General features: G+C 46.0%; 47 protein-coding genes (1 of these 47 only partly in view). 36 read left to right on the top strand and 11 right to left on the bottom strand.

Features of this window, described 5'->3' with window-relative positions; genetic code table 11:
- Window positions 1-741, bottom strand: coding sequence for a lysophospholipid acyltransferase family protein (locus GPK81_RS15955; RefSeq protein ID WP_021976972.1), 741 nt, complete (start codon window positions 739-741; stop codon window positions 1-3).
- Window positions 742-883: 142 nt separating this feature from the next.
- Between GPK81_RS15955 and GPK81_RS15960 the strand changes: the two genes are divergently transcribed.
- The 9 genes from GPK81_RS15960 to GPK81_RS16000 all read left to right on the top strand — a co-directional run bounded on the left by GPK81_RS15960 (window position 884) and on the right by GPK81_RS16000 (window position 9,536).
- Window positions 884-1,303, top strand: a complete 420-nt coding sequence (locus GPK81_RS15960; RefSeq protein ID WP_021976973.1) for a protease complex subunit PrcB family protein — start codon at window positions 884-886, stop codon at window positions 1,301-1,303.
- A 27-nt stretch (window positions 1,304-1,330) separates the two neighbouring features.
- Window positions 1,331-2,899 carry a DUF3794 and LysM peptidoglycan-binding domain-containing protein gene (locus GPK81_RS15965; protein ID WP_174088084.1) on the top strand — a complete coding sequence of 523 codons (1,569 nt, stop codon included), beginning with the start codon at window positions 1,331-1,333 and terminating at the stop codon, window positions 2,897-2,899.
- Between the two features lie 114 nt (window positions 2,900-3,013).
- A complete protein-coding gene (ispE, locus tag GPK81_RS15970) occupies window positions 3,014-3,895 on the top strand; it encodes a 4-(cytidine 5'-diphospho)-2-C-methyl-D-erythritol kinase (protein WP_021976975.1) in 882 nt (293 codons plus the stop codon).
- A complete protein-coding gene (locus tag GPK81_RS15975; protein ID WP_021976976.1) occupies window positions 3,885-4,586 on the top strand; it encodes a GntR family transcriptional regulator in 702 nt (233 codons plus the stop codon). The genes ispE and GPK81_RS15975 overlap by 11 nt, the downstream gene beginning before the upstream one ends.
- Before the next feature lie 73 nt (window positions 4,587-4,659).
- Entirely contained in the window at window positions 4,660-6,165 is a 1,506-nt protein-coding gene (locus GPK81_RS15980; protein WP_178744580.1) for a spore germination protein, read from the top strand.
- Window positions 6,162-7,847 carry a GerAB/ArcD/ProY family transporter gene (locus tag GPK81_RS15985; protein ID WP_215707342.1) on the top strand — a complete coding sequence of 562 codons (1,686 nt, stop codon included), beginning with the start codon at window positions 6,162-6,164 and terminating at the stop codon, window positions 7,845-7,847. Before GPK81_RS15980 ends, GPK81_RS15985 begins: the two co-directional genes overlap by 4 nt.
- Window positions 7,848-7,953: 106 nt before the next feature.
- Window positions 7,954-8,199 carry a hypothetical protein gene (locus GPK81_RS15990; RefSeq protein WP_021976979.1) on the top strand — a complete coding sequence of 82 codons (246 nt, stop codon included), beginning with the start codon at window positions 7,954-7,956 and terminating at the stop codon, window positions 8,197-8,199.
- A 59-nt stretch (window positions 8,200-8,258) separates the two neighbouring features.
- A complete protein-coding gene (murI, locus tag GPK81_RS15995; RefSeq protein WP_215707343.1) occupies window positions 8,259-9,080 on the top strand; it encodes a glutamate racemase in 822 nt (273 codons plus the stop codon).
- A gap of 9 nt (window positions 9,081-9,089) precedes the next feature.
- On the top strand, window positions 9,090-9,536 hold the full coding sequence (locus GPK81_RS16000) for a DUF1934 domain-containing protein (RefSeq protein ID WP_021976981.1): 447 nt from the start codon (window positions 9,090-9,092) through the stop codon (window positions 9,534-9,536).
- Between the two features lie 61 nt (window positions 9,537-9,597).
- Here GPK81_RS16000 and GPK81_RS16005 read toward each other — a convergent pair whose 3' ends face one another.
- The gene (locus tag GPK81_RS16005) at window positions 9,598-10,038 is read right to left on the bottom strand and encodes a type IV pilin (protein ID WP_021976982.1); all 441 of its coding nucleotides are present in this window, start codon (window positions 10,036-10,038) and stop codon (window positions 9,598-9,600) included.
- Window positions 10,039-10,280: 242 nt separating this feature from the next.
- Here GPK81_RS16005 and GPK81_RS16010 point away from each other — a divergent pair, with 242 nt between their 5' ends.
- From GPK81_RS16010 to GPK81_RS16035, 6 genes are all read left to right on the top strand, one after another.
- Window positions 10,281-11,792, top strand: coding sequence for a polysaccharide deacetylase family protein (locus GPK81_RS16010; RefSeq protein WP_021976983.1), 1,512 nt, complete (start codon window positions 10,281-10,283; stop codon window positions 11,790-11,792).
- A 51-nt stretch (window positions 11,793-11,843) separates the two neighbouring features.
- The gene (locus GPK81_RS16015) at window positions 11,844-13,370 is read left to right on the top strand and encodes a polysaccharide deacetylase family protein (protein WP_021976984.1); all 1,527 of its coding nucleotides are present in this window, start codon (window positions 11,844-11,846) and stop codon (window positions 13,368-13,370) included.
- Window positions 13,371-13,470: 100 nt separating this feature from the next.
- Complete coding sequence (gene tig, locus GPK81_RS16020) at window positions 13,471-14,799, top strand: trigger factor (RefSeq protein ID WP_021976985.1); 1,329 nt, start codon at window positions 13,471-13,473, stop codon at window positions 14,797-14,799.
- A 268-nt stretch (window positions 14,800-15,067) separates the two neighbouring features.
- Window positions 15,068-16,510: a polysaccharide deacetylase family protein gene (locus tag GPK81_RS16025; RefSeq protein ID WP_252196681.1), complete on the top strand. Its 1,443-nt coding sequence runs from the start codon at window positions 15,068-15,070 to the stop codon at window positions 16,508-16,510.
- A gap of 211 nt (window positions 16,511-16,721) precedes the next feature.
- Complete coding sequence (gene glgB, locus GPK81_RS16030) at window positions 16,722-18,608, top strand: 1,4-alpha-glucan branching protein GlgB (RefSeq protein ID WP_215707345.1); 1,887 nt, start codon at window positions 16,722-16,724, stop codon at window positions 18,606-18,608.
- A gap of 231 nt (window positions 18,609-18,839) precedes the next feature.
- On the top strand, window positions 18,840-21,449 hold the full coding sequence (locus tag GPK81_RS16035) for a cation-translocating P-type ATPase (RefSeq protein WP_215707346.1): 2,610 nt from the start codon (window positions 18,840-18,842) through the stop codon (window positions 21,447-21,449).
- Between the two features lie 143 nt (window positions 21,450-21,592).
- On the opposite strand, the gene GPK81_RS16040 is transcribed toward GPK81_RS16035, so the two are convergent.
- Window positions 21,593-23,218 (bottom strand): CapA family protein, encoded by a 1,626-nt coding sequence (locus tag GPK81_RS16040; protein WP_021976990.1) that lies wholly within the window; start codon window positions 23,216-23,218, stop codon window positions 21,593-21,595.
- Window positions 23,219-24,107: 889 nt separating this feature from the next.
- Between GPK81_RS16040 and GPK81_RS16045 the strand changes: the two genes are divergently transcribed.
- Together GPK81_RS16045 and GPK81_RS16050 are read left to right on the top strand one after the other, a co-directional pair.
- Window positions 24,108-24,521, top strand: coding sequence for an acyl-CoA thioesterase (locus GPK81_RS16045; RefSeq protein WP_180214425.1), 414 nt, complete (start codon window positions 24,108-24,110; stop codon window positions 24,519-24,521).
- Between the two features lie 5 nt (window positions 24,522-24,526).
- Window positions 24,527-24,808, top strand: a complete 282-nt coding sequence (locus GPK81_RS16050) for a hypothetical protein (RefSeq protein WP_021976992.1) — start codon at window positions 24,527-24,529, stop codon at window positions 24,806-24,808.
- Between the two features lie 29 nt (window positions 24,809-24,837).
- On the opposite strand, the gene GPK81_RS16055 is transcribed toward GPK81_RS16050, so the two are convergent.
- Window positions 24,838-26,610 (bottom strand): DUF885 domain-containing protein, encoded by a 1,773-nt coding sequence (locus GPK81_RS16055; RefSeq protein ID WP_252196682.1) that lies wholly within the window; start codon window positions 26,608-26,610, stop codon window positions 24,838-24,840.
- 112 nt (window positions 26,611-26,722) lie between these two features.
- Between GPK81_RS16055 and trxB the strand changes: the two genes are divergently transcribed.
- The 13 genes from trxB (at window position 26,723) to GPK81_RS16120 (ending at window position 43,235) form a co-directional block, all read left to right on the top strand.
- On the top strand, window positions 26,723-27,661 hold the full coding sequence (gene trxB, locus GPK81_RS16060; RefSeq protein ID WP_021976994.1) for a thioredoxin-disulfide reductase: 939 nt from the start codon (window positions 26,723-26,725) through the stop codon (window positions 27,659-27,661).
- Window positions 27,648-28,682 (top strand): LacI family DNA-binding transcriptional regulator, encoded by a 1,035-nt coding sequence (locus GPK81_RS16065; protein WP_021976995.1) that lies wholly within the window; start codon window positions 27,648-27,650, stop codon window positions 28,680-28,682. The genes trxB and GPK81_RS16065 overlap by 14 nt, the downstream gene beginning before the upstream one ends.
- Before the next feature lie 243 nt (window positions 28,683-28,925).
- Entirely contained in the window at window positions 28,926-29,948 is a 1,023-nt protein-coding gene (locus GPK81_RS16070) for a PTS mannose/fructose/sorbose transporter subunit IIAB (protein ID WP_215707348.1), read from the top strand.
- A gap of 104 nt (window positions 29,949-30,052) precedes the next feature.
- The gene (locus tag GPK81_RS16075) at window positions 30,053-30,868 is read left to right on the top strand and encodes a PTS mannose/fructose/sorbose/N-acetylgalactosamine transporter subunit IIC (protein WP_021976997.1); all 816 of its coding nucleotides are present in this window, start codon (window positions 30,053-30,055) and stop codon (window positions 30,866-30,868) included.
- On the top strand, window positions 30,865-31,695 hold the full coding sequence (locus GPK81_RS16080) for a PTS system mannose/fructose/sorbose family transporter subunit IID (RefSeq protein ID WP_215707349.1): 831 nt from the start codon (window positions 30,865-30,867) through the stop codon (window positions 31,693-31,695). The genes GPK81_RS16075 and GPK81_RS16080 overlap by 4 nt, the downstream gene beginning before the upstream one ends.
- A gap of 199 nt (window positions 31,696-31,894) precedes the next feature.
- Window positions 31,895-33,574, top strand: a complete 1,680-nt coding sequence (locus GPK81_RS16085) for a glycoside hydrolase family 13 protein (protein WP_215707350.1) — start codon at window positions 31,895-31,897, stop codon at window positions 33,572-33,574.
- Window positions 33,575-33,731: 157 nt separating this feature from the next.
- Window positions 33,732-34,574: a Cof-type HAD-IIB family hydrolase gene (locus tag GPK81_RS16090; RefSeq protein WP_118071700.1), complete on the top strand. Its 843-nt coding sequence runs from the start codon at window positions 33,732-33,734 to the stop codon at window positions 34,572-34,574.
- Window positions 34,575-34,752: 178 nt separating this feature from the next.
- Window positions 34,753-35,610 (top strand): YitT family protein, encoded by an 858-nt coding sequence (locus GPK81_RS16095; protein WP_021651178.1) that lies wholly within the window; start codon window positions 34,753-34,755, stop codon window positions 35,608-35,610.
- A gap of 965 nt (window positions 35,611-36,575) precedes the next feature.
- The gene (locus GPK81_RS16100) at window positions 36,576-37,265 is read left to right on the top strand and encodes a C40 family peptidase (protein WP_215707351.1); all 690 of its coding nucleotides are present in this window, start codon (window positions 36,576-36,578) and stop codon (window positions 37,263-37,265) included.
- A 207-nt stretch (window positions 37,266-37,472) separates the two neighbouring features.
- The gene (locus GPK81_RS16105) at window positions 37,473-38,786 is read left to right on the top strand and encodes a M28 family metallopeptidase (protein ID WP_215707352.1); all 1,314 of its coding nucleotides are present in this window, start codon (window positions 37,473-37,475) and stop codon (window positions 38,784-38,786) included.
- Between the two features lie 429 nt (window positions 38,787-39,215).
- A complete protein-coding gene (locus GPK81_RS16110) occupies window positions 39,216-39,977 on the top strand; it encodes a DeoR/GlpR family DNA-binding transcription regulator (protein WP_215707353.1) in 762 nt (253 codons plus the stop codon).
- A 28-nt stretch (window positions 39,978-40,005) separates the two neighbouring features.
- Complete coding sequence (locus GPK81_RS16115) at window positions 40,006-40,752, top strand: copper homeostasis protein CutC (RefSeq protein ID WP_215707354.1); 747 nt, start codon at window positions 40,006-40,008, stop codon at window positions 40,750-40,752.
- Window positions 40,752-43,235, top strand: coding sequence for a transglutaminase domain-containing protein (locus GPK81_RS16120; protein ID WP_215707355.1), 2,484 nt, complete (start codon window positions 40,752-40,754; stop codon window positions 43,233-43,235). The genes GPK81_RS16115 and GPK81_RS16120 overlap by 1 nt, the downstream gene beginning before the upstream one ends.
- A 185-nt stretch (window positions 43,236-43,420) precedes the next feature.
- Here the strand turns inward: GPK81_RS16120 and GPK81_RS16125 are convergent, their stop codons facing one another.
- Both GPK81_RS16125 and GPK81_RS16130 read right to left on the bottom strand, forming a co-directional pair.
- Window positions 43,421-44,437 carry a LacI family DNA-binding transcriptional regulator gene (locus GPK81_RS16125; RefSeq protein ID WP_215707356.1) on the bottom strand — a complete coding sequence of 339 codons (1,017 nt, stop codon included), beginning with the start codon at window positions 44,435-44,437 and terminating at the stop codon, window positions 43,421-43,423.
- A gap of 3 nt (window positions 44,438-44,440) precedes the next feature.
- A complete protein-coding gene (locus GPK81_RS16130) occupies window positions 44,441-45,505 on the bottom strand; it encodes a LacI family DNA-binding transcriptional regulator (RefSeq protein ID WP_215707357.1) in 1,065 nt (354 codons plus the stop codon).
- Window positions 45,506-45,748: 243 nt separating this feature from the next.
- Between GPK81_RS16130 and GPK81_RS16135 the strand changes: the two genes are divergently transcribed.
- The 6 genes from GPK81_RS16135 (at window position 45,749) to nagB (ending at window position 52,598) form a co-directional block, all read left to right on the top strand.
- A complete protein-coding gene (locus GPK81_RS16135; RefSeq protein ID WP_256441875.1) occupies window positions 45,749-47,113 on the top strand; it encodes an alpha-L-fucosidase in 1,365 nt (454 codons plus the stop codon).
- 64 nt (window positions 47,114-47,177) lie between these two features.
- Window positions 47,178-48,533: an ABC transporter substrate-binding protein gene (locus tag GPK81_RS16140; RefSeq protein ID WP_021653147.1), complete on the top strand. Its 1,356-nt coding sequence runs from the start codon at window positions 47,178-47,180 to the stop codon at window positions 48,531-48,533.
- Between the two features lie 90 nt (window positions 48,534-48,623).
- Entirely contained in the window at window positions 48,624-49,544 is a 921-nt protein-coding gene (locus GPK81_RS16145; RefSeq protein ID WP_215707359.1) for a carbohydrate ABC transporter permease, read from the top strand.
- Between the two features lie 20 nt (window positions 49,545-49,564).
- Window positions 49,565-50,410: a carbohydrate ABC transporter permease gene (locus GPK81_RS16150; RefSeq protein ID WP_252196683.1), complete on the top strand. Its 846-nt coding sequence runs from the start codon at window positions 49,565-49,567 to the stop codon at window positions 50,408-50,410.
- A gap of 30 nt (window positions 50,411-50,440) precedes the next feature.
- The gene (locus GPK81_RS16155) at window positions 50,441-51,751 is read left to right on the top strand and encodes an alpha-L-fucosidase (RefSeq protein WP_021977204.1); all 1,311 of its coding nucleotides are present in this window, start codon (window positions 50,441-50,443) and stop codon (window positions 51,749-51,751) included.
- Between the two features lie 103 nt (window positions 51,752-51,854).
- Entirely contained in the window at window positions 51,855-52,598 is a 744-nt protein-coding gene (nagB, locus tag GPK81_RS16160) for a glucosamine-6-phosphate deaminase (RefSeq protein WP_118062558.1), read from the top strand.
- Window positions 52,599-52,791: 193 nt separating this feature from the next.
- Here nagB and GPK81_RS16165 read toward each other — a convergent pair whose 3' ends face one another.
- The 5 genes from GPK81_RS16165 to GPK81_RS16185 form a co-directional block, all read right to left on the bottom strand.
- Window positions 52,792-54,123, bottom strand: a complete 1,332-nt coding sequence (locus GPK81_RS16165) for an MATE family efflux transporter (RefSeq protein ID WP_215707360.1) — start codon at window positions 54,121-54,123, stop codon at window positions 52,792-52,794.
- 275 nt (window positions 54,124-54,398) lie between these two features.
- Window positions 54,399-54,788, bottom strand: coding sequence for a hypothetical protein (locus tag GPK81_RS16170; protein ID WP_147343326.1), 390 nt, complete (start codon window positions 54,786-54,788; stop codon window positions 54,399-54,401).
- Between the two features lie 230 nt (window positions 54,789-55,018).
- Complete coding sequence (locus GPK81_RS16175; RefSeq protein WP_021976336.1) at window positions 55,019-55,642, bottom strand: V-type ATP synthase subunit D; 624 nt, start codon at window positions 55,640-55,642, stop codon at window positions 55,019-55,021.
- Window positions 55,643-55,654: 12 nt separating this feature from the next.
- The gene (locus tag GPK81_RS16180) at window positions 55,655-57,037 is read right to left on the bottom strand and encodes a V-type ATP synthase subunit B (RefSeq protein ID WP_015525388.1); all 1,383 of its coding nucleotides are present in this window, start codon (window positions 57,035-57,037) and stop codon (window positions 55,655-55,657) included.
- Window positions 57,038-57,052: 15 nt separating this feature from the next.
- Window positions 57,053-57,671 carry the final stretch of a V-type ATP synthase subunit A gene (locus GPK81_RS16185; RefSeq protein ID WP_021976334.1) on the bottom strand. It continues 1,151 nt past the right edge of the window, so 619 of the gene's 1,770 nt are visible here — the last part of the coding sequence; its start codon lies off the right edge, out of view; the stop codon is at window positions 57,053-57,055.

A 57,671-nucleotide genomic window follows, 5' to 3' on the forward strand; every position in this document is an offset into this window, starting at 1 on the left:
TCACACCAGCTCTTTGTTTTTAATAAGCATTTCTTTGATAATATTCTGAGTATACGCACCCAGGTGACGCTGAGTATCCCGGTCAAGCTCAGATGGAATGATTGGTTTGCCGTACTCAATTACCACATGAGTAGGAGACATCTTTGGAAAATTGGCTTCCCAGATGTTTGCGGAATTGCTGATCGCGATAGGAATGATCGGACTCTTTGCTCTGGTTGCGATCTTGAAACTACCGTCATGAAATGACAGCATATCGGTTTCATCTGCGTTTTTGTTTCTGCTTCCTTCCGGGAAGATGCATACGGAGATTCCGGATTTTACATAATCTGCCGCCTGAAGGATGGTTTTCAGTCCCTGTTTGATATCCTCTCTGTCAAGGAAGAGGCAGTAGAGGTTACGCATCCAGTTGGAAAGCAGCGGGTAACGTTCCATTTCTTTCTTTGCAACATAACCGGTACGGATCGGGCAGCGGCTGTAGGTCAGCAGAATGTCAAAATAACTTCTGTGATTCGCCACATAGAGAACAGCCTGATCTTTCGGGACATTCTCTTCACCGATGACGGTGACCTTGGCACCTGTGATCCACAGGATAAATTTAAATATGGCCTGTACCATACGCAGAGAGCTGATATCCTTGGTCATTGGAGAGAATTTGCCGATGATCCATTCCACCAGAAGAACCGGGATCGTCAGCACCAGATAAGCGATGACAACGATACAGACAAGTATAAATCGAATCATGTCTTCTGTCCTTTCTATATTGTGATGCAGTTTTGCATCCTGACACCATTATACGAAGAATTTTCGATAGTTGCAATAAATCTTTCCCGGATTACATAGAATAAATACTGAGTAATGCAGGCTGCTGATAAAAGAGGGGATTATGAAAAGATCAGTTTTTCTGCTAATTGCTGTAATAACGGCTTTTCTGCTTTCCGGCTGCCGTTTCGTCCGGATCGAGGAGGAAGAGCGGAAACCGGTTGCCTATACAGTGGTAGAAAAGTCCGATATCCCGGAGGAACTTTCCCGGATCATGGAAGAAAAAAAGGAAAAAGAATTTCAGTTAAGTTATGAAACTGGAGAAGACCTGTATCTTGCAAAGGGATATGGCCGGCAGATGAGCGGAGGTTACAGTATCCAGGTGGAAGAACTTGGAGAATCCGGTAACGGGCTTTTTTTTGTTACAAGACTTCTTGGCCCGGAAGATCTGAAAGAAGCCGGAGTACCATCGTATCCCTGTATTGTGATAAAAACCTCAAGGCAGAAAAAACCGGTAACGTTCACAGAGGGAAGCGGCAGGTAAAAAAATTCTGAGAAAGGGGAAACGATTGTGGAATTAAAGAAGGAGATCATGCAGATACTGAAAGAAAAAAGCAGGGCAAAAAGCCAGATCACTTTTGATGAAGATTTTAATGTACCAGATGCGAAACCGGATGTGGGAAGGCTGATCCAGTATAAAGGAAGGATCAGTATGGATGATGTCCATCTCGCTGACGGAAAAGGGATCCTGAGAGGAGATCTGCAGGTAGATATTCTTTATGTGGGAGAAGAAAACGGAATTATCAGCAGCATTACGGCAAAATTGCCGTTTGAGGAAACACTGAACCTGAAAGACATTGTAAATGGAGATAAACTGTGCCTGAAGTGGGAGATTGAGGATCTTACCATCCGGCTGATCCATTCCAGAAAGCTGAATATCAAAGCACTGGTAACATTTTATGGAGCAGTAGATGAGACGGAGCAGGTTCGTCTTCCGGTAGCGCTGGATGCTACGGATATCTCTGTCAGAAAGAAAACAGTCCGATTTCTGGGACTTACCGTACATAAAAAAGATACCCTGCGTGTTAAGGATGAATATACCATTGCTTCCAATCGTCCGGACATTTCCGGCCTGATCTGGTATACCATGGATATACGGGGACTGGATCTGAAACCGGAAGAAAACATCGTAAAAGCAAGGGGAGAGCTGACGGTTTTTGTACTGTACGAATCAGAAGATACAGAGACACCGGTACAGTGGCTGGAATATTCACTTCCTTTTTCAGGAGAAGTGGAATGTCCGGATTGTACAGAAGAATTGATCCCGGATATTGAAGTTTCCGTGATGCACCAGAGCCTGGAAGTAAAGCCGGATGCAGATGGAGAGGAACGGATACTGGTTTCTGATGTAGTGCTGGAACTGGATATGAAATTTTTCCGGGAGGAAGAATATTCACTGGTTACAGATGTGTATACACCACTTCGGGAATGCGTTCCGGAAGGGAAAAATGAAGTTTTGGAAAAACTTCTGGTGCGGAATTTCTCCAGATGCCGGATCACTGACCGCATTCAGGTAAAAGAAACCCAGGGGAAAATCCTCCAGCTCTGTCACAGCCAGGGAAAAGTAAAGATCGATAAGACCAGGATCGTGGAAAACGGAGTGCAGGCAGATGGAGTGATCATGCTGAAGATCCTGTATATTATCGGAAACGACAGTATGCCTTTTTACTCCATGGAGGCCATGATCCCGTTTTCTCATGTGGTGGAAGCGAGAGGAATCCGGCCGGACAGCAGCTACCGGTTAAAGGCAGAACTGGAACAGCTTTCTGCAGCCATGGCGGACGGAAATGAGATCGAGATCCGGGCGTCAGTGGGCCTGAATCTTCTTGCAGTCATCCGGGAACCCGTATTTATCATTGACAAAGTGGAAGAAAAACCTCTGGATATGAAAAAGATCCAGGCTATGCCGGGAATCCTGATCTATATGGTAAAACCGGGAGATGAGCTGTGGGATATCGCAAGAAAATATCATACATCCATTGAAGAAATCTGCACTCTGAACGGGCTTAAGGAAAATCAGGAGCCATCTCCGGGAACACCGCTTCTTGTGGTGAAAAAAGTAGAAGGACAGATCAAATGAGAAAAAAACAGCAGAAAATGAAAAAAGCTGGAAAATTTTGCTGTTGAAAAGACTGCAAAAATCATATAAAATATACATATAAATACTGTATACAAAGTACAAATGGAGGGGCTTATGCGTTTAAAAGCAATGGCAAAGATCAATCTCGGACTTGATGTTCTGGGGAAGAGAGAGGACGGCTATCATGAGGTACGCATGATCATGCAGACCATCCGTATGTATGATATCCTGGATATCAGAAAGACGAAACGGCCGGGAATCGTGCTGACAACCAATCTTCCGTTTATTCCCACTGACAGCCGAAATCTTGTATATAAAGCAGCAGAGATGCTGATGGAAGAATTTGAAATAGAAGAGGGACTTTCCATTAAACTTCGCAAGTTCATTCCGGTAGCGGCAGGTATGGCAGGCGGAAGCTCTGATGCTGCGGCTGCATTTGTAGGTGTGAACCGGATGTTTCATCTGGGCCTGACGGAAGAGCAGCTGATGGAGCGCGCAGTGAAGGTAGGAGCAGATGTTCCGTACTGTATTATGCGTGGAACAGCCCTTGCAGAGGGAATCGGTGAGAAGCTGAAGCGACTTCCGAAAGTTCCGGAATGCTATGTGCTGGTAGGAAAACCGGGAATCAATGTTTCCACAAAAACCGCCTACGAAAATCTCAATCTGGCAGGAATCGGGAAACATCCGGATATCGATGGACTTATCAGGGATATTGAGGACGGTGATCTTTATGCCATGGCATCAAAAATGGAGAATGTATTTGAGCCTGGAATTATCCGTCAGTATCCTGTAATTGGAAATATCAAAGAACTCATGGAAGAAAAAGGAGCGCTGAAAGCGGTGATGAGCGGAAGCGGTCCAACGGTATTTGGTATTTTTGATAACAGAGATAAGATGGCGGCGGCAGCCAGAAGTCTCAGAAAGAGCGGACTGGCAAAAACAGTATTTGCCACGGATATTTACAACAGGGATGGAGGAGTTACAAATGACAAGTGATTTTTCTGTGGATATGAATGAGTATCTGCCACTTCGGGATGTTGTTTTTAACACCTTGAGGCAGGCAATTCTGAAAGGAGAACTGAAACCGGGGGAGAGACTTCTGGAGATCGCTCTTGCAGAGCGTCTGGGTGTCAGCAGAACACCGGTGCGTGAGGCCATGCGTAAGCTGGAGCAGGAAGGCCTTGTAGTGATGATCCCACGCCGGGGAGCCCAGGTTGCAAGCATCACCGAAAAAGATCTGAACGATGTTCTTGAGGTGCGTATCGCGCTTGAGAATGTAGCCATAGAAAAGGCATGTAAGCTGATCACAGAGGAGGAGCTTGGACGGCTCTGGGTAGCAGCCAAAGAATTCGAGAAAACAAAAGCAGAGGGAAATCTTGTTCGTCTTGCGGAGGCGGATGTGGCGTTCCATGAGATCATTTACCAGGCTTCCGATAACAAGCGTCTGAACCAGGTACTGAATAATCTCCGCGAGCAGATGTACCGCTACCGTGTGGAATATCTGAAGGAAGAGCAGACCAGAAATCTCCTTGTCAGCGAGCATGAAGAACTGGTAAAAGCGATCCGGGAGGGTGATGTGCAGAAAGCACAGGATATTTCTTTTCACCATCTGGAGAATCAGAGAATGGCAATTATCCGTACCATCCGTGCGGAAAATGCTGCCAGAGAATCCGAGAAAAAAGAATAAGAACCGGATATCCGGGGATATTAAGAGAGATGCCACTGGCATCTCTTTTTTATTGGAAAAGGATGGTGAAGCTGTGGAAGAAAAAAAGATTTCAGTATCTCTCCATGAAAATGAATCTTATATCCGGAAGCGCTGTGAAAACTGCGATGATATTCTGATCCGGCCCATGCGCCTGGGAGAGGGTCATAAAGTGGACTGTCTGATGGTTTATATTGAAGTGGCAGTTTCCAACATGATGCTGGACGATTCTGCCATTGGAAAGATGATCAATCATTTCTGGGAAATTCCGGAAGAAAAGATCCGGGAATTTATTCGGAGAAACAGTCTCGGAATTGCGGATGTGGAAGAACTTTTTTCCATGGAAGAAGTCTTCGGGGCGGTTCTTTCCGGAAATGCGGTTTTCTTTATGGACGGTTATGACAGGGCCATGAAGATATCCAGCAAAGGCTATCCGGGGCTGGATGTATCAGAAGCGGAAACGGAAAAAGTGCTGCGGGGTTCCAAAGAAGGCTTCTGCGACAGCGTAAAAACCAATGCGGCCCTTGTACGGAAGCGGATCCGGGATACCCGCCTTAAAGTGGAACAGCAAAATATCGGGGTGCGTTCCAACACGGTGGTGCAGCTTCTGTATGTGGAAGATCTGGTGCACGAAGAACTTCTGATTGCGGTGAAGGAACGGCTGGAATCTTTTACTGTGGATGGAATCCTGGACAGCGGAATGCTGGAGCAGCTGACAGAAGAAGCCTGGTATTCGCCTTTTCCACAGTTTCAGACAACCGAACGTCCGGACCGGGCGGCACAGGAACTTCTCAATGGAAAAGCCGTGCTGCTCTGTGACAATTCACCGGTGGCACTGGTGATTCCAGGTGCGTTTAACAGCTTTATGGAAAGCAGCGAGGACTGGTATAACCGTTTTGAAATGACTTCATTCCTGCGTGTGCTGCGATATCTGGCCATGGCTGTGGCAACGTTGCTTCCGGGACTTTATCTGGCTGTGATACGGTTTCACACCCAGATCCTTCCGGCCAATCTGATCCTTTCTTTTGCACAGGCAAGGGAAGGAGTGCCGTTTTCCAGCGTGGTGGAGCTGGTGTTTCTGGAGCTGTCTTTTGAGCTGATCCGGGAGGCGGGCGTACGGATTCCCGGAACTCTTGGAAATGCCATCGGGATTGTTGGAGGCCTGATCATTGGACAGGCAGCTGTGGAGGCTAATCTGGTAAGCCCCGTGGTGGTAATTATTGTGGCATTAACGGCGCTTGGATCTCTGGCGATCCCCAATGAGGAATTTGCGTCTGCGTTCCGGCTTCTGAAGTATGGATTTCTTTTTCTGGGAGGATATCTTGGCATCTTCGGAATTGTGCTGGGACTGTATCTGACAGCGGCACATCTGGCAGGACTTTTAAGTTTTGGTGTCCCATATCTGGTACCCTTTGTAGAAAAAAACGGCCAGGCGGAAACAGGAGGAAGAATTTTGCGCCAGCCATTCCGGAAACGGAAATTCCGGCCGTTGTATGCAAGAGATGACCAGAAGCGCAGACTGCGGACAAAGCTGTGGAGGCAGAAAGGAAAAGGATTATGAGATTTGCAGAAAACAACAGGATTTCCCACAGACAGCTTTTCCGGCAGATCATACTTGTGTTTCCGGCGCCTTTTCTTCTGTGCCTTTTTAAAAACGGAGAAATGCTGGGAGTGAATGCTATGGCAGGGACGATCCTGGCGGCGGTGCTTCTTTCATTTTATGTGATCTGGCTGATCCGTCTTGCTCCTGCTTATGGAGAACTTTCCAGAATGACAGGAAATATTACTGTACGGTTTATTGGACTGTTATTTCTTTTATATGTAATCTTAAGTGCGGCTTTTCTGGCGGATCTTCTTGCAAAAGTAATTCCACAGAGTCTGATCAGCGGGATTTCCGGGAAATGGCTGTCTCTGCTTGCTGTGGCAGCATGCAGTCTGGGAACGCACCGGGGAATGCAGAGAAGAGGAAGGATTGCAGAAATTTCCGGTGGAATTTTTCTGGCAGGGATTCTCCTTCTTATGATTTTGAGTGCAGGACAGGGAAAAGCGGAATATTTTCTGGAAACCGTGGAGGGTACCGGTAGCAGGTTTTCCGGGAAATGGATGATCCGGGATGTGTATGCATTTCTCTGTGTTTTTTCCGGAGTGGGGCTTCTGCCTTTTGGGCTTGAAAAAGTAGAAAAACAGGGAAGTGCCAGAAAGCCGGTGATCCTGGCCTTTCTTACCGTGTGTGGAATTGTCCTTGGTATGCAGGTTCTGCTTCCTGCTGTATTTGGAAAAAACAGGCTTCTGGCGGAAACATATCCGGTGCTGCCTCTTCTGGACGGGGCAGATCTTCCGGGAAATGTGCTGGCAAGATTTGATGTGATCTGGATGGGATTTCTGGTGTTCGGGCTTCTTTTTTCTCTGGGAAGTCTTTTTCATTACGGGAATCAGATTGCGGAAAAAACAAAGCTTGGAAGTGGACGGTACTGGATTCCGGCAGCAGGGTGGATCCTTTCGCTCTACGAAAGAAACGGCGCCGGGATAGAAAAGTATTATGGATGGTATCTGGCATATATTTTTGTGCCGCTGCTTCTTGTGGTCCAGATTTTTCTCAGTGTGGAAAATAAAGGCCGCTGGAAGAAAAAAGCGTTGTCTGTGAGCCTGTTTTTCTTTGTAAGCCTTATGGGAACCGGGTGTGCGGCTGTGGAACCGGAAAAAAGGATGTATCCGCTGGCACTGGGGGCCGGCGTTTCGGAAGAAGGCTTTGTGCTGAAGTATGCCATGCCGGATATGAATGTGACCACCGGGCAGGAAAAGCCGGAAGAAGATCCGGTTTCCGTACTGACCCTTGCGGGCAGAAATTTTCAGGAAATCGAGAAAGTCTACAATCGTTCCCAGGAAAAATTTCTGGATCTGGGACACCTTCAGGTAGTGATTCTGGATGAGAGCATGCTGACAGAAGAAAACAGAAAGGCTTTTCTCGAATATCTGAAGCAGGAAGAACATGTAGGCGAAGATGTGTACATGTTCCGGACCGGAATGCTGGGAGAGGTTTTTCACTGGAAGGGAGCAGAGGAAAGTTCTGTGGGTGAATATCTTCAGGGAATCCAGGAGAACCGTACTACCGGGCAGCAGAAAAAAGGAGTGACTTTGAGAGAGGCATATCATCAGTTTTACCAGGACGGAACATTACCATGGATTCCTTCTGTATGGGTAAATGGGGATCTTCTGGAAGTGGATTATGGAAGTGCTGAATAAACAGGCGATAAACTGTCAATAATGCAGATATTCTTAAAAAGATGGCAGGTACCATCATCTTTGGACAGGATTATCAGAAAGAAGATTTTGGCAGGAGGTTTTACTCATGGAGCATATAAAGATAAAGAGTCGTATTCATATATTAAAAAGAACAGGATGGGCCATTCTGCTCGTGTCGATGATCCTTGCAGGCGGTATCAGAGCACAGGACACATTTTCTTCCCGGGATCCAAAGGTTTATGCCTGGTGGGGAACCATCTATCCGGAATTCTGTTTTGAAAAAGTGGAGGATAACGGGGAAAATAAGCCGGTGAAGATTTCCTTCTGGCTTGCGAAAGCGCTGGATTGGTGATACAATATTCCAACGAGTAATTATAGCGCTCGATTAATTATTTCAGGAGAATAAGATCAATGAATATAGACAGAAACGCACCGGTTGGTGTGTTTGATTCCGGTATCGGAGGATTGACGGTGGCCCGTGAGATCATGCGGAATCTGCCGTCCGAAAAAATTGTATATTTCGGAGATACAGCCCGGGTTCCATATGGAAGTAAGTCCAGAGAGACAGTTATCCGTTATTCCCGCCAGATCATTCATTTTCTGCAGGAACAGGAAGTAAAAGCCATTGTTGTAGCCTGTAACACAGCCAGTGCTTTTGCTCTGGATGCGGTAAAGGATGAACTGGATATCCCTATTCTCGGAGTGATCGAAGCCGGTGCTAAAGTGGCTGCTGAGGAGACCAGGAACAAGAGAGTAGGGATCATTGGCACAGTAGGTACGGTAGACAGCGGTATCCATGCTTCCTATCTCAGGGAGCTGGATCCGGAGATCACCGTGATCGGGAAAGCATGTCCGCTTTTTGTACCGCTGGTGGAAGAGGGATGGTATCATGATCCTGTCACAGAAGAGGTTGCAAGAAGATATCTGAAGGAACTTCAGGATCAGGAGATCGACACACTGATTCTTGGATGTACACATTACCCGCTTCTGCGATCTACGATCCGTAAGATCATGGGGGAGGATGTCCGGCTTGTGAATCCGGCCTATGAGACTGCACTGGAACTGAAGAAGCTTCTGGCAGATCTGGATCTAGCAAGTGATGAGGCGGCACAGGAGGAATTTCCGTATCGCTTCTATGTAAGTGATCTTGCCGAGAAATTTAAGGATTTTGCCAATTCCATCCTGTCATATAATGTAGAGAAAACACAGAAGATCGATATTGAGAAATATTAGGAGAAAAAAATGCAAAAAGAAGTTTTGATCCATGTAAGAGGGCTTCAGATGATGGACGCACAGGGAGACCAGGAGCCGATCGAGATCGTCGTAGCGGGACAGTATTATTTCCGCAATGGTTCTCATTATCTCAGATATGAGGAACTTCTCGATGAAACCGCTGAACCTACGATCAATTACATAAAAATGTCAGAGAAAGGTCTGGAAGTAAGTAAAAAAGGTCTGGTAAATGTCCATATGGTATTTGAGCAGGGTAAGAAGAATATGACTTATTATTCCACACCGTATGGAACACTTCAGATGGGAATTGCCGCCACAAACCTGGAGCTTATGGAGAGTGAAGAGAATCTTCAGATGAAAGCAGATTACGCGCTGGATATGAATGAGGAACATGTGGCAGACTGTTACCTGGCGATCCAGGTACAGCCCAGAGACTGTAAGGATTTTGTCTTATAAAAAATAACCGCCGTGTATCAGGGAAAATTCCTGAAACCACGGCGGTTGCTTTATATTCGGATTATTTACGGAATCTTGAGAGGAAACCTTTTTTCTTCTTCTGTGGTGTTTCAAGAGAACCACGGATTCCTTTTACGCCAACGATGTAAAGACCGCTGACTTCGGCTTTGATCTCTTTCTTAACCGGGATCAGATCGAATACTTTCTCATCTGCGATGAGGATGCTGATCTTCGGACCAACTTTAGCTTTTACGATCGGAAGTTTGGAGCGGCGCATAAGCTTCGGTGTCTGGTCAATGACCATCTGTGGAAGTCCGGAATCTTTCAGTGGCATCCGCTTTTTATCGATGATCAGCATGGAAACTGTCTGCTTGTTGGCCTGGATCTGAGCCTGCTGTTCGTCCTGTTTTTTCTGAGCTTTCTTTCCGAAGAAGTAGAGTGCGATTACTGCTGCGATCAGAATAACGAGGATGACCAGAAGAACAATGGTAACTGTACTCATTTGAGAATCCCCCTGTATGTATATTTGTTTCGCAATCGGTTACATTACGTACAAAACATTTTAGCATTGTTTTCTTAAAAAGGCAAGATAAAAGAAAAGCGAAAAAGACAGGAGGAACGGTGGAAATTTCAGTATTTACAAGGTATAATGAATGTGCTGCGGTTTACAATACAAACCGCAGGATAGATGGATATTCAGATACAGACAATGTATTTATACACAACAGATGGAGGAAATAAAGTATGGAAGAGAAAAAACACCGGAAACCCAGACCGGAAATGGGAACTCCGGAGTATGAGGAATGGCGTAAACGTATGCTGCAACGCCGCAGAGAGAGGCTGAAACGGGAACGCAGGAAACGGCTGATCGCCATAGGAGTGGCAGCGGTACTGATCGCAGGTGGAGTGTCGGCAGGCGCAATTGCTTTAAGCAACAGGTTTGCTTCCGGATCAGACAGGAAAGTGGTAACTTCTGATACGAAAAAAGAAAATAAAACGGAAACGGGAACAGACTCCGGCGAAGCAGTTTCTACAGAGGCTTCCGGTGATTCATCCGGTGATACAGTTTCCGGCGATACTCTGGCGCAGGCGGATCTTCTGGCTCAGCAGTATGATTATGATAAAGCCATTGATCTTCTGAAAAATGATCCTGCTTATGGCTCAGACCAGAAGATGCAGGCAGCTGTAAAAGAATACGAAGATACAAAAGCAACATGTACAGCATGGCCATTGGAACAGGTGACACATGTCTTTTATCATATTCTGATAAAAGATACATCCAAGGCTTTTGACGGAGATTATAAAGAAGCGGATTATAACCAGGTTATGACCACGATCGATGAGTTCAATAAGATCACTCAGACCATGTATGACAAGGGCTATGTCATGGTAAGCATTAAAGATATGGCAAAAGCAGATGAAAACGGCAATATCACAGCAGGAGAGATCCTTCTTCCGCCGGGGAAAACGCCGTTTGTCCTCTCACAGGATGACGTGTGTTATTATCATTACATGGATGGAGATGGATTTGCCACAAAACTGGTTGTGGATGAAGAAGGGAAGATCCGCAACGAATATGTGGAAGATGATGGAAGTGTGTCTGTAGGTGATTACGATATGGTTCCGCTGATCGACCGTTTTGTGGAGCAGCATCCGGATTTTTCCTACCGTGGTGCCAAGGGAATCGTGGCACTCACCGGATATAACGGAATCCTTGGATACCGTACAGATGAGAGTTATGAAACCCGCCCGGCAGATCTGGACGAAAATAAAGTACAATGGCTCGATGCACATCCGGATTTCAGCCTGGAAAAGGAACGGGAAGGGGCGAAGAAGGTTGCCGATGCCATGAAAGCAGAAGGCTGGGAATTTGCAAGCCATACCTGGGGACATCAGAATGTAGGTCAGATCTCTCTGGAGAAACTTCAGGAAGATACCGAAAAATTCAAAAAAAATGTAGATCCGCTGATCGGGGGAACGGATATCATTATTTTTGCTTTTGGAACAGATATAACAACAGAACCAGAGTATTCCGGTGATAAATTCGAATATCTGAAGGGACAGGGATACAATTATTTCTGTAATGTGGATTCCAGCCAGTATTATGTACAGATCCGGGACCGCTATTTCCGTCAGGGAAGACGAAACCTGGACGGATACCGGATGTATTATAATCCGGAACTTCTGGAAGATCTTTTTAACGCAAAAGATGTTTTTGACCCGGCAAGACCAACGCCGGTACCACCGATGGGATGATCGGATTTTGAAAGATACGAGGGGACTTAAAAGAAAGGGGCTAGTTATTTTATGAAGAAAAAAATTGCAGGGGTCCTGACAACAGTACTTGCAGCATCACTTTTTGTCAGTGGAAACGCACCAGTTACTGTTCAGCAGGATAATATGACCGCACAGTCGCAGGACAACGAGGATACGCAGTCAGATGAGGCAGATGCGGAAGATACACAGTCGGATGAGGCAGACGCAGAGGATACACAGACTGAAGTGGAGGAAGAAGAGGCTAAGGTAGCAGCAGATCCGGAAGACCAGCCGGCAGCAACCGAGACACCGGAAGAAGAGAAAGAGGCTGAAAAAGAAACACAGAAACGTGAGAAGTCAGAGGACACTTCCGGCAGTACTTCCTCCAATGAAAAGGCACTTCTCGCAAAGGCAAAGAAACTGGCTCAGCAGTATGATTATACAGGAGCGATTTCTGTTCTGAAGAACAACTGGAAATTTGCCACCAGTGATAAAATGCAGAAGGCAGCTGCTTCCTATATGAAAAAAAGAGATGCCTGTGTAGAGTATCCTCTTGAGCAGGTGACACATGTGTTTTTCCATTCCCTTATCGTAGACACCTCTCTGGCTTTTGACGGGGATTCTGATGAGGCAGGATATAATCAGATGATGACGACAGTCAGTGAGTTCAAAAAAATGATCCAGATTATGTATGATAAGGGATATGTTCTGGTAAGCCCTCACGACATGGCGGTAGTGAATGATGACGGAACCATGAGCAGAGGCAAGATCATGCTTCCGGAGGGCAAGATTCCTTTCGTACTTTCTGAAGATGATGTCAGCTATTATCATTACATGGATGGAGATGGATTTGCCACAAAACTGGTGATCGATGATAATGGAGACATTAAATGTGAATATAAAAAGGCTGACGGAACGGTTGTGACCGGCGATTACGATGTTGTGCCGATCCTGGATTCTTTTATTAAGGAACATCCTGATTTTTCCTACCATGGAAGAAAGGGAATCCTGGCAATGACCGGTTATGACGGAGTGCTGGGATACCGTACAGATGGTGCATATAAGTCAAAAAAGAACCTTCAGGACGACCAGAAAGCTTTTCTCAAGGCTAACCCGGATTTTGACTATAATAAAGAAGTAAAAGCAGCCAAAAAAGTGGCAAAAGCCATGAAAAAAGACGGCTGGGAATTTGCAAGCCATACCTGGGGCCACAGAAATGCAACTTCTTCTACTGCGGCTGAACTGAAAACAGATAACAAGAAATGGGAGAAATATGTAGCACCGATCCTTGGAAAAACCGACATGATCATTTTTGCCTTTGGCGCAGATATCGGCGACTGGGAAGGATATACCTCTGATAATGCCAAGTATGAATATTATAAGAGTCGTGGCTACCGCTATTTCTGCAATGTAGATTCCAGTCAGTATTTTGTGCAGATTACAAGTGAGTATTTCCGACAGGGAAGACGGAACCTGGATGGTTATCGTATGTATTATAATCCGGATATGCTCAGCGACCTGTTTGATGTATCTGAAGTCTGGGACGATTCCAGACCGACACCGGTTCCAGAAATGTAAGGAAATAGATTTTACAAAAGTATACAGAAAATGTTTATAATCTATTATGGTTAGAATATATGTGTATTTTCAGATGATTTTGATATGAAGGGAGTAAGATATGAAGAAAAAAACATATCTCGTTGTGCTTGCATTGTGTACAGCGCTGGCGATAACAGCCTGCGGCACATCTGCAGACAATAAAGGGGAAACAAAATCTACAGCAGAAACACAGGATACAGCCGATAAAACAGATTCAGCAGAATCAGGATCGGATTCAGATAAAAACAGCAAAGATACAGCTTCCGGAGATACAAGACTTGTTTCTGTGGATGATGTGAGCAAATATATAACGATCGGACAGTATAAAGGCCTGACACTTGATAATTCTGTAGAAGCTGTGACCGATGACATGGTTGATGGAAGGGTTCAGGAAGAACTTCAGAATAAGGCAGAGGAAGTAACAGAAGGTACGGTTCAGAACGGTGACATTGTTACGATCAATTACGTAGGAACCAAAGACGGAGTAGCTTTTGACGGAGGTACAGCCAACAATTATGAGCTGACGATCGGTTCCGGAACTTTTATTGATGGTTTTGAAGATGGAATCATCGGAATGAAAAAAGGCCAGACAAAAGATCTCGACCTTACATTTCCGGAAGAATATTCATCCGAAGAACTGGCAGGCCAGGAGGTTGTGTTTAAAGTTACATTGCAGAGCTTCAAACGTGCTCCCGAACTGACCGATGACTGGGCAGCCAAGAATACTGACTGTAAGACTGCGGAAGACTACAAAAAAGAAATCCGCAAGACACTGGAAGAAGAAGCAAAAACAAGCGCCCAGAATACTCTTCGTGAGACAGCATGGAACACAGTGCTCTCTGCTTCCGAAGTAAAAGAATACCCACAGGATGATCTGGATACGGCAAAAACAGAATTTAAGACTCTGTACGAAAATTATGCAAAACAGGGTGATATGACCCTGGAGGATTTTGTAAAGGCACAGGGCATTTCCATGGATGATTTTGAAGAGCAGAGCAGCCAGTATGCGGAATATAAGGTGAAACAGAACCTGATCGTGCAGGGAATCATGGATGCGGAAAATATGACACTTGAGGATGAAAAATCTCTTGGTATCCAGAACGAACTGATCAAATCATATAATGTAAAAGATATCGCGGCACTGGTAGATAAGTATGGCCAGGCAGCTGTGGATGAATCTATCGGATTGCTCCGTGTGGAGGACTTTATCATAGATAACGCAACCGTTGAAGAAAAAGTAACTGCCGGTGACACACAAGGTGTGGACGGAGATGATCCGTCTGTAGATGGAAGCAGTGCTGAGGGAACTGTTGACGAAGAGCTGGAAACGGCAGAAGCGACAGATATGGTTCCTGAGGAAGAACCGACAGAAGAGGCAGACAGCGCATCAGATGCATCAGCAGAATAACAAAAAATCACACGCATTATGTGATGCGTACAAAAAAGTGCGGGGCCCGGGAGAATTTCCGGGAACCGCTTTTTTGACAGTAACACATAAAAAGAAAATTAAGAGATTCTTTCGGGAATTACCATTGTATTTGAACATTAAATGCGGTATGATTAAGTTCAGACATTAAGGAAAGTTATAAATATATAGACGGGGATATAATCAAATGGACAAAAGAGTTTTGCGCGAGAGAATGCGCAGAAAGCAGCAGCAAATAAGACGGCGGCGGATGATGAAGCGGATAACCTGTGTGGTTGCGGCGATTCTTCTGCTGGTTTTTGTTGTTCGAGGAGTAATTTTACCAATCGTCAACCGTGTAGGCGGAGGAAGCAGTAAGGGTACGGAGACTGTGAATGTACAGGCGAATACAGCAGGAACTTCCTCAGATGGAAGTACGGAGGATGCATCTGCATCGGCTGATTCGGCTACATCGGATTCATCCGGTGACAGCAGTACAGATGCTGTGGTGATGCCGGTAAAGGGCAGTACAGCAGGAGACAGACTTTCTGTTATGACACCGGGATGGCATGAAGACTCCACAGGAAAGTGGTATCAGAATCCGGATGGTACATATTATATCAATGGTTTTGCCGAAATCGACGGAACTACATACAGTTTTGATGAGAATGGTTATATGCAGACAGGATGGGTTGAGAAAGGTGTGAAGGATTATTACTTTAATGAAGATGGTTCTTATGATCCTTCCAAGAAACGTCCGATGATCGCACTGACCTTTGATGATGGACCGGGAGAGTATACAGAGACTCTTCTTGATACAGTTGAGAAATATAATATTCATGTTACCTTCTTTATGCTGGGACAGAATGTTGAGGGACGGGAATCTACTGTACAGAGAATGTTACAGCTTGGATGTGAGATTGGTAACCATACTTGGGATCATCCGGAGCAGACTCTTCCGAATATGGATCTGGATTCTGTTGTACAGGAATTCCAGAAAACAGATGACGAGCTGGTGAAAGCCTGCGGACAGGCTGCAACCGTGTGCCGTGCACCGTATGGAGCAATCACAGAAGAACAGATGGCAGCAGTAGGCAAACCGTTTTTCATGTGGTCCACAGACTCCCTGGACTGGAAACTGATGGATGCGGATGCGGATTACAATGAGATCATGAACAGCGATCTGAGTGATGGTTCTATCATTCTGATGCATGATATCCATGAGCCATCTGTAAAATGTGCTACTGAGAAGTTGATTCCGGAACTGGTCAATGAGGGATATAAGCTGGTAACAGTCAGTGAACTTGCAGCAGCTAAAGATGTTACTTTACAGAGTGCTTCCTATTCTGACTTCTGGGACAGCTCCCTTCAGGCAGGACGTGTTGCAGGATATGCAGGAAATTCCAGTGATTCAACAGACAGCAGTGATTCTTCTGACGGAAGTATAACTTCTGATGACAGCGCTTCTGCAGACAGTACCTCCGCAGATAGTACAGACGTCAGTGATGGTTCCACAGACAGTACAGTCAGTGACGGATCGGACGGTTCTTCTGATGGAAGTGGTGATGGATCAGATGGTTCCACAGACGGAAGCAGTGACGGATCGGATGGTTCTTCCGACGGAAACTATGATGATGGAAGCTACGATGACGGAAGCTATGATGATGGCTCCTATGACGATGGTTCCTATGATGACGGAAGTGAAGAATACTAAAGAATAATACCAGGAGACCTGAGTGACAAAATGTGTGTCATTCAGGTCTCTTTTTTGACTTTATACGACACTGTCGGATAATAGACACATATTATATGGGAGGGTTTTTCCTTGACTGAAAATATGGGGATTGGTATAATTATAGAATAAAAAACTCCACTTAAAATTGGGGAATGGACGGTGGCAGAACTATAAAGGGAGGTACCTGAAAATGGGAAAGAAATTACAATTTACGGAGCTTGACCAGTATCTGTTCGGTCAGGGCACGCATTACGATATTTACAGGAAACTGGGAGCACATCCGGATACACAGAACCGGAAAAAAGGAGTTTATTTTGCAGTGTGGGCACCTAATGCACAGGCGGTTTCTGTTGTAGGTGAGTTCAATGAATGGGACACAAAGAAGAATCCCATGAAAAAAGTTGGACCCATTGGTGTTTATGAGACATTTGTACCGGGAGCGAAGATTGGACAACTGTATAAATTTTACATTACAGGTGCACATGGCGAGGAACTTTACAAGGCAGATCCCTATGCCAACGCTGCTGAGATGCGTCCTGGAACAGCCTCCCGTGTTACCGACATCACCAATTATAAATGGAAAGATGATACCTGGATGAAGAACCGTGAGGCCTTTGATCCGGATACAAGTGCCATGTCTATTTATGAGGTGCATCCGGGTTCATGGATGAAACATCCGCAGACTGCGGAAGACGAGGATGGTTTCTATTCCTACAGAGAGCTGGCCCCGAAGCTTGCCGGGTATGTCAAGAAAATGGGTTACACACATGTTGAGCTTATGGGCATCGCAGAGCATCCTTTTGACGGTTCCTGGGGTTATCAGGTTACCGGCTATTATGCACCGACCTCCCGTTACGGAACACCACAGGATTTCAAATATATGGTTGATTATCTCCATCGCCAGAAGATTGGTATTATCCTTGACTGGGTACCGGCGCACTTCCCGAAGGATGCACACGGACTTGCCAACTTTGACGGAACTGCAGTATACGAGCATGCAGATCCGAGACAGGGCGAGCATCCGGACTGGGGAACCAAGATCTACAATTACGGACGTCCGGAAGTAAAGAATTTCCTGATCGCCAATGCCCTTTACTGGGTAGAAGAATGCCACGTTGACGGTCTCCGTGTAGACGCGGTTGCATCCATGCTCTATCTGGATTACGGTAAAAAAGACGGTGAGTGGGTTGCCAATAAATACGGTGGAAACAAGAACCTGGAAGCCATTGAATTCTTCAAGCATCTGAATACGGTTGTTCTCGGAAGAAATCATGGAACTGTCATGATTGCGGAGGAATCTACCGCATGGCCGATGGTAACCGGCAAGGCAGAAGATGACGGCCTGGGATTCTCCCTGAAATGGAATATGGGATGGATGAACGATTTCCTGGAATATATGAAGCTGGATCCGTATTTCCGTAAATTTAATCATAATAAGATGACATTTTCCATGACTTATGCATACAGTGAGAAGTATGTTCTGGTTCTTTCCCACGATGAGGTAGTACATCTGAAGTGCTCCATGCTGGAAAAAATGCCAGGCGAACTGGATGATAAATTCAAGAACCTGAAGGCTGGCTATACCTTCATGTTCGGACATCCTGGTAAGAAACTTCTGTTTATGGGACAGGATTTTGGACAGCTCCGGGAGTGGAGTGAGGCCAGAGAGCTTGACTGGTATCTTCTTGGAGAGGAGAATCATCAGAAACTGCAGCAGTATGTCAGTGATCTTCTTCATATTTACAGGAAATATCCGGCACTTTATGGTGCGGACAATGATCCGTCTGCATTTGAGTGGATCAATGCCAACGATGGCGACAGAAGCATCTTTAGTTTTGTGAGAAAATCCCCCACAAGACGTAACAACATTCTGGTTGTATGCAACTTCACGCCGGTAGCACGTCCGGATTACCGTGTAGGTGTACCGAAGAAGAAACAGTACAAACTGATTATGAATGAGCAGGGACTTCTTCCGAAAGGCAAGGCATTCAAGGCAGAGAAGAAGAACTGCGACAACCGGGAATTTTCTTTTGCATATCCGCTGGAAGCTTATGGAGTCGGCGTATTTACATACTGATATTCCGGGTTGACAAATGTCTTTTTGGACAGTATAGTAAGCCATATAAAGGGGAGTAGCTGGCACGTCAGTGTTCATGATGTCGTCAATCTCGATGGGTATCTACCTGTCCGTATCGTGATGAAACAGCGAGACTTTTATTGCATGTTTTTTGTGCAATAAAAGTCTCTTTTTTTTACGATTCTGCCCATACTGTTAACAGGGAGGCTTCTGAGGATCTGTAAAGGAGGAATGGTATCTGTGAAAGCTTATTACAATGAAACGGTAGAAACTGTACGCAGAGATCTGAATGGGGAACAGGATTTTCTGACAAATGAGGAAGTAAAAAGAAGGCAGGAAAAATTCGGATTCAATGAACTTGCGGAAGGTAAGAAAAAAAGCGGCCTGCAGATTTTTCTGGAGCAGTATAAAGATTTTCTGGTGCTGATCCTGATTGTTTCGGCGGTGGTTTCCCTGTTCCTGGGGGAAACAGAGAGTGCGGCGGTAATTCTGGTTGTGATTACTATGAATGCTATTCTGGGAACTGTGCAGACCATTAAGGCAGAGAATTCCCTGGAAAGCCTGAAACAGCTGGCTGCACCGGAGGCGAAGGTGGTTCGAAACGGTGCAGTGGTGAGAATTCCGGGAAGGGAAATTACAGTAGGAGATGTGGTCCATCTGGAGGCTGGAGACTATATTCCGGCGGACGAACGTGTGCTGGAAAGTGCCAGCCTTAAGGTTGATGAAAGTGCACTTACCGGAGAAAGCATTGGTGTAGATAAGATCAGCGCTCCGCTTACCGGGGAACTTCCGTTGGGAGATCGCAGGAACATGGTATTTTCCGGAAGCTATGTGACTTATGGAAGAGGTGTTTTTCTTGTAACCGGGATTGGAATGAACACAGAAGTAGGAAAAATCGCCGGTCTTTTAAAGAATACTTCGGAGAAGAAAACACCGCTTCAGATTAATCTGGATCGCTTTGGGAAAAAGCTTTCCATGATCATTCTTCTGTTATGTGCGGTACTTTTTATCCTGCAGGTATTGAAAGGCGGAGCTGTTGCAGATGCATTTCTTTTTGCAGTGGCACTGGCTGTGGCGGCGATTCCGGAAGCACTCAGTTCCATTGTAACAATTGTGCTGGCGTTTGGAACCAGAAAGATGGCAAAAGAAGGAGCAATCATACGGAAACTGCAGTCTGTGGAAGGGCTGGGAAGTATATCGGTGATCTGTTCTGACAAAACGGGAACACTGACGCAGAACCGGATGACCATTGAACATTATTATGTGGACGGACAGGATATTCCGGCAGATCAGATTGATCCGGCGAACCCATTGCAGGAACAGATGCTGAAGTTCAGCATTCTCTGCAATGATTCTACCAATGTGGAAGGCCAGGAGATCGGAGATCCTACAGAAACAGCAATGGTAAACCTGGGAGATAAAAAAGGAATTTCGGCACAGGAAGTCAGGGATGCCTGTCCGAGAAGCAGCGAGGTTCCTTTTGACAGTGATCGGAAACTGATGTCTACCTTCCATAAGATGAAGGATGGATATACCATGATCACCAAAGGCGCGGTAGATGTGATGCTGAAACGTGTGGATTATATCCAGAAAGGTGTAAAAATCTTTCCTGTTACAGAGGTGGATGTGGAAAACATCTGCAGAGTTAATGAACAGTATTCAGAGTCAGGTTTACGTGTTCTTGGAATCGGATACCGCCATTTTCCGGTGGAAAAAAATATCTCCACAGAGGATGAACAGGGGCTGGTTTTTCTGGGGTTACTGGCAATGATGGACCCGCCCCGTACGGAAAGTGCAGCGGCGGTTTCGGACTGTAAGCGTGCAGGTATCTGCCCGGTGATGATTACAGGAGATCATAAGGTGACAGCAGCCGCTATTGCAAAGAGAATCGGAATTCTGGATGATATTTCCCAGGCCTGTGAGGGTGTTCAGATTGATGGTATGAGTGATGAGGAGCTTAACGAGTTTGTGGAAAATATCCGGGTGTATGCACGTGTGACGCCAGAGCATAAGATACGTATTGTGCGTGCGTGGCAGGAGAGGGGAAACATTGTGGCCATGACCGGAGATGGAGTCAATGATGCACCTGCACTGAAACAGGCAGATGTGGGAGTTGCTATGGGGATCACAGGAACAGAGGTAGCAAAAGATGCGGCTTCAATGATTCTGACCGATGATAATTTTGCCACGATCATCAAGGCTGTGGAGAGTGGACGAAATATTTATGAAAATATCAAAAAGGCTATACAGTTCCTTCTTTCCGGAAATTTTGCGGCGATCCTGGTAGTGATTGCAGCTTCTCTGATGAATCTTCCAGTGCCTTTTGCACCAGTTCATCTTCTGTTTATCAACCTGCTTACGGACAGTCTGCCGGCCATTGCTCTGGGGCTGGAACCTTACCATCATGATGTGATGGGAAAAAAGCCCAGACCTGTAAAAGAATCTATTCTTACAAAAGAGTTCCTGATCCGTGTTGGTGTGGAAGGTGGTGTGATCGGTGCTGTGGTACTGACGGCATTTCTGATTGGCTACCGGGACGGCAATGAGGTACTGGCAGGTACCATGGCGTTTGCAGTGCTGTGTCTGTCCAGATTACTTCACGGATATAACTGTAAGGCTGGAAAACCGGTAATCTTTACAGGGGAATTTTTTGATAATCGCTTTATGCAGGGAGCATTTCTGTCTGGATTTGTGCTTCTTACAGCTGTGCTTGCAGTTCCGGTGCTTCATGGATTTTTTGCGGTGCAGACGCTTAAAATTGGAGAACTTCTGGCGGTTTACGGACTGTCAGGGGTAAGTATGCTGGTGATTCAGGGACTGAAACGGATGGTAAAGTTCTGATGATGTAAAAAAATACCGGGGATCCGGATCCTTTGAAGTGTGTACTTCAGGGATGCCGGATCTCCGGTATTTTTTATGCACGTTGCTGGATTGGCTGGTTTGCTGAGTCGAGCGAATCTTCGCAATCCGCATTCGTTAAAGCTTTATTCTTCACTTTCGTCGTAACTGTCATCGTAAGAGCCGTCGTCGTAGGAACTGTCGTCATAGGAACCGGAATCATCATCAGAACCATCATCTGAGGAGTCGTCTGTGCTGCCGGAACCGTTATCAGCAGAATTGAAGTTTTCGGAATTGATGTCGATTCCTTTGTCTGCATAATATTGCTCTGCTGTGATGGAATCCGTATCTTCTACGATATTTCCGGAAGCATCGATCATGTTCAGGTCTGTATTAATGGTTACGTCCAGAAGATTGGTTCCTGTGGATGGGGTAACATTCATGGACATGATCTCATTGAATTTCTTTTTCAGGTTGTCGAGAGTGAATACACCGGAACCAATGTATTTCTGGACACCGTTCTGAGATGCCAGTTCTTCCGTATAGTCGGAAAGCATATATGGCCCAAATTCTCCGGCATCACTGTTATAGTGCATGACCAGAGGTTCTACGGTTGGAGTCAGGATTTCAATTGAAGTTTTTCCATCTTTTACTGTTTTCTGGATGGTGAATTTTGCCATTCCGCCAAGGAGCTCTTCCAGTTTCTGCTGGGTGGATACAAAATTTCCCAGAGAATAGAAGACTACGGTTTCATTGCCTTTATCATCGGTGAGACGGCCGTATGGCTGAAGTACGTGAGGATGTCCTCCGATAATGACATTTACACCCTGTTCCATGAGGTAGGCTGCCCATTGCTTTTCGTATTCATTTGGCATGGTTTCGTCTTCAGTGCCCCAGTGAGCCACGAAGATGATGCAGTCGGCCTGCTGTTTGGCTTTCTGGATCATGGTTGTGATCTTGTCCTTACGGATCATGTCGATCATGTAGTCTTTTCCTTCAATGCCTCCTACGTTTGTTCCGTAGGTATAATCCAGAAATGCAATTTTGATACCGTTTACTTCGCGGATCTTGACGGTGTCTGCATCTTCCTGTGAGTCGTGGATTCCAAGAAGTGTGACATCCGGATAGGTGGTTTTCCAGAAATTCAATGTGTCGGTGAGAAAACCTTCGCCGAAATCATCAATGTGATTGTTGGCGGATTCCACTACGTTGAATCCGGCTTTTATGATGGCGTCTCCTACTTCGGTCGGGGTTGCGAAGGAGGGGTAGGAGCTTACGCTGTCATGGTCGGTTGTGAAGACGGTTTCCTGGTCGATCATTTTGATGTCTGCGTCTTTGATGGCGTCCTGGATGTGGGTGTAGATTTTGTCGTAGTTCCAGTTACCGTCAGAGGATGCGCCTGCGTCTATGAGGCTCTGGTGGTAGAGGTTGTCGCCTACTGCGATGACAGAGGCTGTGGTGGTTTCACCGGTGGTAGTGGTGGTTTCCTGTTTTTCTTTTGAAATGGTGGCTTTTTTGCGGGCATCTATGGCTGGTTTACGGATGAGGCGGTAGTCCAGCTGGTTGAAGAAGAGGACCAGAATAGCCAGGACAACGATGGAGGCTATGAGGCTCAGGCGGGCGTTGCTGCGCTCGCGGAAGTTTAATGGGATGTTGTCCTTGGGGTTGCGCCTGATGGGGCGTTTGGGTTCGCGGAGAGGATCCGGGGTGGATTCTCTTTTGAGGACTCGTTTGAGGGAGTCGGGGATTTTGATGTTGGGTGAGAATTTCATTTATGGTTTACCTTGTCTTTCTTTGGATTTTGAATGTAATTGGTTTGCGTGGTTGTATTATAGCAGATTTTTTTTTTCGTGGGAAGAGGGTGGTGGGGGTGAACGTACGCCCGTGCCGGGGATGCTGTCTGGTATGTGGAGTTGTTGGACGGACGCCTTGCCAGCTGGTTTTTCAAGCCGGGAAGTGCTGGTGGCTGTCCGGGCAGTGAGGTTCAGGGCGTGAGGATAGAGTGGCGGGGTGGGAGTGTGAGGCTGAGTGGTTTCCCGGGAGTTGGATGAGCCGTCAGCGCTGCGCTGGACGGCGTGGAGGAAAGGCTGAGTTTCCTTGTGGTTTGAGGGGAGTAAGTGATTGACTGTAAAAAGTTGTGGAGAATAGGAATAAATCGGCACAGCGTTTTATATCCGATACCGCAGCATCCATCGCCCCACCAGTACATACACACATCCCCACAACGTACAACAAAACTGCGTGGCCGGAGGGGAGGAGCGCGAGGAGGGGAAATGGCCTTCGCAACTATGAATGCTTCCCCTCCTCGCATTTCTTTGAAAAGCGAAAAAATTTCCATCTATCTGACTGAAGATTACGATATCTTGCTATCAGCTTGTTGAATTATGGTGGAATTTTTGCGGCTTTGTATGATATATTTAAGATGTATGAGGAATATAATTTGCAAGAAATAAAGCAGACATTTTAACCAAATCAAGTAAGTCCCCTGCGGGGTTGCGAAAAGCAATAAGCAGTGGGTGGGGACTTGCTTGTATCAGGAGGAGTGCAAGCTCCTCCTGATAAACTGCGGAGCAGTTATTTGGTTATGAGAAAGTAGCGAAGCGGATTGCGAATATCCGCTTGACTACAATATCAGACTTTGACAAAAGAGAGGATGCAGTCATGGGTGTTTACAGACGTAAGGCGCAGTATCATGAGACGGATCAGATGGGGATCATCCATCATTCCAATTATGTGAAATGGATGGAGGAGGCCCGTATTGATTTTATGAAGGAGATGGGGTTCGGTTATGGTGAGGTGGAGAAGCGGGGGATCGTTTCTCCGGTTGCCGGGGTTTCGGTTTCTTATAAGAAGCCGGTGCTTTTTGATGATGTGGTGGAGATTTCGGTTTCTGTGAGGAAGTACAGTGGTGCGGTTCTGGAACTGGATTATGAGTTTTTTAATGTGACCAGGGATGAGGTTTGTACGGTGGCTTCTTCGAAGCATTGTTTTACTAGGGATGGGAAGCTGATTTCTCTGAAGAGGGAGATTCCGGAACTGGATGTATTGTTCAGAAATTGCGTGAAGGGAGAGTGAGCAGGATGGAAGTTGTGGAGATGCTTGATAATCTGAAGGAAAAGGCCCGCAGGGACCCGGCGCTTCGGGAGGTTTTGCTTGCTACCCGTAAGGAGAAAGAGCCGCTGGCTGCTTTCTGTAAGAAGTGCCGGGAACTTGGGGTTCCGGTTTATGAGATGGATCTGATCGCGGCAGGGGAAGAGTTTTATGCAGCTATGAAGCGGAGCACCAATGGTGGTGGAGAGAATTCTCCGATGCTTGAGGGTGAAGATGATTTTTATGAGCTGTTTTTTGCGGGGCTGGAGTAAAGAGTTATAATTTTGGCCCAGGGATTCGGTTAAAATTCCGCATCAATATACTTCTCCAGCACCGGGAATTGCACACCGCCGATTTTCAGCACCTGGCTGTGAAATTTTTTCAGGTCAAAATCCTGGCCCAGACGGTTCTGCTCGGAGGTGCGCAGGTCCAGAAGGCTTAAGTAGCCCCAGTAGTATTTCAGATAATTCCCGGGGGTTTCCAGGATGTACTGATAGATTTCGGAGACAACGGTGCTTTCTTCGATGCCAAAGGCTTTCAGGAAGCTGGCTGCTTCGGCCTGGGTCCAGCCGTTGTAGTGGATCTCAATATCCAGAAGTGAGTACATACATAAGTTGATGCTGCGGTTCAGCCAGGAGATCCTGGCAAGTTCTGTGGCAGAAGGATCCTTTATATAACCGGCTGCGTACTGGTAGGCAAAGGGCTCAATATAAGTGGCCCATCCTTCCGCAAAACCGGAGGTGCAGAGCAGATTCCGGATGCCGGAGGGATTCTGGCGCTCAAAAGTGACAGTCTGGTAAAGATGTCCCGGGAATCCTTCATGTGCCAGTGTGGTAAAAAGTTCCAGACCCTGATAACTGGCAGCCGGATTTATATAGATCACATTAGGCGTTCCGGTATCCATGGGCGGGGTGAGATAAAAGGCGGGACTTAAGTAATCTTTCATGGAATCGTGGACTGTGCGGAGTTCAAAAGTGACATCTGCAAGGGCTGGAAAATCTGCCTGGATCTTCTGCTGAAGGGCGTTCAGCATCTGGGCGGGTTTCATTTCTTTGAAAGTGATTCCCTGGTTGAGTGTAGCCAGAAGTTCCGGGTTTTTGCGGAGCATGGTTCCTGCAATACCGATCTCACTGGAAAGCTGTCTGGAGAGGCGTTTTTCCATTTGTTTCACAGGAACGTAAGATCCGGTCTGGCTCTGTAGAAGATAGAGATAGTAGGCTTTTCCTCCCTTAAAATAAGTCAGGCCACGATTGTTTTTCCCTGTGCCACGCAAAGCTTCCAGTCCGGTCATAAGTTCCTGATAGGCGGGAATGACTTCTGTTTTCATGAGACTTTTGTGGGTCAGGATCAGAGCGTTCTGTTCTGAAACGGAAAGTTTTCCATAATCCGAGAGCTTTTTCTGAAAAATATCCAGCATATAATTGTTGTCCGGATTCTGGATAAAAGCGCTGCATTGTGCCAGAACCCGGTCCAGAGTAGTGTCGCTCATAAAGAAACCAGCTTCGGATTTCTTTTTCTCAAATTTCAGGATACTTTGAAAGTAAGGCCGGATGGTGGTGAGAAGGTTGAGATAATCGGTGATATCTTGATCTTCATAAAAAGCGTATTCCGCCAGAAGTACGGGAAGCTGGGCCTGAATGCCGAGACTTGGGCCAAGTGGTTCCTGGAGAAGATAATTGTCGCCCAGAGATTTTTCCGTATGATAATAGAGGAGCATGGAATCCAGGGTCAGCTGATTTTTCGTGGAAAGACAGCTGTAGCGGAAAGATTTCAGCTTTTTTTCGTACTGGCTGCAGATCTGATATGTATTTTTCATGTCTGTCGGGATGGTTCCAAGAGTTGCTTTTTTCCGCGGGATGCCCTGTTTTTCCGGATGTGCAAGGGTATAGTGGAGGGTGAGGGTGCTGCCGGAGACTTCATTTTGAAAAACTTTCCTGGAAAAAGCTTCGAATTTTCCGTTTTCCGTGATCCCATGAGCGGAAAAATAGCCGGCAGTAAGGCCTGCAAACAGCGTCAGGACAAGTAGAAAAGTGATAAAAAGAGGAGATTTTTTTCCCCGGATCTTAAAAGGCATAGGAGATCCTTTCAGCAGGATGCTTTGTTCTATCATATTGGAAAATTACGGAATCTATGATATTATGTGAACGGAAATACAGAAAAAAGCCGATAAATTATGGAGAAATAACATGAGCGATATCTATGATCTTGCAATTTTAGGCGGAGGTCCGGCAGGGATCACGGCGGCGATCTATGCGTCAAGGGCCCGATTAAATACCATATGGATCGATAAAAATTTCGCACCGGGCGGTCAGATCACAGCTACCTATGAGGTGGATAATTATCCGGGAATGCCGGGAATCTCAGGTATGGATCTGGGAGAAGCCTTCGGGGAGCATGCCCGGAAACTGGGATTGGAACCGCAGCGCGAGAAGATCCTTTCTTTGGAAAATATTTCCGGAGATATTAAGACGATCCGCACAAAAAAGCATGAATACCAGGCAAAAACACTGATCCTTGCATTTGGGGCGGAGCATCGGAAGCTGGATATTCCGGGAGAAGATGACCTTGGCGGTCTTGGAGTTTCCTACTGTGCTACCTGTGACGGAGCTTTTTACAAGGACAGGATTGCAGTGGTAGTTGGTGGCGGAAACGTGGCTGCAGAAGATGCGGTTTTTCTTTCCGGCCTCTGTGAAAAAGTATATCTTGTCCATCGCCGTGATACGCTTCGGGCGGATAAGGCTCTTCAGGAGAAGGTTTTTGCCTGCGAAAATATAGAAATGGTGTGGGACAGCATTCCCCAGGAGATCCTGGGACAGGAGGAAGTGACAGGTCTTAAGATCCGCAATGTAAAAACCGGGGAAGAACGGGAACTGGAAGCAGACGGTGTCTTTATCGCAGTGGGCATTGTTCCCAGTACGGCACTTGTAAAAGACCAGCTTAAGCTGGATGAGAACGGATATATCTGTGCAGGAGAAGAAGGTGTTACTAGCGCACCTGGGGTTTTTGCAGCGGGAGATATCCGAACCAAGGCACTTCGCCAGGTAGTAACTGCTGTTTCAGACGGAGCCAATGCAGTGGCTTCCGCACAGAAATATCTCTGGAGGACAGACAATGGCAACCATTAAGGAAATCGCGCAGAGAGCAGGTGTAAGTACAACAACTGTTTCCAACGTCATACATGGAAAAACAAAAAAAGTATCTCCTGCCAACATTCAGAAGATCGAGAATCTTATCCGGGAGATGGGATATGTCCAGAAAATGGGACTGAGAGTTCTGAATAAGGAGAAATCCCAGCTGATCGCAGTTGTGATCAATCATCATAAAGACTTCAAGGATTCTGTTATCGGAGATCCTTTTTATGGGAAGATCATCGGTTTTATTGAGAAGTACGTGCAGGAACTTGGCTACTATCTGATGCTCTATTCTGCAAAGGATACGGACAAGATCTTTCAGATGGTCATGGGCTGGGATGTGGACGGCGTCATTGCCATTTCTTTCAGTAAAAGTAACTGCGAAAAAATCTACCAGCTGATCAACAAGCCCATCGTTTCCATTGATGCTTACGGTGAGCTTGACGCAGGCCAGGAAAACCATGTCCTGAATATTGGACTGGATGACGAGAGCGGCGGCTACCTTATGACAAAATATCTCCTGGAATGTGGCTATGAGCATATCCAGGTCTGTGCAGGCCGTGACAATGGTGTGGATCATTTCCGTTACATGGGTGCCCAGCGTGCAGCAAAAGAATTTGCGGGAAAAAAACAGAAGGTGCAGTTTACCGCTCTTGGAATGAACTACGCCAAACGAAAAGAAAGCTATGCGTGGCTGATCCAGCGGAAAAAACCGAAGACTGCGCTGTTTTTCCTGTCAGACCTTTATGCACTGGAGGCGATCAGCTTTTTCAGCAGCCGTGGAGTAAAGATCCCGGAGGAAATCGGAATCGCGGGATACGATAATATCAGCTATGCGGAATTTTCCGTGCCAAGGCTTACTACCATCAGCCAGAATGTGGAGCAGAAAGCTTCCCTTGCCGTGGAAATCCTGATGGAGCGGATCAACGGTGTGGAGAAAGAGCGTGAGAATCAGATCGAACTTCCGGTCACCCTGATCCCCAGGAAGTCGGTACAGCCGCAGGATGAGAATTAAACAGAATAAAAATGTCAAAAGCCGAAATATACGGGAACTGTCAGTATCTGACAGCCAGAGTATTTTCGGCTTTTTTGGTAAAATTTTCTATGTGAAACCTGCACAAAACCGTAAATTCGAACTTGTCACAATAATAGGTTATGTACATAACCTATTTACATAATCTGCCTTTGATGTTATAGTGTGGACATAAAGGTTAGGTACATAACCAAAGGGAAAGAGTACAGAAGGAGTGAATACCAGATGAAACAGATTCTGATCGCTACACATGGAAAAATGGCCTCCGGTATCCGTTACACAGCAGAACTGATCGTTGGAAAAATGGCCGAGCTCACAACTATCGACGCTTACGTAACACCGGAAGACAATGTGGAGAAAAAGTTTGAAGAATATTTCGCACAGCATGAAAACGACAGGATTTTCGTTTTCACAGATCTGATGGGAGGAAGCGTAAATCAGAAGCTTCTGGGATACAGCCAGAAAGAAAATGTTACGCTGATCACAGGAACCAACCTTCCGGTGCTGATGCAGGTAATGATGGCAGATGACGATGTGACGGAGGAAGAGATCCAGGAATTCATCGATGATGCCAGAGAGGAACTTCAGGTGGTAGACCTGGGCGGTGGAAAGAAATCCACAGCGGGAAAACATGATGCAGAAAGCATTGCACAGGGAGAAAAAATCACAGCGCAGACCGCCGCGCCGGATGTAGAAAAATCCGCACCGAAAAAAGCACCGGCCCCGCAGTCCTACGACAATTCCACAGCAAAGATTACCGCACTTCGTGTAGATGACCGTCTGATCCACGGACAGGTTGCGATGACCTGGACCAAACAGCTGGCAGTACAGGGAATCGTAGTAGCCAATGATGAGGCAGCCAACGACAATACCCAGAAGATGGCACTGAAAATGGCAGTACCGGGCGGAATCAAATCCCTGATCAAACCGGTGGATGAAGCCATCCGTATCTTAAATAATCCGAAAGCATCCAGGATGCGTATTCTGGTTCTTACAAGAACCGTAAAAGATGCCCTGAAAATAAGACAGAGCGTTGGCGAAATCGGATTTCTCAATGTAGGAAATACCGGACGTTTCGACGGAATCGATGTTTCCGAGAAACTTGTCCTGACACCGACCATCATGCTGACAAAAGCAGAGCAGCAGGCACTGAAAGACCTGGTTGCCCTTGAACCGAAGACCTGTATGCAGCAGGTACCGAATGATGAGCAGAAGCTTGTGAAGGATGTGCTGGATAAATTAAACTGACGCATATCAAAAAGAATGAACGTAATAATTATCTGAATGCAGATCGTGGAATGTGAGTATCCACTGAATAAGTAAAACGTAACAAAAAAGGGAGGAAAGAAAAAATGTTAAACGCATTTCTTGTAGCACTTGCCGTATTTATTTGTGTCGGCGGTGCAGAGCTGATCGGATTTACCATGCTGAACCGTCCGATCGTCATCGGACCGCTGGTAGGTCTGTTTCTTGGAGATCTTCATACAGGAGTGATCATCGGAGCTTCACTGGAAGCCGTATTTATGGGAGTTGTAAACATCGGAGGTGCTTCCGCGGCAGAACCCGGAATCGCCACAGCCGTAGGAACTGCTTTTGCCATCATGCTGGGCAAAGGTTCTGAGGTAGCCCTGACACTGGCACTTCCAATTGGTATCCTTGGTCTTCAGATCAAGACCGTTCTCTACATCTTTATTGTAGGTATGTTTGCAAAAACTTTCGACCGTCTGGCAGCAGAGGGCAAGGAGAAACAGATTATCGCCCTTCATTACGGACTCTGGGCTGTAAACTGGTTTTTGTATTCCCTGTTCGCATTCTTCGGAATCCTGTTCGGATCTGACGCAGTCAGCGCACTTCTGGATGCGATCCCGGATGTTGTTATGAACGGCCTGACCGTCTGCGGTGGACTTCTTCCGGCAGTAGGTATGGCGATGCTGATGAAAATGCTCTGGGACAACAAGATCTGCATGTTCTACTTCCTGGGATTTGTCCTTGCAGCATACTTAAACCTTCCGCTGATCGCCCTTGCCGTGATCGGTGTGATCATTGCCATTTCCATTGGTATGAACGATTACAAGCTGAATCAGCTTGCAGCACAGAGAGTAGCAGTTTCACCGGCCGGTAGCGCTGACGAATATCTTGACGAAGAAGAGGAGGAATTTTTCTCATGAGTAATTTAACGAAATCCATTCCTGCAGATGAAAGAAAAATGCTGAGAAAAGCGTTCTGGCGTTCCTTTACTCTGTATGCGGCAGTAAGCCCGGCAAAACAGGGAGCTTCCGGCTTCTGCTATTCCCTGATGCCTTTTATCAATAAATTTTACAAAAACGATGAGGAAGGCAAAAAAGCTGCCCTCACAAGATGTATGTCTTACTTCAATACAACCATCACCTTATCTACATTCATCATGGGTCTTGTGGCATCCATGGAGAAGAAAAACAGCGAGCAGAAGGATTTTGATGCAAGCTCCATCAATGCGGTGAAATCTTCCCTGATGGGACCTCTGGCCGGTATCGGTGATTCCATTTTCTGGGGCGTTCTCCGTGTAATCGCAGCCGGAATCGCAGTAGGACTTGGTGCATCCGGAAACGTTCTGGCACCGATCGTGTTCCTGCTTCTTTTCAACATTCCGTCTATTCTTGTGAAATATTACGGAACCTTCCTGGGCTACAAGCTTGGTTCCGAATACATCCAGAAGGTTTATGCAAGCGGTCTTATGAACATCCTGACAAAGGCTGCCAGCATTGTAGGTCTGATCATGGTCGGCGGTATGACTGCCAGCATGGTAACCTTTAACTCCACTTATGAACTCACCATGAAGGGTGAATCTGTTCTGAATCTACAGAACATGTTGGACCAGATCTTTATCGGCATTGTTCCCCTTGGACTGACTCTTCTGTGTTACTATCTGCTGAAAAAGAAAAATGTCAGCATCACAGTTCTGATCATCGGTGTTATCATCCTGAGCATCCTTCTCTCTCTTCTCGGAATTGCATAAGCCTTAAGGATAAGGAATAAAGATCAGAATTATGAAAAGGCGGGCCGTATAGGGTCCGCCTATAAAAAAGCCTAAAAAAAGTTATATCGAAATAACTGACCGCAAAAAGGGCAGTTGAAGAACACCTGACCGGATATAAATAAGCAGCAAATACGGATTATAAATATCTGCTCAATGCAAAATAAAGGAGACATAAGAAATGAAAGATTGGTGGAAGAATTCCGTTGTATATCAGATTTATCCAAGAAGCTTTAAGGACTCCAACGGAGACGGCTTCGGCGATCTCCAGGGCATTATTGAAAAACTCCCCTACCTTCAGAACCTTGGGATCGATGTGATCTGGCTCAGCCCTGTTTTTGATTCCCCACAGGACGACAACGGTTACGATATCAGTGATTACCGAAAGATCTATGCAGGTTTCGGAAGTAACGAGGACATGGATGAGCTGATCCAAAAAGCTCATGAGCATGGTATCAAGATCGTTCTGGATCTTGTTGTCAACCATACTTCCGATGAGCATGCATGGTTTGTGGAAAGCCGGAAGTCAAAAGACAGCAAATACAGTGATTATTATATCTGGAAGGATCCGAAAGCAGACGGCAGTGAGCCAAACAACTGGGGTTCCAGCTTCTGCGGAAGTGCCTGGGAATATGACGAAGAGCGTGGCCAGTATTACCTTCATTTCTACAGCAGAAAGCAGCCGGATCTCAACTGGGAAAATGAAACTGTCCGTAAGGAAATCTATGATCTGATGAAGTTCTGGATGGATAAAGGTGCTGATGGATGGCGCATGGATGTGATCGCGTCTATCTCCAAGGATCAGTCCTTCCCGGATTACCCGAAGACTGATGACCGTAAGTATTACACAGGAAAATATCACAGCAACGGACCGAGACTTCACGAGTTTATCCATGAGATGAACCGGGAGGTGCTTTCAAAATATGACTGTATGACGGTAGGTGAGGCGCCGGGCTCCACACCGGAGGTTGCAAGACTGTTTACAGATCCGGAGCGTGAGGAGCTGAATATGATCTTCACATTTGAGCATATGAACATCGACCGTATTCCAGGCTCTGTAAATCGCAAGTGGGCACTGAAGCCTTTTGATCTCCGTAATCTGAAACGTGTTATGTCTGAGTGGCAGAACAAGCTTTACAATAAAGGCTGGAATGCTCTGTACTTCGAAAATCATGACCAGCCACGTGTGATCTCCAGATGGGGAAATGATACCACTTACCGTGAGGAATGTGCAAAAGCTTACGCTACTGTTCTCCACGGCATGCAGGGAACTCCTTATGTATATCAGGGTGAGGAGATCGGTATGACAAATGTACAGTTCCCGCTGGATGAATACGAGGATATCGAGGTGCGTAACGCATACCAGGATCTTGTTATTAAGAACAAAACCATCTCTGAAGATGATTTCCGCAAGGCTGTATGGAACAAGAGCCGTGACAATGCCAGAGTTCCGATGCAGTGGGATGACAGCGAAAATGCAGGATTTACAACCGGCAAGCCATGGTTCCGCCTTTCTGACCGTTACCAGGAGATCAATGTAAAAAAAGCTCTGGAAAAAAATGATTCTGTGTTTTATTATTATAAAGATCTGATCCGCCTGCGTCATGGGGAAGAACTTCTTACAGAAGGTGACTATCAGCTTCTTCTTCCGGAAGATGAGAAGATTTTTGCATATTTAAGAACTTCTGACAAAGAGCAGTGGATCGTGGTGGCAAACCTTTCTGAGGATACGGTAAGTACAGAAGGTCTTGTGAAATATGTGTCCGATAAAGAGGACATTAAGATCACAAACTATAAGGACAGAACAGGGATCAAAGCGGATTTAAGGCCATATGAGGCGTTTATGATGAGGATCCGGTAATTCCTGAGCTGTTGTATATGTAGTAAAGCGGAAGAAAAGTGTCTGCTTTACAGACAGCAGGTATGAGTATTTGTGCGTATCTGTACTGCCAAAGGATATCCGGGTGCAGTGCAGATGCGCTTTTTGCCTGTGAGGAAAAGACAAACAGGAGGAAATTATGGAAAAATATATCATTGCAGTGGATATGGACGGAACTCTTCTGAACAGTGAGAATAAGATTTCCGAGAGGAACAGAAATGTTCTGCAGCGGCTGATCGATGACGGACATTATGTGGTACCGGCAACCGGAAGGACCAGAGAGCTGATCCCCCAGGAGTTTTCTGTGCTCCGGGGTGTGAAATGGGGAATCGTGGAAAACGGCTGTGTTGTCTGGGACTACGATAAAAATGAGATGATCTGGCGAAAAACCATGCCAAAAGGAATGGTAAGTAAGATCCTGAAGGATGTGGAAGACAGCGGTGCAAAAGGCTGGATCGCAGAGGCTTATGCAAATGGGATCGCCTATTCCGATGCGGATGTCAGAGATTATGTGGCATCTGTAGCGGACAAAGATCTGCTGGAGAAAACCTTTGTGGATTATTTTCTCAGCAGACATAAATATGTTAAGGATTTTTATCATCAGGAAGATATTCTGGATCAGGCAGAGAAGATCAATATTTATTTTGATGATATGGAGAACAGCAGGGAACTTCGCGAGAAATGGAAGGATCTGGATGATGTGGCAGTGACCACTTCCATCAGCGGCAATGCGGAGTTTAATGCTGCAGGTGTGGACAAGGGTGTGGGTCTTGCCATGCTCCGCACAAAGCTTGGTATTGACCGGATGCATGTGATCGCTTTCGGAGATAATGAGAATGATCTGGAAATGCTGGAGGGTGCGGGCATTGGTGTTGCCATGGGCAACTCCAAACAGTATGTAAAGGATGCCGCCAATGAGGTGACCGGAGATAATGATCATGATGGTGTGGCGGAATTTCTGGAGAGGTTTTTCGGGCTGTAAGCTGTGGGCGATCGTGATCGCTGACATAAGAGACAGGGAAATGTATTTTTCTCTGTCTTTTTTTATTTTCATTTTCTGTGATATAAGGTATGATAAACGAAGAGGATGAGGGGATTGCCGGCTTTGACCGGTAGTTCCCAGTGAAAATTTTTTGAGGAGATCAGGAGGATATTTTTTAATGAAAAATCTGATACCGAAGCGTGTGATGGAGTATATCATTATCACATTTGCTGTTGTTCTGATGGATGTGGGGATTTATGTGTTTAAGTTTCCGAATAATTTTTCCTTTGGTGGTGTTTCGGGTATGGCGGTTGTGTTTTCGCATTTTATTCCGATGACGTCTGCGCAGATCAACCTGGTGATCAATCTTATTTTGCTGGTGATCGGGTTTGTTATTCTTGGCAGAGATTTTGGAGTGAAGACGGCTTATGTTACGGTTGTTTCTTCTTTGCTTCTGAATGTGTTTGAGAAGGCTTTTCCTATGGACAGGGCGCTGACGGGGAATATTATGCTGGAGCTTTGTTTTGCGATCATTTTGCCGGCGTTGGCTGCGGCGCTGCTGTTTTTTGAGAATGCTTCGGGTGGTGGCACGGATATTGTGGCGATGATCATTAAGAAGTATTCTACGATGAATATTTCGGGTGCGTTGTTTGTGGTGGATTGTGTGATCGTTGTTGTTTCGTTTATGGTGTTTGATCTTACTACGGGGCTTTGTTCTGTGCTGGGGCTTATGGCTAAGACGTTGATGATCGATAAGTCTATTGAGAGGATGAAGCTGAATAAGTATTTTACGATCATTTCCAGTAAGCCGGATGAGATCTGTGAGTTTATTATGAATGGGTTGGAGCGGAGTGCTACGGTTTATCATGGGGAGGGGGTTTATTCGCATAAGGATAAGAAGATTATTTTGACGGTTGTTGATGTTAGGCAGGCGGTGTTGCTGCAGAGGTTTATTGATGAGGTGGATCCGCAGGCGTTTTTGATGGTTACTAAGAGTAGTGAGGTTGTTGGGAAGGGGTTTATGAGTTATATTTGATGCGATCGTATGGGATTATTGTATGCTGATCGTAGGTGATAGTGTATGATTGTAAGCTGATGGAATTAGGAGAGCGTTCTTTGTGGTCTGGATGGGCTGCGGGGCGCTCTTTTTTTGTGGTGGAGGGTGGAGGGCGGATGGCGGATGACGGACGCCGTGGAGACGGGTGCCGGTTTGCTCCGGGCTTCGTCGGGGGCTGGCTTCTAGGCTGCCGGAATTCTGCTAAAACCGTTTTTAAAAAGTCCGAACTCGCGGCTTGCTGCCGCTCAGACAGCGGACTTTTTAAAAACAACGCAGATTTCCGCCAGCCAAGAATCAGCTCCCCTCCTGCAGAGTCGTAGCCAACCGGCACCCGTCTCCCCGGCTGTTCGATTCCGGGCGGGAGGTAGTGGTGGCTGTGTGGGGCTTCTGGCGGAAGTGTGGGATTGATGAGGGCTGGAGGATTGAGTGGATTCCCGGGAGTTGGATGAGCCATCAGCGCTGCGCTGGATGGCTGGGAGGAAAGGCTGAGTTTCCTGTGGTCTGAAGGTGAGGGATGTGCCATCGTCGCTGCGCTGGATGGTTGGGAGGAAAGGCTGAGTTTCCTGTGGCCTGAAGGTGAGGGATGTGCCATCGTCGCTGCGCTGGATGGCTGGGAGGAAAGGCTGAGTTTCCTGTGGCCTGAAGGTGAGGGATGTGCCATCGTCGCTGCGCTGGATGGCTGGGAGGAAAGGCTGAGTTTCCTGTGGTCTGAAGGTGAGGGATGTGCCATCGTCGCTGTGCTGGATGGCTGATTGGTGTGTGAAGGTTTTGTGAAAGGGTTTGACAGGTGGGGATTTTTATGGTAGGATACACACTTGCGTAACAAAATTAATAAAATTGTAACAAATTAGTGAGCGAGGAGCGTGGCGAAGTGGATTGTGAATCTCTGTCTGAATGGATGTATTGTGTTGCTGCGTGGTTTTCTGAGAGGAGTTTTATTGTTTATGTTTTATAAGAAATTTGCTGCTGTTGTTCTGAGTGCTGTTCTTGTGGGTGTGGTTCCTTCTGTTGTTTTTGCGGATGTGGATGGTGTCAGTGCTGTGTCTGATGGGGATGTGGAGGTGCTTTCCATTGAGGATGGTTTTTCGGATGGAGCGGATTCTATTTCTGCTTTTGCCAGTGCTCTGGCGGATAAGACGGTTTCTGAGGTTCAGGGGTATCAGGAGGCGAAGGCTGAGGCTGAGGTGATCGCACAGGAGAGGCTTGAGGCTGAAGCGGCTGCTGAGGCTGCGCGTAAGGCGGAAGAGGAGCGGAAGGCTGCTGAGGAGGTGCGTCTGGAGATGCGGCAGGGGATTGTGGATTTTGCGCTGCAGTTTGTGGGGAATCCTTATGTTTATGGTGGTACGAGTCTGACTAACGGGGCGGATTGTTCGGGGTTTGTGATGTCAGTGTTTGCGGAGTTTGGGTATGAGCTTCCTCGTGTTGCTGCGGCTCAGTGTGCGGCTTCCGAGAAGAAGGATGTTTCGGATATTGAGGCTGGTGATCTGGTTTTTTATGGTGATGGTGGTATTGATCATGTGGCTCTTTATATTGGTGATGGCAAGATCGTTCACGCCAGTACAGCAGCTACAGGGATTAAGGTTTCCGACTATGATTACCGGGCTCCGGCTGCGGTTGGTTCGTTTGTGGCTTAGGATATAGATATAAATGATTTACTGATATGAAATATAAACTGTCTGCGGAGATTTTTTGGTTGGGTTGGCTGAAAAATAGCTGCGGGCAGTTTTTTTGAAGAAAAATAGTGTATAATTTAACCGAATCAAGTAAGTCTCCTGCGGGGTTGCGAAAAGCAATAAGCAGTGGGTGGGGACTTAGATAAAATTCAGAAAGGTTGTGGGGTTATGAATACGAAGGAAATCAGTGGTAAGCGGCAGATGGAGTTTCTGGCCGGGTTTGATTTTGTCAGAGAAGCGGGTACTGCTGGGGAAGTGAAGGCGGCGAAGATGATCAGGGATACTTTGGACAGCTTCGGAGTGAAGAATTGGATGGAGGAGTTTTCTTTTTGGGGTTTTCGGATCAACAGGGCGGTGCTTAAGGTTGTGGAGCCTTATCAGAAGGAGTATGTGGTGACCGGGTATGGAAGATGTGGAAATACTGGGGCAGAAGGTCTGAAAGCGGATTTTTTGTATGTGGAGAATGGAGATGCTGTCAGTCTTTCCCGGGCGAAGGGTAAGATCGTTATGGTGAATGGCCGGGTGAGTGGTGATGTGTATCAGAGACTGGTGAGCGCCGGGGCTGTTGGTTTTGTCAGTGTGGAGGGTTCTCCGCTGGATGAAGGAGTGGACAGGGTTCCCTGTCAGCGTAGCCTGCCGATGATCCTTCCGGGAAATGCAGAAGGAGAGATAGAAGGATTGTCGGAGTCTTCAGAGGATATTCACGAGATGCAGGAAAAATATAGTGGTAGGATCCCGGGTGCGAATCTTCATTATAAAGATGCGGTGGAGCTGGTGACGGAGGGTGCAGCTGTGGTTTGTCTGGCTGTAGAACAGGAAGTGACGGCCTGTACATCCCGAAATGTAGTGGCGAGGATTGAAGGTACGGATAAGAAAGATGAGATTTTAACGCTTACGGCGCATTATGATTCGGTACCGGAGGGACCGGGGGCCTATGATAATATGGCCGGAGCGGCGATCATCATGGAGCTTTGCAGATATTTTCAGCAGTACAGACCGCGCAGGACTATGGAGTTTGTGTGGTTTGGTGCTGAGGAGAAGGGCTTGCTGGGCAGCCGGGATTATATCAGAGTTCATGAGAGTGAGCTTGGAGCGCATCGTTTTAATATGAATGTAGATCTGGCCGGGCAGCTGATCGGAGGAAATGTTCTGGGAGTGACGGGAGAGGCTTCTGTTTGTGATAAGCTTCTTGAGATCGCTGACGGAGCAGGGATCGGAGCGTCTGTGAAGAATCAGATCTGGGGAAGTGATTCCAATTCTTTTGCATGGAAGGGAATTCCGGCCATGACTCTGAACCGGGATGGTTTTGGCATGCATACCCGTTACGATACCATTGATCTGCTGTCTGCCTGGTCGCTGGAGAGAAGTGCGATCCTTCTGGGATGTATTGCAGATGAACTGGGGAATGCGGAGGTTTTCCCATTTGAGAGAAAGATGCCGGGGAAATTTATCAGAGAGCTGGATGAATATATGTGCAGATAGTAAAAATCTGATTTTATCTGCTCATAACTGGATATTTGTTATGGAACTGTGGGGACTTGTCTGTTTCGGAAGAGTACAGGCAAGTCCCCATAAGTTATTCAATATTTTCAATGTTTATTGACCTTTATAATTTCGCAAGAGAACATGTGGCTTTGAGTCAGGGGGATATTTGCAGCTTTGTAAGGGATTTCCGGAACAGGGGCAAGTGGATGTTCGCAATTGAATCATGGAACTTACTTGATTTGGTCAAAATACGATAAAACAATAAAAAATAATACTAAATAATTGACAGTAAGATACCGAACTGTTATACTGAAATTACAGACTTTCCAGAGATCAATGCGCCGGATATTGTTTTGCGGAGCATTGATTTCTGGAACTTTTATAGATGATTATTTATAGAAAAATCAGGGAAGAGGAGATAGGAACATGTTTACAGAAGAACGACAGAATGCAATAGAGAAATGTCTCCGCGAAAAAGGAAAAGTCAGGGTCAAAGAATTAAGCGAGATGTTTCAGGTTACGGAGGACTGTATCCGCAAGGATCTCAAGATCCTTGAAAATGCAGGCAGATTAAAGAGGACTTACGGCGGAGCGATCCTGTCACAGGAGTATCCTCTGGAGAGAAACGTAGTAGACAGGCGTATGTACAATCTTGATAAGAAGAAAGTGATCGCTGCGAAAGCCTTTAAGCTGATCAAAAATAACGAAACGATCTTTCTGGATGTTTCCACTACAAATATAGAGCTGGCAAGGCTTATCGCTTCGTCGGGCATGCATGTTGTGGTTGTCAGCAATATGATCGATATCCTGCAGATCCTTGCTGCGAATCCGTCTATCACGGCCATAGGTACAGGGGGAACTATGTACCGTTCGGTGAATGGATTTATGGGAGCTGCGGCCATTGAGGTGATCAAGCAGTACAGCTTTGACCGGGCATTTTTGGGAAGCTGTGGCGTGGATATGACAGATTTTGCAGTTACTACATCCGGAGTGGAGGATGGATTGACCAAGAAGGCGGCAGTGCAGAGCAGCAGACATAAATATGTGGTTATGGAGAGAGAGAAGTTTTATTTTAACGAATCTTATAAATATACACATTTTGATGATATCAGTGGGATCATTACCGATGAATTTCCGGATGATACCATTGTGAACATACTGAGGAATGCCGGAGTGAAATTACTCTGAGCAGACGGTAACAAAGGGGGATTTTTACATGAAAGACTATATTCTGGAAACCTGCGTGGATTCTGTGGAATCTGCCATGGCAGCATCCGAGGGTGGCGCGGACAGACTGGAGCTTTGCAGCAATCTGATCATCGGGGGAACAACTCCCAGCCCGTGGCTTTTTGAGGAAATAAGGAAGCGTTCGGATATCCGGATCCATGCGCTGATCCGTCCGCGTTTTGGAGATTTCTGTTATACAGAGGCAGAATTTTCCATGATAAGGAATGCAGTAAAGGATTTCCGCAAAATGGGAGCGGAGGGTGTCGTAATAGGTATCCTGAAACCGGATGGTACCTTGAATATGGAACAGATGAAAGAGCTGATGGATGCGGCGGGAGATATGTCTGTTACGCTGCACAGGGCCTTTGATGTATGCGCAGATCCGATCGAGGCTATGGAACAGGCAATCTCGCTGGGAATCGATACGATCCTTACTTCCGGACAGAAGAATACCTGCCTCCAGGGTGCGGAGCTTCTGAAGGAGCTGGAAACCAGGAGTCAGGGACGTATCACCATCCAGGCGGGGAGTGGTGTCGGTGCGGAAGTGATCCGCCAGCTTTATCCCCTTACCGGGATCAAGGCTTATCATATGAGCGGCAAGGTTGTAACGGACAGTGCGATGCAGTTTCGCAAGGAAGGTGTCAATATGGGACTTCCGACATTCAGTGAATATGAGATATGGCGTACAGATATTGAAAATGTTCGTGCTGCAAAGAAAGTTCTGGAGGAATTATAATGGCTGAGGGGAAGATTTTTCTGAAAGAAAACCGTGATCGGATTGAAAAAAAATATCGGGAGCAGGTGATGGGGTTACCGCAGATTTTTGCGGAGATTGATAAAAAGCTTGCGGAATGCACAGACGAAGTGGCTTTGGCGTGCAAATATTTATATGCGTTCATGCCATATAGTGATATCGGAAATTACGCGTTTGAAGTATTTCTGGATTATGCGGAGAATGGCGTATATTTATGGAAGGGAAACTCCGGGGTGGCAGAGCTGCCGGAAGAGATCTTTTTGAATTATGTGCTGTTTCACAGAGTAAATGAGGAGGAGATCGCACCCTGCCGTACATTTTTCCGCAGGGAGATCGGAGAGAGAACTGAAGGAATGAGCTTCAGAGAAGTTGCCCTGGAGGTGAACTACTGGTGTGCACAGGAGGCTACCTATCATTGTACAGATGATCGTACCCTGTCTGCACTTGCCGTATACCGCAGAGGAAACGGAAGATGCGGAGAGGAATCTGTATTTACCGTTAATGCACTGAGAAGTGTTGGTGTACCTGCCCGTCAGGTATATGCACCAAAGTGGTCTCATTGTGATGACAATCATGCCTGGGTGGAAATTTGGTGTGATGGAAGCTGGTATTTTCTGGGAGCCTGTGAGCCGGAGGAGATCCTGAATAAGGGATGGTTTACCAACGCTTCCTCAAGGGCCATGATGGTCCATTCAAGAGTTTTTGATACCATGATCCCGGAGGGAGAAGTGATCGGCAAAGATGGTATGGTGACTATGCTCAACGAGCTGAAACGATATGCACTGACAAAAGAGATCACTGTGTCCGTAAAGGATTCACATGGAAAACCGGCAGAAGGTGCAGAAGTTTCTTTTGAGGTGCTGAATTATTCAGAATATGCCCCGATCGCAGAACTGAAAACCGACAGTCTGGGAAAAGTCAGCCTGACAACAGGGCTTGGAAGTATCCATATTTCTGCAAGGATGTATGCAGATGGAGAATGGCTGCATGCAGAAAACAGCATGGATACAAAAACAGAGGATTGTTGTGAGATCTGTCTGATGCCCGTAGGAAAGGAAAAGGGTATTTTTTATGAGGAGTGGACGGAGATCGATATGATCGCACCTCATGATGCGCCTGTAAATAAAGATATGCCAACACCGGAGCAGAAAGAAAGAGGCAGCAGACGTCTGGCAGAGGCAAACGCTTACAGGGAACAGAAGGTAAGAAACCTGAGCAATCCGGAGTGCCGGAAATTCCTGGAAAAAGAAACCGGAGATTCTTCAATGAGAAAAAAACTCCTTGAAGTCCTCACAGAGAAAGACAGAACAGACTGCATCAGCCAGGTTCTGGAGGAGCATCTGAAATTTGCATTACCGTATGAAAAAAGCATGGATGCAGATATTTTTGTACCATATGTACTGAACCCGAGAGTTGACGATGAAGTTTTGCAGAAATACAGAAAAGCGATCCTTGAGCGGCTGTCGGAAGAAGAGAAAAATATGCTGCAAAAGGAGCCGGCAAAGATCTGGAAATGGATTGAGGATAAGATCATTTCCATCCCGGAGAAAGAACGCAGCAGTGTGATCACCACGCCGTCCGGATGTCTGAAAACGGGAACAGGAAGCCTTCTGTCAAAAAAGATCCTTTTTGTGGCAATGGCGAGAACACTGGGAATTCCAGCACGCCTGAACCCTCATGACCGTTCCATGGAGTATATGAAAAACGGAAAATTCATCCCGGTATCTGCGGAAACAGAGAAAAACGCATCGATCTTTCTGAAGGCAAGTGAGGATACACAGTGGAAATATTTCCAGAACTGGAGCATCGCAAAACTGGAAGCCGGAAAATACAGCACACTGAAGCTGGAAACCGAAAATTTCAGAGATCAGATGATGAAGCTGCCACTGGAAGCGGGAAATTACAGGATCCTTACCTCAAACAGACTGCCAAATGGAAATATATTTGCCGCGGAGTATTATTTTGAGGTTCAGATCGGAGAAATGAAGAGGGTGGAGCTGGCATTTCGGAATGCAAACCTGGAAGACATGCTGGAGAATATTTCCATACCGGAATTTACTCTCAGAAAAGAGGATGGGAGCACCGTGAAGGCGTCAGAACTGACGGCAGATGGGAAGCATATCCTGGCGTTTCTGGAAGAGGAGAAAGAACCGACGGAGCATATCTTAAATGAGATGATGGAGCAGGAAGAAGCTTTTTCCCGATATGCGAAGAGGATCATTTTTGTAGTAAAAAGCAAAAAAGCGCTGGAGACCCCTACCCTTTCAAGAGCACTGGGCAAGCTTGGAAATGTTCAGATCTTATATGATGATTTTTCAGAGATCATCAATACACTGGGAAGAAGAATGTACGTAGATCCGGATAAGCTTCCGCTGATCATTGTGACAAACGGAAGTCTGAATGGGATCTATGCAACCAGCGGATACAATGTGGGAACCGGAGATATGCTGCTGAGACTGCTGTGACAGATATAACGGATATATACAGAAGGAACACAGGCCGTATCATCGACTGTGTCGGTAACGGTCTGTGCCCTTTGTAAAAGCTGTGAAATTATTGCGGTGGTTCAGATGCTCAGAATATGCGGGCAGATCGGAATGAAAATGCCTGTTGTGCTTCCCGAAATTGCCGTAATAAAAGTTGCTTTGCATTACTTACCATCAGAAAAGAGGTTACGCACGGAATCCCGGTAGATACATTCTGGCTTCAGGCGTATCGTCCTTGGAAAATCACTGTAGTCTCCGTTCATTCTGCGAAGCAGCAGATCACAGGCCTGCTCTGCCAGACCGGTCAGCGGCTGACGGACAGCGGTCAGCTGAGGAGAAAGCAGCATGGACAGTTCAAAATCATCAAAGGAGACAACAGACAGGTCTTCCGGGATCCGGATGCCAAGGCTGTAGATCGCTTCATAAATACCGAGGCATAGTGTATAGTTCGCAGAAAATACGGCAGTCGGACGTTCCGGAAGATTCCATAATTTCTGCATTGCCTGATATCCAAAGTCGTTTGCGTAATTTTCAGCGATGATATAATCGGGATTAACAGGAATATCGTAGTCTTCCAGTGCCCGGAGATAGCCTTTTTTTCGTTCGCATGCGGTATAGGATGCAGGAGAACCGGTGACAAGGGCGATCTTCTGATGCCCCATTTTTATCAGATGCTCCACGATCTCGTAGGCTCCGGAGGTACAGCTGGTCTGTACACAGTCTGTACGGTGGAAATGGCTGTGTTCTTCCAGCTCCACAACAGGGATTTTGGCGTGTTCCACAGCAGAACAGATGTCCTGATTCAGACTGAAAGAGGTAATGATAAGGCCGTCGATCCCAGAGCGGAGCATGTGAGGGACGAATTTATTGACATGATCCTTATATTTGTCGCCGCTCATAAATGTGAGAGAATAACCGTGAGCGCGCATGGTGTTTTCTATTTTGCTCAGAAGAAAAGCATTATGCGGAGTATTGGGAGGACCGGATACCAGACCGATACGGTAAGTCTTGGAGGAACGAAGTCCCCGGGCCGTATTTCGTGGAACGTAATTTAGTTTCCGGATCGCTTCGTCGATCTGCTTTTTGTTTTGCGGCCGTACAGTTCCGCCGTTGATATATTTTGAAATGGTGGCCAGTGCCAGACCGGTTTCTCTGGCAATGTCCTTGATGGTTGCACTCATAAATCAATCCTTTCCGGATGCTGTACTGTTGTGTTCGGACAGGTCTTTTACGGAGCGCCGCGGGTGGAATACAACATCCAGCATGTCTATTTTTGGAAAATCTGTATAGTCTCCATGGATCCTTTTTAAAAGTAATTCCACAGCATGTTTCCCCATGCTTGTTAGATCCTGTGAGACGCAGGTCATAGCCGCGCTCATGGTCTTGAAAAGCGGATCATCATCAAAGCACACAAAGGAAATATCCTGAGGAACGGAAATCCGTGCCTGGCTGGCAGCGCTTAAACCACCCATTGCGGAGAGATAGCAGTCAAAAAAAACAGCAGTAGGGGGATCGGAAGAATCAATAAGCTTCTGGAAATGCAGGTTGCTCTGGATGATCGTTTCTGCAGTGGAACCAAAAGAAACAGGGGGAAAAGAATCCTGCTGTTTCAGAAGGTCAATGCCATTTTTCTGATATACATCCACAAAGCCCTGGATCCGCTGCTCGATGGTGTAGGAGTCCAGATACTGTTCCATGATCCAGACCTTTGTGTGGTCTTTTTCCAAAAGGTGCTCTGCCAGCAGTGCACCGCCTCTGTAATTATCAGAAATAACACAGTCTACAGGAAAATGTCTCATGGAAGCAGGAATCTGATCGAGCATTACAACCGGTATGCCGGCATTCTGTAAAAGCTGGTACAGGTCATCATGCCAGCAGGATGGGAGCATGATAACTCCGTCAAAGTGCTGGGAGATAATATCCTGTATCGTATCGATCTCCTTCTGATGTTCAAAAAAGAAAGAACAGACAATAACTGTATAGCCATGATCCGTGAAATGCTTGATAATGGAGTTGACAAGCTCGCCCCAGAAATAATTACCAAGATCTGAGATCAGGATACCGATGGTATGTGTGTTTTTGGCACGGAGAAGCTGGGCATTTCGGTTTGGGGTATATCCAAGCTCTTGAATTGCCTTTTCTATAAGGATACGATTTTCTTCCCGTATTTTTTTGTGGTTTATATATTTGGAGATCGTTGCGGTGGACAGGCCTGTCGCACGGGCGATATCATTGATCGTAACGTTCATGTAAAACCTCCGGTTCTGATGCATTTACAGATAATAGAGTATTTTCATATTATATCATGAAAAAGAAAACGCCTCAATACACATGACATTTTTTACACATAAAGTATCAGAAAAAACGAGCGTATTGTACAGAAAATTGATAAAAATGAAACGTTTAACAAAACCTGATACGAAAAAGTACACAAAAACAAGACAGAATAATTGTAAAAAATAGGAAAAATGATTTTTACCCTATGATTTTACTTGAAAAGCTGCTTCGGATGCGGTAAGATAGTCTTAACAAAAAACGAAACGTTTTACGTAACAAGAAAATCAGCTATACGAAACAAGGAGAAGGTTATGGCAGACACAAAGCAGCAGTGGTATAAAGATGCCAAATACGGATTATTCATCCATTGGGGACTTTATTCCATCCTTGCAGGAGAGTGGAAAGATCCGAAGACCGGCGAGGTCACCAAGACAGACCGTATCGCAGAGTGGATCGAGAACAATCTCAACATTGACAAGGAAGATTACAGAAAGCTGAAAGATGAGTTCCATCCGGACAAATTTGACGCGGACATGTTTGTGAAAAGAGCGAAAGAACAGTGGGGTGTTAAATATATCGTTCTTACTTCCAAGCATCACGAGGGATTCGCAATGTACGATTCCAAAGTCAGTGATTTTAATGTAGTGAAGGCTGCAGGAAGAGATATCTTAAGAGAGCTTTCTGATGCTTGTAAGAAATATGACATGACAATGGGTATCTATTATTCACAGGCTCAGGACTGGGATGATGACAATGCCTATAAGAAGGATTACGAAGACAAGAACGAATGGAAGCCGGAATTCCGTACATACTTCGATGAGAAATGCAAGCCGCAGTTAAAAGAGCTTCTTGAGAATTACGATAACATTTCCCTGATCTGGTTTGATACTCCGATGGGAATGACCGCAGACGAAGCTCAGGAATTAAGAGACTGGGTTAAGGGTATTAAGCCTGACTGCATCATCAGCGGACGTATCGGACACCAGAAGGGCGATTACATGACCACCGGTGATAACTTTATCCCACGTCTTCCATACGACGGTGACTGGGAAGTACCGGCAACTGTAAATGATACATGGGGTTATAATAAATACGATACAAACTGGAAGAATCCGGATGATATCCTGAACCTTCTTCTCAAGATCGTCGGCAGAGGCGGAAATTACCTGCTGAACGTAGGACCAATGGCAGACGGAACTGTTCCGGAAGCTTGTGTCGAGGTTATGAATGAGGTTGGTAAATACGTGACTGAGAATGCGGAAGCAATTTACGGAACCAAGAATGTTGGTATCTATCCGTATGAGATCCCGAGCATTGAATTTACAAAGAGACCACATAAGCTTTACGTACACGTCCTTGCACCGAGATATCGAGTTGAACTGCTGAACATCGGTAATCAGTTAAGGGGTGCATATGTGGTAAGCACAGGAGAAAAGCTTCCGTGCCGCGCATTAAAGTGCTGCGAAGGAAACTCGATGATAGAGGTAGAGCTTCCGGAGAAGCTTCAGGGGGCAAAGAACTACTGTGTATGCCTGGAGCTTGAGGAAGAAGAGCCGACCTTTGAGGCGATCATCGATTGATCAATTTATGAACATCAATGGGAAAACTATATAATAAAAAATCATATTAAGGGAGGATTTATTCATGAAGAAACGAATGAAAAAAGTTGCAACACTGTGTCTCGCCGGTGTAACAGCAATGTCAACAGTAGGCGTAACAGGAAGCGCCGTATTTGCAAAGGGTGACACGAACTACGATGTAGACAATATGGATTTTGAAAACGTTGAGCTTCGTGTAGCATTCAGATTTAACAACGGATCTGATACAGACGGACAGGCTAAATGGTATTACAAAGCACTTGATGAGTTCAACAAAGAGAACGAAGGAAAGATCCATGTAACAGATGAGAGTATTTCTACAGAGTCTGATTACGAAGAGAAGCTTACAACAGATTTCGCTTCCGGTAATGTACCGAACGCATTCCTTCAGTATGGCGGAAGCCGTACAAGAGAGTATGTAGATGCAGGATATATACTGGATCTGACACCATACTTTGAACAGTATCCGGAATGGAAAGAGGGAGTTCAGGATTTTGCATGGGAGACAACACAGTTTGACGGCATTGAAGGAACCTATGGTATTCCGTGGTCCGCTTATCAGCTCTGCCTCTACTACAACAAAGATTACCTTGATCAGGTTGGCGTAGATGTTCCGGAGTCCTGGGATGATCTTGTTGATGCCTGCGCAAAATTAAAAGATGCAGGAATCCAGCCATTCAACTACTCTGACAAAGATAACTATCACTTCGAGCATCTGATGAGTGCTCTTGCTCTGAAAGCTTACGGAACAAGCATCGCAGATGATCTTGCAAGCGACAAAGAAGCTTACAATGGTGAGAAGATGGTAGCGATCTATCAGAAGATGAAAGATATGATCGATGCAGGATACTGGGGAGACGGAATCCTCAGCACAGACTTCAATACAGAGAGAAATATGTTCGAGGCAGGAAAAGCTGCATTTACAGTTGACGGAACATGGAACTGCGGTAACTTCCAGAATGACTCCGATACAACTCTCTTCGATGCTCAGAAGATCGGTGTTACAAGAATTCCTTATATCGACGAAGCAAACAAGACTGTAGAGATGGGTGGCGGTTCTGATACATACTACATCACTACATTAAACAAGAGCGATGAGGAAATCGCAGCAACTGTTAAATTCATCAAATACCTTACAAGTGTAGATTCCATCAACGAAATGTGCAAATCCAGCCCGACAACATATGCTGAGAAGGTTACGATCGATACAGGTAACTATCTGCTTGACGATGTAAATGCGATCATGGCTGAGAATACAGAGTCTAAACTTGAGATTCCGACATATGACAGCAACACAGCAGCTATGGATACAATCCGTAATTCTCTTCAGGCATTAGCAACAGGTGCAAGTGCACAGGAAGTTGGAGACGATATCGTTGACAAAATGTCTGCTTACGAATAAAGAGAATTTTGACTGAACGCATGATGTGTGGATAAGAGAAACAGGGGGAAGCATCATCTGCTTCCCCTTGTTCATTACGGAGGTATACATATGGCAGGTAAATCTGTACCAAAGGTAAAACAGAAGCTGGACAAAAAAGATCTTGCGCTTTCTTTAGCGTTCCTTCTTCCGGCAATTTTAATAACTGTTATTTTTGTCATCTACCCTGTTTTTGATACCGTAGGCTTATCATTCCGTAAATGGAACGGTATGTTTGGTGCGGCAAAGCAATGGGTAGGACTTGAGAACTATCAGAAGATTTTTTCAGATAATCTGTTCTGGAATGCAATGCTCAACAGTGTGTACTTTATGATCGGTGGTTTCGTTATCCTGATGCCGCTTTCATTTGGTCTCGCAATGCTGGTAACTACAAAGATCAAGGGAACCGGATTTTTCAGAACCTGCTACTTCCTTCCAAATATGTTAGGAACAACAGCAGTAGCCCTGATGTGGACATTTATGTTAAATCCGAACTTTGGTATCTTTAATACCATTGAAAATATTTTCGGCCTTCATGGTGCGATCCCTGATGTGCTGACGATAAAGACTGTAAACGTCTGGATCGTTATCCTGGTAAATGAGTGGATGTATGCCGGATATAACATGCTGATCTTTGCAGCTGGTCTGGTAGCAATCCCGGATGAGTTAAATGAGGCAGCAGCACTGGATGGAGCTACCGGATGGCAGAGAGTTCGTTACATTACCCTGCCTCTGATGAAAAACTCCTTCAAGGTATTCTCTATTTTGTGTATCACAGGATGTCTGAAAGTATTCGATATTATCTGGGCGATGACAAGAGGAGGCCCGAACGATATCAGCTCCACGCCTTCAATCATGCTTTATACACAGGGATTCTCCTATAAGCTGTTCGGACGAAGCAGTGCATACGGTGTTATTCTGTTAGTGCTGGGTGTTGCACTGAGTCTTATAACCAATCATTTGTTCCGTGAAGATAAAGATCTTGCAATGTAGGCGGAAGGAGAAGAGACGATATGGAAAAAACAGCTAATAAACAGAAAATGCATGGAGGAAAGATAGCGCTGTATGTTATCGCGATCCTGTGGACAGTTGTTACACTGTTTCCGGTAGTAGTGACCGTAATGGCTTCCTTCAAAACAAACTCAGAGATTTACCTGAACCTGTTAAGCTTCCCTAAGAAGATTATGTTCCAGAACTATATCAGCGCAAACAAAACAGCGGATGCATTGAATACCATCAAGAACTCCCTGGTTGTAGCAACTCTGACAACTGTATTTAATACTGTAGTCGGAATGATGGCAGCATACATCTTATCAAGAAAAGATTACAAATTCCTGAAATGGGTATATGTATTCTTCATGATTGGAGTAATGGTTCCGGTCCACTGTACACTGATCCCGATCAACAACATTGCAACAGTATTAAATGCAAAGAACAACCTGTTCTTCCTGATCCTGATCTATGTTGCGTTTGGTATGTCCCAGGCAATCTTCCTTTATACAGGATTCATGGATGGAATCTCCAGGAACCTGGATGAGGCGGCGATCATTGATGGATGTAACAACTGGCAGCTGCTGTGGAAGATCCTTTTCCCTGTCTGCAAGCCGATCATCGCAACAGAGGCGATCTTCGTATTCATCTATGGATACAGTGAACTTGTATTCTCCATGATCCTGATGACAGATACCAAATATTTCACAGTTTCACGTGCGATGCTGAACTTCTCTTCCGCGCATACACAGGAGATCGGAAGTCAGTTTGCATATGTAGTAATGTCCGTAATTCCGATGCTTATCATTTACATCGTGTTCCATAAACAGATTGAAAAAGGTATGCTTTCCGGAGCTATCAAAGGCTGATGCTTTTAATCTAAACAGGAGGAAAAAATCATGTATCAGTTTGACAGAAAAGAATATGAAAAACGTATGGAGTGGTACCAGGATGCCCGCTTTGGAATGTTTATCCACTGGGGATTATATTCTATCCCTGCAAGAGGCGAGTGGGTACGAAGCGTAGAGGAAATACCTGAGGAAGAATATCTTCCGTTTATGAAAGAGTTTGATGCAAGAGACTACAACCCGAAGCAGTGGGCAAAAGAGGCCAAGGCTGCAGGTATGAAATATGTAGTCCTGACAGCGAAGCATCACGACGGCTTCTGCTTATTTGACAGTAAATACACAGATTACAAGGTAACAAACACACCGGCAGGAAGAGACCTGATCAAGGAGTATGTAGAGGCACTTCGTGAGGAAGGCCTTAAGGTTGGAATCTATTTCACACTGCTTGACTGGCATCATCCGGATTATCCGCATTACGGAGACCGTATCCATCCGATGAGAAACCATAAAGAGTGCGGAAATGAGAACCGTGATTTCTCACGTTATACAGAATATCTGTATAATCAGGTAGAAGAGATCTGTACAAACTACGGACAGATCGATATCATCTGGTTTGATTTCTCCTACGACGATATGAGAGGGGAAAAATGGGGCGCAACCAAGCTGATCAACATGGTGCGCAGCTTACAGCCGCAGGTTATCATCGATAACCGTCTGGAAGCCAGCGGAGAGGGAAGAGGATCCCTGTATGAGTGTGATCCGACACCGTACCATGGCGATTTCGTAAGCCCTGAGCAGATCATCCCGCCGGAAGGAATCTGTGATAAAGAAGGCAAGCCAATGGTTTGGGAAGCATGCTTCACCATGAACAACAACTGGGGATACTGTGCAAACGACCATTATTATAAACCAGCTTCCATGCTGATCAAGAAACTGGTAGAATGTGTTTCCAAGGGTGGAAATATGATCCTGAACGTAGGACCGGATGCCAAGGGTAAATTCCCGAAAGAATCTTCTGCGATCCTGGCTGAGATCGGACGCTGGATGGACAAGAATCATGACAGTATCTACGGCTGTGTACCGGCTGAAAACATTCCGAAGCCGGATTACGGACGTATCACCAGAAACGGAAACAAATACTATGTGCATATTTATGAGAATACACTGGGACCACTTCCGCTTCTGGGATTTGATAAGGATAAGATCGTGAAGGTGCGTGCGCTGGATGACGGACATGAGGTGCCGATCTCCAACGCATGGATGCACAGCGATTACCCGGATATCGCATTCGTTGATCTGGGACCTGACCCGGTACTTCCGGACCCGGTAGACTATGTTCTCGAAGTAGAGATGGCTGAGTAAAAAACGAATCAACAATAAAAAAAGAACAACAGGAAAAGCAGGAGATATGCGAATCTCAGTTATCCGGTTGTTCTTTTTTACCATAAGGAGAAGGGGAAAGATTATGGTTATTTATACAGGAAAAGATTATTACGACGTAAGCAGAAAAGCAGCAAATATCATGTCTGCCCAGATCATCATGAAGCCAAGAGCGGTTCTTGGTCTGGCTACAGGTTCCACACCGGTTGGAATGTACAAACAGCTGATCGAGTGGTACAAAAAAGGAGATCTGGATTTTTCTCAGATCACATCCGTAAACCTTGATGAGTATAAAGGACTTTCCGGAGACAATGATCAGAGCTATCGCTATTTCATGAACACCAATCTGTTTGACCACGTAAACATCGATAAAACAAAAACCTACGTACCAAACGGCCTGGAAGAAGACAGTGAAAAAGCCTGCGCGGATTATAATGAAATCATCCGCAGCGTAGGCGGTATCGACATGCAGCTGCTGGGAATCGGCGGAAACGGGCATATCGGCTTCAATGAGCCGGGAGCGGCTTTTGAAAAGGAAACTCATTGTGTGGATCTTACAGAGAGCACCATCAAGGCAAACGCAAGATTTTTTGAAAGCATGGATGATGTGCCGAAGCAGGCGTATACCATGGGAATCAAGAACATCATGGCGGCTAAAAAAATCCTTCTGATCGCGACAGGAGAGGCCAAAGCAGATGCCCTTTACAAATCTCTCTACGGACCGATCACTCCAAATGTACCGGCATCCATCCTGCAACTTCATCCGGATGTGACGGTAGTGGCTGATGAGGATGCTTTAAAGCTGATCCGTGAGAAAGGCCTGCTGTAAAAAAAATGCCTGATCTGATCAGATAAAATGTTGTAAATAATTGTGAATAAAAGAAGCTTCGATCTAACTCTCGTTTGTGAGCGATATGCTCAGAGAGTGGATTGAAGCTTCTTTTGTGCTTTCCGGTCGTGCTTTTATGTTTTTACAAGTGACTGCAAACGGGCCAGCAGGCTGGATGTTTGCATTTGCAGTATCAGGCCTTTTTCAGCGTTTTGCGATAAATCATAACAGAAACGATAGCAGTAAACACCTCCGTGATCCAGAATGCGTTCCAGACGCCTTCAGGCCCCATAAAACGGGACAGAAGATAGGCGGTGGGCATGATAACGATCACATAGCGGAAAAGGGAAATTACAAGGGACTGCGTGCCTTTTCCGAGTCCTTCCATAGCTCCGGAAGTGGTGACGGATATTGCGGAGACCAGAAAACCGGCACTGATGATCTTAAGGGCTTTGGAACCGGCGGCAATGGTTTCCGGGATGGTGGTGAAAAGTCCCATAAGCTGTCCGGATGCCAGAAGGCAGATAACAGTACCAAGGAGCATGATCACACAGCTGGACTCCAGGGTAAGCCGGAAGATCTTTTTCACGCGCTTCATCTCACGGGCACCGAAGTTGTAGCCGATCAGCGGGCGCATGCCCTGGATGATGCCGTTAGCCGGCAGATACAGGAAAGTCTGCAGCTTGTAATAAATGCCAAGGATCACTACGTAGCTGTCTGAGTAGGCTGCCAGCACGGAGTTCAGAAAAGAGATCAGGAACGATGGCAGTGCCAGGTTCAGGATTGCGGGAACACCAATGGCATACAGGCTCAGATCCGTTTCTTTGCTTGCTCTCAGGGCTTTTGGTGTCACGCGTACCGGAATCGGTTTCAGGATATAAAAGGCCATATACACTACAATGGTGAGCGCCTGGCCGATACCGGTGGCCAGAGCCGCACCACGGATCCCCAGTTTCGGGAAAAAGCCGATTCCCCAGATCAGGAACGGGTCCAGGATAATGTTACTGATACATCCCACCAGCAGGGCGATCATAGACACTTTCATCCGTCCTACAGCCTGGAAAAGTTTTTCGAAGAACAGGCTGATGGCGATCACTGTGGAAAACAGAAAAACGATGGTGGAATACTCCAGGCCCATCCGGATCACGGTTTCATCCTGCGTGTACATTCGAAGGAATGCAGGCATAACAGCAATACTGATCACGGTCATCAGGATACCGTGGATCACAGACAGGAGAAAGCCGTGGGTTGCTGCGGTGTCTGCCATTTTCTTGTCGCCGGCGCCAAGATGATAGGAAACTCTGGCGTTGATACCGATTCCAAAACCGATGGCAACGGCATTGATCATGTTCTGAACCGGATAGACAAGAGAAAGAGCGGTCATGGCCTGTTCGCTGATCTGCGCTACAAAGAAACTGTCCACAATGTTGTACAGCGAGTTTACAAGCATGGAAAAGACCATAGGCAGTGCCATGGATGCCAGTAGCGGGCCTACAGGCTTTTCCTTCATAAAAGTATCATTCATGAATAATCCTCCTTTATATCAGAATCGTATGGATATCAGGTGTGGGAAACAGAGCGTGCTTTTTTTACACAATAAAAGCCACACAACCTGTCCCTTCTGAATGGGGCGGGTTGTGTGGCGAAAAAAGTCGGAACTGAAAAATCCACACGTTGTTTTAGTGCTTTCACCTTAACAAAAAATGGGCTGTATGTCAATAGGCATGGCTTAACCAAATCAAGTAAGTCCCCTGCTTCAATTGCGAAAAGCAATAAGCAGTGTGTGGGGACTTGCTTGTATCAGGAGGAGTGCAAGCTCCTCCTGATAAACTGCGGAGCAGTTATTTGGTGTAGAGCTACGTAGCGAAGCGGATTGCGAATATCCGCTTGACGAATATCTGCCTGACTGCGGGCAATTGCGGGCATAATGGGGTTGAAAAATACAATTCTGGCAAAGTGCACAAAACCTGTCGAATCATGGTGGATAAGTGAAAAACTTTCCAAAAAGTTTTCCACATGACAAAAATCCGCAAATCCGCTAATAATCAAGTTATACACAAAATTATCCACATTATCCACAAGGATAACAATGTGGATGACCTGATTTACATAAATAAAATGAAACGTATGTTTTGTGTAAAATGATAAATCTGTAAAAAACGTTAAAAATATTTTTAAAACTATTGACATTTTTAAATTCTAAATATCATAGAATGTTTTACAAAAAAGACATAATTTAAAAGGATAAAAATAAATAATCAGAAAATAACAGATAAATTCTCGCGAAACTAATCTATTTAAAGGAGGCACTATCAGATGTATGGAAATGAGGGTGAAATAAGAACAGTGCCCGGATAAAACGGGCACTGTAAGATGTTGAAAAGTCATTTTCAGGTGTGGATAAGTGTGGATAAATCTGCTTATCCTCCCTGTTTCATACGTTTGATCACCTTCAGACGGGTAAACTCTTCACGCTCTTTTTCTTCCAGGGCGTTGGTAATGTCCCTGGTGAGAGTTTCATATCTGGGGATGGTGATGTTTTTCAGGGCGTTGGCACGCTTCTGTGTTTTCTTGATGTTGGTGGCAAGACGGATTGCTGCATTTTCGATCATGGAGAGCTGGATGGACAGCTCTTTTACACGCTCGAAGGCGGCTTTGGCCTCGTCCAGGGACAGCTTGGTGCTGTAGTAGGCGTAGGTAGGAGTATTGCCGGCTTTTTTATCGTATTCCACAAGCGGGATCTCAGTTCCCATGACACTCCTGGTCTTGATCCGGATGGAATTTTCTACAGGAACGGTATGGGAGATCTGATCTACAAAAGCGATTCCGATCTCCATGTTTGCTTTCTGCAAAGCAGCGTAGGCAGTGCGGAAAGTCTCATCGATCTGGGTCTGGATATCCTTTGCCTGGTCGATTAGCTCCATCATTTCACGGATCAGGATATTACGCTTTTTGTCCATAAGCTCATAGCCCTGTCTAGAAAGGGCCAGAGAATTTTTTGCAAGTATGAGATTTCCCTTGGTGGGAAAGGTATTCGGATCCATAAAATCACCTCACTAACGGACGGTTTCTCTGTAATACTGATCCAGAACTTTGGTATCGATACGGTCGAGTTCTTCTCTTGGGAGAAGTCCCAGAAGTTCCCAGCCTTTATCCAGAGTTTCAATGATGCTTCGGTTTTCTGTCTCAGACTGTCCCACAAACTCTGCCTCAAAAGCTTTTCCAAATACAAGGTACTGCTTATCCAGCGGAGAAAGCTCGTCTTCGCCGATAACCGATGCCAGGGCTCTTGCATCGCCTACTTTTGCGTAGCAGGAGAAGAGCTGGTTGGCAACATCCTGATGGTCGGCACGTGTGAAGCCTTCACCGATACCGTCCTTCATCAGACGGGACAGGGACGGCAGAACGTTGATCGGCGGGTAGATCGCCTGTCCATGAAGCTGACGGTCCAGTACGATCTGGCCCTCGGTGATATATCCGGTAAGGTCAGGAATCGGGTGGGTGATGTCGTCGTTTGGCATGGTCAGGATCGGGATCTGGGTTACAGAACCGGTGCCTCCACGGACGATTCCCGCACGCTCGTAAAGAGTTGCCAGTTCACTGTACAGATATCCCGGATAACCTTTTCGGGAAGGAATCTCACCTTTGGAGGAGGAAACCTCTCGCATAGCCTCGCAGAAGGAGGTGATGTCAGTCAGGATAACCAGGATGTGCATGCCTTTTTCAAAAGCAAGATATTCAGCGGCTGTGAGGGCGATCTTCGGTGTCAGAAGACGCTCTACAACCGGATCGTTGGCAAGGTTCAGAAACATTACAACGTGGTCGGAAGCACCGCTTTCCTCGAAGGTCCTGCGGAAGAATTCGGCTACGTCGTATTTAACGCCCATTGCTGCAAAAACAATGGCGAATTTCTCATCGGAGTCTGCGCCAAGGGAAGCCTGCTGAACGATCTGTGCAGCCAGCTTGTCATGAGGAAGACCGTTTCCGGAAAAGATCGGCAGCTTCTGGCCGCGGATCAGGGTGGTCAGTCCGTCGATGGCGGAGATGCCGGTGTTGATATAGTTTCGCGGATATTCACGGGTTACCGGGTTCAGCGGAAGTCCGTTGATATTCAGGCTGACTTCCGGTGTGATCTCGCCAAGTCCGTCAATGGGCTGGCCGATACCGTTAAAGGTACGTCCCAGGATCTCCGGGGAAAGCCCGATCTCCATAGGATGTCCGGTAAGACGTGTGTGTGTATTGCCGAGGGACATATTATCAGTTCCCTCAAAAACCTGGATAACAGCCTTGTCTTCATAGATTTCCACGATACGGCCGATCTTCTGTGTGCCGTCTTCCATGTGGAATTCCACGATCTCCTCGTAAGATGCGTTTTTGACACCCTCAAGGACAACAAGAGGGCCGTTTATTTCACTCAGGCCAAGATATTCGATTGCCATAAACTGATCCCTCCTTTAACCGTTTCTTTCCAGTACGTTGTCGTAGAAGCGGTCGATATCTTTATGATACTCATCAAAACGTTCCAGTTCTTTGTTTGGAACTTCGTATTTGATGGCGATGATACGTTCGAAGATATTATCCTCTTTCAGTACGGAAACCGGCATGCCACGGTTTACAAGGGCACGGCATTTCTCGTAGAGATAAAGGATGGTTTCCATCATCAGGAACTGTTTTTCCATTGGGACACTGGTGTCCTCCTGGTGAAAAGCGTTCTGCTGCAGGAAGCCCAGACGGATGACTCTGGCAATCTCCAGTGTCAGTTTCTGGTCATCCGGAAGAACGTCGCTTCCGATCAGTTTTACGATTTCCATAAGAGAACTTTCCTGATTGAGGATCGCCATGATCTGGTTTCTGTCGTAGACAAATTTCGGGGAAACATGCTCTCTGTACCAGGGAGTCAGATCCTCCAGATATTCGCTGTAACTGGTCAGCCACTGGATCGCAGGGAAGTGACGGGCATAGGCGAGGGCCTTGTCCAGTCCCCAGAAGCAGCGGACAAAACGCTTGGTATTCTGAGTGACAGGTTCGGAGAAGTCACCGCCCTGAGGGGAAACCGCACCGATAATGGAGACG

The sequence above is a fragment of the Blautia sp. MCC283 genome (assembly GCF_018785565.1).
GTDB lineage: Bacteria > Bacillota > Clostridia > Lachnospirales > Lachnospiraceae > Blautia_A.

What these genes read in the sequence shown, in the direction of transcription:
- GPK81_RS15955 (WP_021976972.1), bottom strand. Translation starts at nt 741, where the DNA reads ATGATTCGATTTATACTTGTCTGTATCGTTGTCATCGCTTATCTGGTG.
- GPK81_RS15960 (WP_021976973.1), top strand. Translation starts at nt 884, where the DNA reads ATGAAAAGATCAGTTTTTCTGCTAATTGCTGTAATAACGGCTTTTCTG.
- ispE (WP_021976975.1), top strand. Translation starts at nt 3,014, where the DNA reads ATGCGTTTAAAAGCAATGGCAAAGATCAATCTCGGACTTGATGTTCTG.
- GPK81_RS15975 (WP_021976976.1), top strand. Translation starts at nt 3,885, where the DNA reads ATGACAAGTGATTTTTCTGTGGATATGAATGAGTATCTGCCACTTCGG.
- GPK81_RS15985 (WP_215707342.1), top strand. Translation starts at nt 6,162, where the DNA reads ATGAGATTTGCAGAAAACAACAGGATTTCCCACAGACAGCTTTTCCGG.
- GPK81_RS15990 (WP_021976979.1), top strand. Translation starts at nt 7,954, where the DNA reads ATGGAGCATATAAAGATAAAGAGTCGTATTCATATATTAAAAAGAACA.
- murI (WP_215707343.1), top strand. Translation starts at nt 8,259, where the DNA reads ATGAATATAGACAGAAACGCACCGGTTGGTGTGTTTGATTCCGGTATC.
- GPK81_RS16000 (WP_021976981.1), top strand. Translation starts at nt 9,090, where the DNA reads ATGCAAAAAGAAGTTTTGATCCATGTAAGAGGGCTTCAGATGATGGAC.
- GPK81_RS16005 (WP_021976982.1), bottom strand. Translation starts at nt 10,038, where the DNA reads ATGAGTACAGTTACCATTGTTCTTCTGGTCATCCTCGTTATTCTGATC.
- GPK81_RS16010 (WP_021976983.1), top strand. Translation starts at nt 10,281, where the DNA reads ATGGAAGAGAAAAAACACCGGAAACCCAGACCGGAAATGGGAACTCCG.
- GPK81_RS16015 (WP_021976984.1), top strand. Translation starts at nt 11,844, where the DNA reads ATGAAGAAAAAAATTGCAGGGGTCCTGACAACAGTACTTGCAGCATCA.
- tig (WP_021976985.1), top strand. Translation starts at nt 13,471, where the DNA reads ATGAAGAAAAAAACATATCTCGTTGTGCTTGCATTGTGTACAGCGCTG.
- GPK81_RS16025 (WP_252196681.1), top strand. Translation starts at nt 15,068, where the DNA reads ATGATGAAGCGGATAACCTGTGTGGTTGCGGCGATTCTTCTGCTGGTT.
- glgB (WP_215707345.1), top strand. Translation starts at nt 16,722, where the DNA reads ATGGGAAAGAAATTACAATTTACGGAGCTTGACCAGTATCTGTTCGGT.
- GPK81_RS16035 (WP_215707346.1), top strand. Translation starts at nt 18,840, where the DNA reads ATGGTATCTGTGAAAGCTTATTACAATGAAACGGTAGAAACTGTACGC.
- GPK81_RS16040 (WP_021976990.1), bottom strand. Translation starts at nt 23,218, where the DNA reads ATGAAATTCTCACCCAACATCAAAATCCCCGACTCCCTCAAACGAGTC.
- GPK81_RS16045 (WP_180214425.1), top strand. Translation starts at nt 24,108, where the DNA reads ATGGGTGTTTACAGACGTAAGGCGCAGTATCATGAGACGGATCAGATG.
- GPK81_RS16050 (WP_021976992.1), top strand. Translation starts at nt 24,527, where the DNA reads ATGGAAGTTGTGGAGATGCTTGATAATCTGAAGGAAAAGGCCCGCAGG.
- GPK81_RS16055 (WP_252196682.1), bottom strand. Translation starts at nt 26,610, where the DNA reads ATGCCTTTTAAGATCCGGGGAAAAAAATCTCCTCTTTTTATCACTTTT.
- trxB (WP_021976994.1), top strand. Translation starts at nt 26,723, where the DNA reads ATGAGCGATATCTATGATCTTGCAATTTTAGGCGGAGGTCCGGCAGGG.
- GPK81_RS16065 (WP_021976995.1), top strand. Translation starts at nt 27,648, where the DNA reads ATGGCAACCATTAAGGAAATCGCGCAGAGAGCAGGTGTAAGTACAACA.
- GPK81_RS16070 (WP_215707348.1), top strand. Translation starts at nt 28,926, where the DNA reads ATGAAACAGATTCTGATCGCTACACATGGAAAAATGGCCTCCGGTATC.
- GPK81_RS16075 (WP_021976997.1), top strand. Translation starts at nt 30,053, where the DNA reads ATGTTAAACGCATTTCTTGTAGCACTTGCCGTATTTATTTGTGTCGGC.
- GPK81_RS16080 (WP_215707349.1), top strand. Translation starts at nt 30,865, where the DNA reads ATGAGTAATTTAACGAAATCCATTCCTGCAGATGAAAGAAAAATGCTG.
- GPK81_RS16085 (WP_215707350.1), top strand. Translation starts at nt 31,895, where the DNA reads ATGAAAGATTGGTGGAAGAATTCCGTTGTATATCAGATTTATCCAAGA.
- GPK81_RS16090 (WP_118071700.1), top strand. Translation starts at nt 33,732, where the DNA reads ATGGAAAAATATATCATTGCAGTGGATATGGACGGAACTCTTCTGAAC.
- GPK81_RS16095 (WP_021651178.1), top strand. Translation starts at nt 34,753, where the DNA reads ATGAAAAATCTGATACCGAAGCGTGTGATGGAGTATATCATTATCACA.
- GPK81_RS16100 (WP_215707351.1), top strand. Translation starts at nt 36,576, where the DNA reads ATGTTTTATAAGAAATTTGCTGCTGTTGTTCTGAGTGCTGTTCTTGTG.
- GPK81_RS16105 (WP_215707352.1), top strand. Translation starts at nt 37,473, where the DNA reads ATGAATACGAAGGAAATCAGTGGTAAGCGGCAGATGGAGTTTCTGGCC.
- GPK81_RS16110 (WP_215707353.1), top strand. Translation starts at nt 39,216, where the DNA reads ATGTTTACAGAAGAACGACAGAATGCAATAGAGAAATGTCTCCGCGAA.
- GPK81_RS16115 (WP_215707354.1), top strand. Translation starts at nt 40,006, where the DNA reads ATGAAAGACTATATTCTGGAAACCTGCGTGGATTCTGTGGAATCTGCC.
- GPK81_RS16120 (WP_215707355.1), top strand. Translation starts at nt 40,752, where the DNA reads ATGGCTGAGGGGAAGATTTTTCTGAAAGAAAACCGTGATCGGATTGAA.
- GPK81_RS16125 (WP_215707356.1), bottom strand. Translation starts at nt 44,437, where the DNA reads ATGAGTGCAACCATCAAGGACATTGCCAGAGAAACCGGTCTGGCACTG.
- GPK81_RS16130 (WP_215707357.1), bottom strand. Translation starts at nt 45,505, where the DNA reads ATGAACGTTACGATCAATGATATCGCCCGTGCGACAGGCCTGTCCACC.
- GPK81_RS16140 (WP_021653147.1), top strand. Translation starts at nt 47,178, where the DNA reads ATGAAGAAACGAATGAAAAAAGTTGCAACACTGTGTCTCGCCGGTGTA.
- GPK81_RS16145 (WP_215707359.1), top strand. Translation starts at nt 48,624, where the DNA reads ATGGCAGGTAAATCTGTACCAAAGGTAAAACAGAAGCTGGACAAAAAA.
- GPK81_RS16150 (WP_252196683.1), top strand. Translation starts at nt 49,565, where the DNA reads ATGGAAAAAACAGCTAATAAACAGAAAATGCATGGAGGAAAGATAGCG.
- GPK81_RS16155 (WP_021977204.1), top strand. Translation starts at nt 50,441, where the DNA reads ATGTATCAGTTTGACAGAAAAGAATATGAAAAACGTATGGAGTGGTAC.
- nagB (WP_118062558.1), top strand. Translation starts at nt 51,855, where the DNA reads ATGGTTATTTATACAGGAAAAGATTATTACGACGTAAGCAGAAAAGCA.
- GPK81_RS16165 (WP_215707360.1), bottom strand. Translation starts at nt 54,123, where the DNA reads ATGAATGATACTTTTATGAAGGAAAAGCCTGTAGGCCCGCTACTGGCA.
- GPK81_RS16170 (WP_147343326.1), bottom strand. Translation starts at nt 54,788, where the DNA reads ATGTCAATAGTTTTAAAAATATTTTTAACGTTTTTTACAGATTTATCA.
- GPK81_RS16175 (WP_021976336.1), bottom strand. Translation starts at nt 55,642, where the DNA reads ATGGATCCGAATACCTTTCCCACCAAGGGAAATCTCATACTTGCAAAA.
- GPK81_RS16180 (WP_015525388.1), bottom strand. Translation starts at nt 57,037, where the DNA reads ATGGCAATCGAATATCTTGGCCTGAGTGAAATAAACGGCCCTCTTGTT.